Annotated in this window: 53 protein-coding genes, 3 tRNA genes and 2 pseudogenes (1 of these 58 running past the window's edge); 27 read left to right on the plus strand and 31 right to left on the minus strand. The window is 67.0% G+C overall.

Annotation, left to right across the window (positions count from 1 at the left end):
- A pseudogene (locus tag D6860_RS12325) lies at positions 1-720 on the minus strand (MFS transporter); the annotation flags it as partial.
- Positions 721-881: 161 nt separating this feature from the next.
- Between D6860_RS12325 and D6860_RS12330 the strand changes: the two are divergent.
- Both D6860_RS12330 and D6860_RS12335 read left to right on the plus strand, forming a co-directional pair.
- Positions 882-1,505, plus strand: a complete 624-nt coding sequence (locus D6860_RS12330; RefSeq protein ID WP_076624805.1) for a 50S ribosomal protein L25/general stress protein Ctc — start codon at positions 882-884, stop codon at positions 1,503-1,505.
- 121 nt (positions 1,506-1,626) lie between these two features.
- Positions 1,627-2,748: an NAD(P)/FAD-dependent oxidoreductase gene (locus D6860_RS12335; RefSeq protein ID WP_076624806.1), complete on the plus strand. Its 1,122-nt coding sequence runs from the start codon at positions 1,627-1,629 to the stop codon at positions 2,746-2,748.
- Between the two features lie 6 nt (positions 2,749-2,754).
- Here D6860_RS12335 and D6860_RS12340 read toward each other — a convergent pair whose 3' ends face one another.
- The gene (locus D6860_RS12340) at positions 2,755-3,195 is read right to left on the minus strand and encodes a Fur family transcriptional regulator (protein ID WP_076624807.1); all 441 of its coding nucleotides are present in this window, start codon (positions 3,193-3,195) and stop codon (positions 2,755-2,757) included.
- A gap of 121 nt (positions 3,196-3,316) precedes the next feature.
- Between D6860_RS12340 and D6860_RS12345 the strand changes: the two genes are divergently transcribed.
- Genes D6860_RS12345 through D6860_RS12360 form a run of 4 tightly spaced genes read left to right on the plus strand, consistent with a single transcriptional unit; the run spans position 3,317 to position 6,745 of the window.
- On the plus strand, positions 3,317-4,207 hold the full coding sequence (locus D6860_RS12345) for a metal ABC transporter substrate-binding protein (RefSeq protein WP_017469373.1): 891 nt from the start codon (positions 3,317-3,319) through the stop codon (positions 4,205-4,207).
- Positions 4,204-5,058: a manganese/iron ABC transporter ATP-binding protein gene (locus D6860_RS12350; RefSeq protein ID WP_076624808.1), complete on the plus strand. Its 855-nt coding sequence runs from the start codon at positions 4,204-4,206 to the stop codon at positions 5,056-5,058. Before D6860_RS12345 ends, D6860_RS12350 begins: the two co-directional genes overlap by 4 nt.
- On the plus strand, positions 5,055-5,909 hold the full coding sequence (locus D6860_RS12355) for a metal ABC transporter permease (protein WP_076624809.1): 855 nt from the start codon (positions 5,055-5,057) through the stop codon (positions 5,907-5,909). Before D6860_RS12350 ends, D6860_RS12355 begins: the two co-directional genes overlap by 4 nt.
- Entirely contained in the window at positions 5,909-6,745 is an 837-nt protein-coding gene (locus tag D6860_RS12360; protein ID WP_093411969.1) for a metal ABC transporter permease, read from the plus strand. The genes D6860_RS12355 and D6860_RS12360 overlap by 1 nt, the downstream gene beginning before the upstream one ends.
- Positions 6,746-6,751: 6 nt before the next feature.
- On the opposite strand, the gene D6860_RS12365 is transcribed toward D6860_RS12360, so the two are convergent.
- From D6860_RS12365 to D6860_RS12400, 9 genes are all read right to left on the minus strand, one after another.
- Positions 6,752-8,002, minus strand: coding sequence for an OpgC family protein (locus D6860_RS12365; RefSeq protein WP_083697888.1), 1,251 nt, complete (start codon positions 8,000-8,002; stop codon positions 6,752-6,754).
- A complete protein-coding gene (gene mdoH, locus D6860_RS12370; protein ID WP_076624810.1) occupies positions 7,989-9,794 on the minus strand; it encodes a glucans biosynthesis glucosyltransferase MdoH in 1,806 nt (601 codons plus the stop codon). The genes D6860_RS12365 and mdoH overlap by 14 nt, the downstream gene beginning before the upstream one ends.
- A gap of 9 nt (positions 9,795-9,803) precedes the next feature.
- A complete protein-coding gene (locus D6860_RS25485; protein WP_017467070.1) occupies positions 9,804-9,980 on the minus strand; it encodes a hypothetical protein in 177 nt (58 codons plus the stop codon).
- On the minus strand, positions 9,977-11,614 hold the full coding sequence (locus D6860_RS12375) for an OpgD/OpgG family glucan biosynthesis protein (protein WP_076624811.1): 1,638 nt from the start codon (positions 11,612-11,614) through the stop codon (positions 9,977-9,979). Before D6860_RS12375 ends, D6860_RS25485 begins: the two co-directional genes overlap by 4 nt.
- A 256-nt stretch (positions 11,615-11,870) precedes the next feature.
- Positions 11,871-12,473 carry a PAS domain-containing protein gene (locus D6860_RS12380; protein WP_083697889.1) on the minus strand — a complete coding sequence of 201 codons (603 nt, stop codon included), beginning with the start codon at positions 12,471-12,473 and terminating at the stop codon, positions 11,871-11,873.
- A 68-nt stretch (positions 12,474-12,541) separates the two neighbouring features.
- Entirely contained in the window at positions 12,542-15,148 is a 2,607-nt protein-coding gene (locus D6860_RS12385) for an HWE histidine kinase domain-containing protein (protein ID WP_076624812.1), read from the minus strand.
- A 12-nt stretch (positions 15,149-15,160) separates the two neighbouring features.
- Positions 15,161-15,670 (minus strand): heme oxygenase-like domain-containing protein, encoded by a 510-nt coding sequence (locus tag D6860_RS12390; RefSeq protein ID WP_076625449.1) that lies wholly within the window; start codon positions 15,668-15,670, stop codon positions 15,161-15,163.
- Positions 15,671-15,861: 191 nt separating this feature from the next.
- The gene (locus D6860_RS12395; RefSeq protein ID WP_076624813.1) at positions 15,862-16,506 is read right to left on the minus strand and encodes a cysteine hydrolase family protein; all 645 of its coding nucleotides are present in this window, start codon (positions 16,504-16,506) and stop codon (positions 15,862-15,864) included.
- Complete coding sequence (locus tag D6860_RS12400; RefSeq protein WP_076625450.1) at positions 16,503-17,270, minus strand: N-formylglutamate amidohydrolase; 768 nt, start codon at positions 17,268-17,270, stop codon at positions 16,503-16,505. Before D6860_RS12400 ends, D6860_RS12395 begins: the two co-directional genes overlap by 4 nt.
- A 206-nt stretch (positions 17,271-17,476) precedes the next feature.
- Here D6860_RS12400 and D6860_RS12405 point away from each other — a divergent pair, with 206 nt between their 5' ends.
- From D6860_RS12405 to D6860_RS12415, 3 genes and pseudogenes are all read left to right on the plus strand, one after another.
- Positions 17,477-18,325 (plus strand): MurR/RpiR family transcriptional regulator, encoded by an 849-nt coding sequence (locus tag D6860_RS12405; protein WP_017469244.1) that lies wholly within the window; start codon positions 17,477-17,479, stop codon positions 18,323-18,325.
- Between the two features lie 47 nt (positions 18,326-18,372).
- Positions 18,373-19,634: pseudogene (locus D6860_RS12410) on the plus strand (glutamine synthetase family protein).
- A 198-nt stretch (positions 19,635-19,832) separates the two neighbouring features.
- A complete protein-coding gene (locus D6860_RS12415) occupies positions 19,833-20,876 on the plus strand; it encodes an AI-2E family transporter (RefSeq protein WP_076624814.1) in 1,044 nt (347 codons plus the stop codon).
- Positions 20,877-20,882: 6 nt separating this feature from the next.
- Here D6860_RS12415 and D6860_RS12420 read toward each other — a convergent pair whose 3' ends face one another.
- On the minus strand, positions 20,883-21,194 hold the full coding sequence (locus tag D6860_RS12420) for a heme-degrading protein HmuQ (protein WP_017468005.1): 312 nt from the start codon (positions 21,192-21,194) through the stop codon (positions 20,883-20,885).
- 80 nt (positions 21,195-21,274) lie between these two features.
- Here D6860_RS12420 and pth point away from each other — a divergent pair, with 80 nt between their 5' ends.
- Both pth and D6860_RS12430 read left to right on the plus strand, forming a co-directional pair.
- Positions 21,275-21,979, plus strand: coding sequence for an aminoacyl-tRNA hydrolase (gene pth / locus D6860_RS12425; RefSeq protein WP_076624815.1), 705 nt, complete (start codon positions 21,275-21,277; stop codon positions 21,977-21,979).
- 61 nt (positions 21,980-22,040) lie between these two features.
- The gene (locus D6860_RS12430; protein WP_017469273.1) at positions 22,041-22,412 is read left to right on the plus strand and encodes a DUF2237 family protein; all 372 of its coding nucleotides are present in this window, start codon (positions 22,041-22,043) and stop codon (positions 22,410-22,412) included.
- An 18-nt stretch (positions 22,413-22,430) separates the two neighbouring features.
- Here D6860_RS12430 and D6860_RS12435 read toward each other — a convergent pair whose 3' ends face one another.
- The 3 genes from D6860_RS12435 to D6860_RS12445 form a co-directional block, all read right to left on the minus strand.
- Positions 22,431-23,309: a DMT family transporter gene (locus tag D6860_RS12435; protein ID WP_076624816.1), complete on the minus strand. Its 879-nt coding sequence runs from the start codon at positions 23,307-23,309 to the stop codon at positions 22,431-22,433.
- On the minus strand, positions 23,306-24,367 hold the full coding sequence (locus D6860_RS12440) for a DUF6902 family protein (RefSeq protein WP_076624817.1): 1,062 nt from the start codon (positions 24,365-24,367) through the stop codon (positions 23,306-23,308). Before D6860_RS12440 ends, D6860_RS12435 begins: the two co-directional genes overlap by 4 nt.
- Positions 24,368-24,441: 74 nt before the next feature.
- Positions 24,442-25,209, minus strand: coding sequence for a DUF6749 family protein (locus D6860_RS12445; RefSeq protein WP_128549242.1), 768 nt, complete (start codon positions 25,207-25,209; stop codon positions 24,442-24,444).
- A gap of 321 nt (positions 25,210-25,530) precedes the next feature.
- Between D6860_RS12445 and xth the strand changes: the two genes are divergently transcribed.
- The 3 genes from xth to grxD all read left to right on the plus strand — a co-directional run bounded on the left by xth (position 25,531) and on the right by grxD (position 27,082).
- The gene (gene xth, locus D6860_RS12450) at positions 25,531-26,313 is read left to right on the plus strand and encodes an exodeoxyribonuclease III (protein WP_076624819.1); all 783 of its coding nucleotides are present in this window, start codon (positions 25,531-25,533) and stop codon (positions 26,311-26,313) included.
- Between the two features lie 87 nt (positions 26,314-26,400).
- Positions 26,401-26,643: a BolA/IbaG family iron-sulfur metabolism protein gene (locus D6860_RS12455; RefSeq protein ID WP_076624820.1), complete on the plus strand. Its 243-nt coding sequence runs from the start codon at positions 26,401-26,403 to the stop codon at positions 26,641-26,643.
- Positions 26,644-26,719: 76 nt separating this feature from the next.
- Entirely contained in the window at positions 26,720-27,082 is a 363-nt protein-coding gene (gene grxD, locus D6860_RS12460) for a Grx4 family monothiol glutaredoxin (protein ID WP_076624821.1), read from the plus strand.
- Between the two features lie 122 nt (positions 27,083-27,204).
- Here grxD and ccmE read toward each other — a convergent pair whose 3' ends face one another.
- The 3 genes from ccmE to D6860_RS12475 all read right to left on the minus strand — a co-directional run bounded on the left by ccmE (position 27,205) and on the right by D6860_RS12475 (position 32,125).
- The gene (gene ccmE / locus D6860_RS12465) at positions 27,205-27,654 is read right to left on the minus strand and encodes a cytochrome c maturation protein CcmE (RefSeq protein ID WP_017469198.1); all 450 of its coding nucleotides are present in this window, start codon (positions 27,652-27,654) and stop codon (positions 27,205-27,207) included.
- 130 nt (positions 27,655-27,784) lie between these two features.
- The gene (gene murI, locus D6860_RS12470) at positions 27,785-28,597 is read right to left on the minus strand and encodes a glutamate racemase (protein WP_076624822.1); all 813 of its coding nucleotides are present in this window, start codon (positions 28,595-28,597) and stop codon (positions 27,785-27,787) included.
- Between the two features lie 105 nt (positions 28,598-28,702).
- Entirely contained in the window at positions 28,703-32,125 is a 3,423-nt protein-coding gene (locus tag D6860_RS12475) for an indolepyruvate ferredoxin oxidoreductase family protein (protein ID WP_076624823.1), read from the minus strand.
- Positions 32,126-32,290: 165 nt separating this feature from the next.
- Here D6860_RS12475 and D6860_RS12480 point away from each other — a divergent pair, with 165 nt between their 5' ends.
- From D6860_RS12480 to D6860_RS12495, 4 genes are all read left to right on the plus strand, one after another.
- The gene (locus D6860_RS12480) at positions 32,291-33,196 is read left to right on the plus strand and encodes a LysR family transcriptional regulator (protein WP_076624824.1); all 906 of its coding nucleotides are present in this window, start codon (positions 32,291-32,293) and stop codon (positions 33,194-33,196) included.
- 239 nt (positions 33,197-33,435) lie between these two features.
- Positions 33,436-34,302, plus strand: coding sequence for a class I SAM-dependent methyltransferase (locus tag D6860_RS12485; RefSeq protein WP_076624825.1), 867 nt, complete (start codon positions 33,436-33,438; stop codon positions 34,300-34,302).
- 75 nt (positions 34,303-34,377) lie between these two features.
- The gene (gene purL, locus D6860_RS12490) at positions 34,378-36,537 is read left to right on the plus strand and encodes a phosphoribosylformylglycinamidine synthase subunit PurL (protein WP_076624826.1); all 2,160 of its coding nucleotides are present in this window, start codon (positions 34,378-34,380) and stop codon (positions 36,535-36,537) included.
- 300 nt (positions 36,538-36,837) lie between these two features.
- Positions 36,838-37,698, plus strand: a complete 861-nt coding sequence (locus D6860_RS12495) for a LysR family transcriptional regulator (protein ID WP_017467442.1) — start codon at positions 36,838-36,840, stop codon at positions 37,696-37,698.
- Positions 37,699-37,794: 96 nt separating this feature from the next.
- Here the strand turns inward: D6860_RS12495 and D6860_RS12500 are convergent, their stop codons facing one another.
- The 3 genes from D6860_RS12500 to D6860_RS12510 form a co-directional block, all read right to left on the minus strand.
- A complete protein-coding gene (locus D6860_RS12500; protein WP_076624827.1) occupies positions 37,795-39,270 on the minus strand; it encodes a carboxypeptidase M32 in 1,476 nt (491 codons plus the stop codon).
- Positions 39,267-40,412 (minus strand): heme A synthase, encoded by a 1,146-nt coding sequence (gene ctaA / locus D6860_RS12505; protein ID WP_076624828.1) that lies wholly within the window; start codon positions 40,410-40,412, stop codon positions 39,267-39,269. Before ctaA ends, D6860_RS12500 begins: the two co-directional genes overlap by 4 nt.
- Before the next feature lie 108 nt (positions 40,413-40,520).
- Complete coding sequence (locus tag D6860_RS12510) at positions 40,521-41,264, minus strand: RNA methyltransferase (protein WP_076624829.1); 744 nt, start codon at positions 41,262-41,264, stop codon at positions 40,521-40,523.
- A gap of 138 nt (positions 41,265-41,402) precedes the next feature.
- On the opposite strand from D6860_RS12510, the gene D6860_RS12515 reads away from it, so the two are divergent.
- On the plus strand, positions 41,403-41,732 hold the full coding sequence (locus tag D6860_RS12515) for a TfoX/Sxy family protein (protein ID WP_076624830.1): 330 nt from the start codon (positions 41,403-41,405) through the stop codon (positions 41,730-41,732).
- Positions 41,733-41,801: 69 nt separating this feature from the next.
- A complete protein-coding gene (locus D6860_RS12520; RefSeq protein WP_076624831.1) occupies positions 41,802-42,422 on the plus strand; it encodes a thiamine phosphate synthase in 621 nt (206 codons plus the stop codon).
- Positions 42,423-42,430: 8 nt separating this feature from the next.
- On the opposite strand, the gene D6860_RS12525 is transcribed toward D6860_RS12520, so the two are convergent.
- From D6860_RS12525 to D6860_RS12535, 3 genes are all read right to left on the minus strand, one after another.
- Positions 42,431-43,255, minus strand: a complete 825-nt coding sequence (locus D6860_RS12525; RefSeq protein ID WP_076624832.1) for a lyso-ornithine lipid O-acyltransferase — start codon at positions 43,253-43,255, stop codon at positions 42,431-42,433.
- A complete protein-coding gene (locus D6860_RS12530; RefSeq protein WP_076624833.1) occupies positions 43,252-44,010 on the minus strand; it encodes an L-ornithine N(alpha)-acyltransferase in 759 nt (252 codons plus the stop codon). Before D6860_RS12530 ends, D6860_RS12525 begins: the two co-directional genes overlap by 4 nt.
- 138 nt (positions 44,011-44,148) lie before the next feature.
- On the minus strand, positions 44,149-44,331 hold the full coding sequence (locus D6860_RS12535; RefSeq protein ID WP_017468974.1) for a DUF3553 domain-containing protein: 183 nt from the start codon (positions 44,329-44,331) through the stop codon (positions 44,149-44,151).
- 28 nt (positions 44,332-44,359) lie between these two features.
- Here D6860_RS12535 and D6860_RS12540 point away from each other — a divergent pair, with 28 nt between their 5' ends.
- Positions 44,360-44,962 carry a histidine phosphotransferase family protein gene (locus tag D6860_RS12540; protein ID WP_076624834.1) on the plus strand — a complete coding sequence of 201 codons (603 nt, stop codon included), beginning with the start codon at positions 44,360-44,362 and terminating at the stop codon, positions 44,960-44,962.
- A gap of 10 nt (positions 44,963-44,972) precedes the next feature.
- Here the strand turns inward: D6860_RS12540 and D6860_RS12545 are convergent, their stop codons facing one another.
- The 7 genes from D6860_RS12545 to D6860_RS12575 all read right to left on the minus strand — a co-directional run bounded on the left by D6860_RS12545 (position 44,973) and on the right by D6860_RS12575 (position 49,874).
- Positions 44,973-46,238, minus strand: a complete 1,266-nt coding sequence (locus D6860_RS12545) for a glutamate-5-semialdehyde dehydrogenase (protein ID WP_076624835.1) — start codon at positions 46,236-46,238, stop codon at positions 44,973-44,975.
- A gap of 169 nt (positions 46,239-46,407) precedes the next feature.
- Positions 46,408-47,514: a glutamate 5-kinase gene (gene proB / locus D6860_RS12550; protein WP_076624836.1), complete on the minus strand. Its 1,107-nt coding sequence runs from the start codon at positions 47,512-47,514 to the stop codon at positions 46,408-46,410.
- Complete coding sequence (gene obgE / locus D6860_RS12555; protein WP_076624837.1) at positions 47,502-48,533, minus strand: GTPase ObgE; 1,032 nt, start codon at positions 48,531-48,533, stop codon at positions 47,502-47,504. The genes proB and obgE overlap by 13 nt, the downstream gene beginning before the upstream one ends.
- A gap of 266 nt (positions 48,534-48,799) precedes the next feature.
- Positions 48,800-48,876, minus strand: a tRNA-Asp gene (locus tag D6860_RS12560).
- 34 nt (positions 48,877-48,910) lie between these two features.
- Positions 48,911-48,987: transfer RNA gene (locus D6860_RS12565), tRNA-Asp, on the minus strand.
- A gap of 200 nt (positions 48,988-49,187) precedes the next feature.
- Positions 49,188-49,264: transfer RNA gene (locus tag D6860_RS12570), tRNA-Asp, on the minus strand.
- A gap of 301 nt (positions 49,265-49,565) precedes the next feature.
- Positions 49,566-49,874: a hypothetical protein gene (locus D6860_RS12575; RefSeq protein WP_076624838.1), complete on the minus strand. Its 309-nt coding sequence runs from the start codon at positions 49,872-49,874 to the stop codon at positions 49,566-49,568.
- 460 nt (positions 49,875-50,334) lie between these two features.
- On the opposite strand from D6860_RS12575, the gene D6860_RS12580 reads away from it, so the two are divergent.
- The 6 genes from D6860_RS12580 to tpiA form a co-directional block, all read left to right on the plus strand.
- Positions 50,335-51,189 carry a LytTR family DNA-binding domain-containing protein gene (locus D6860_RS12580; protein WP_076624839.1) on the plus strand — a complete coding sequence of 285 codons (855 nt, stop codon included), beginning with the start codon at positions 50,335-50,337 and terminating at the stop codon, positions 51,187-51,189.
- A gap of 86 nt (positions 51,190-51,275) precedes the next feature.
- Positions 51,276-51,632 (plus strand): SUF system Fe-S cluster assembly protein, encoded by a 357-nt coding sequence (locus D6860_RS12585; protein WP_076624840.1) that lies wholly within the window; start codon positions 51,276-51,278, stop codon positions 51,630-51,632.
- 143 nt (positions 51,633-51,775) lie between these two features.
- Positions 51,776-53,392, plus strand: coding sequence for a mechanosensitive ion channel family protein (locus D6860_RS12590; protein ID WP_229743297.1), 1,617 nt, complete (start codon positions 51,776-51,778; stop codon positions 53,390-53,392).
- 60 nt (positions 53,393-53,452) lie between these two features.
- Positions 53,453-54,016, plus strand: a complete 564-nt coding sequence (locus D6860_RS12595) for a sugar O-acetyltransferase (protein WP_076624842.1) — start codon at positions 53,453-53,455, stop codon at positions 54,014-54,016.
- Positions 54,017-54,043: 27 nt separating this feature from the next.
- A complete protein-coding gene (locus D6860_RS12600) occupies positions 54,044-54,424 on the plus strand; it encodes a HesB/IscA family protein (protein WP_017469676.1) in 381 nt (126 codons plus the stop codon).
- A gap of 91 nt (positions 54,425-54,515) precedes the next feature.
- Positions 54,516-55,061, plus strand: the 5' portion of a protein-coding gene (tpiA, locus tag D6860_RS12605; RefSeq protein WP_076624843.1) for a triose-phosphate isomerase. The gene runs 192 nt beyond the window's last position; the window shows 546 of its 738 coding nt (coding positions 1-546); its start codon is at positions 54,516-54,518; its stop codon lies beyond the right edge, outside the window.

Below are 55,061 nucleotides of genomic sequence, written 5' to 3' on the forward strand. Positions count from 1 at the left end.
GATGGCGCCGGCGGCGGCCCCCGCGCCGAGGTTGCGCTCGAGGTGCAGTGCCGACCAGCCCTCGGCTGCCTGCTCGGTGAGAAATCCGATGAGGACGACGAGGCCCGCCGCGGTCACCAGCGCGCCGGGCAGCCGGGTGGCTGTGCCGGACCCGGCGTCGGGGTGCTGGACGCGGGGCGCGGCGAGGGTGAGCGCGACGCAGCCGAGCGCCGCCGCCGCGAGCCCGGTGAAGACCGGCTGCGGCGCGGCGCCCGCCTCGCGCGCAAGGCCGGTCAGGATCGCGGCGGCGGCATAGACCATCGAGTAGGTGCCATGGGCGAGGTTCATCAGCGGACGCCGGCGCGCAGCCTCGAGAGCCGCGACCTGCGCGTTCATCACCACGTCGAGCAGGCCTGCCGCCGCCCCGGCCGCGGTCATCGCCAGCGCGAAGCTCCACCAGCCGCGCGACAGGCCCGGCAGCAGGAAGGTGGAGACCATCAGCAGTGACAGCACCGGCAGCGCGGCGCGCCCGAGCCGCGCCTCGGCCCGGGGTGCGGCCCACATCGCCAGCACCGCGCCGCAGGTCGAGACCAGCATGGCCATGCCGAACGCCTCGTCGCCGAGCCCCGCCCGTGCCTTGATCGCCGGGACCAGCGCCGCGAATCCGCCCCAGAAGAGGCCCATCGCCGCGAAGGCCGCAAGCGGCCCGCCCGCGGCGGTCAGATCGTGTTTCACTGCCATGGCGGAGCGTTGCCATGACGACCGGGCGGCGTCCAGAGCGGCGGGTCGCCGCCGGCGCAGGAAAAGGGGTTGTGAAACGGCGCGATCCGGTCTATCGGAGCGGCTCTTACGCGGGGTGACAGCCTTGGAGGCACCCTGCCCTTACAGTATGGAGATATCAAATGGCTGGTGAGATTCCTGATCTCGAAGCCCTGGAACGGACGGGGACAGGCAAGGGCGCCGCTCGTCAATCGCGCCGTGACGGCATGGTTCCGGGGATTGTGTTTGGTGGCGACGTCGATCCGCTGCCGATCCAGATTCCGTTCAACGTCCTGCTCAAGCGCCTGCACGCGGGCCGCTTCAAGTCGACGCTGTTCAACCTCAAGGTTGACGGCCACGACGACGTGCGCGTGATCTGCCGCGACGTTCAGCGCGACGTGGTGAAGGACCTTCCGACCCACTTCGACCTGATGCGCCTGCGCCGCACCAGCCGGATCAACCTTTTCATCCACGCCGAGTTCATCAACGAGGACAAGGCGCCGGGTCTCAAGAAGGGCGGTGTGCTGACCATCGTGCGTCAGGAAGTCGAGCTCGAAGTGCTCGCCGGCGACATCCCCGACCAGATCGTCGTGGACCTCGAGGGCAAGGACATCGGCGACGTCATCCACATCTCGGACGTGCCGCTGCCGAAGGGCGCGAAGCCGACCATCGACCGTGACTTCGTGATCGCGAACATCTCGGCACCGCGCGGCCTTCGCGCAGGAGACGCCGAGGACGAAGGCGAAGAGGAAGCGTCCGAGGAATAATCCTCCGCTCCGACGCGACTTCGAGACGGCCCCGCCCTGCCAGGCGGGGCCGTTTTCTTTTTGCACGTCCCGTGCGCCGGGCGGACTTGCATTTCCCGGTGACGACACGGCAAGTGGGCGCATGGACAAGGTTGACTGCATCATCGCCGGCGCCGGGGTCGTGGGGCTCGCCATCGCCCGGGCGCTCGCCGCGCGCGGCGTCGAGGTTCTGCTGATCGAACCCGAAAGCGCCTTCGGCACCGGAACCTCTTCGCGCAATTCCGAGGTCATCCACGCCGGGCTCTACTACCCGAAGGACAGCCTCAAGGCGCGGCTCTGCGTGCGCGGCCGCGAGATGCTCTATGCCTATGCCGAGGCGCAGGGCGTGCCGCACAAACGCTGTGGCAAGCTCATCGTCGCCACGTCGGACGCCCAGGGAGACGCGCTTGCGGGCATTCGCGACCGGGCCTGCGCGAACGGCGTGACCGACCTGCGCCTGCTCGACGCGGCGGAGGCGCAGGAGATGGAGCCGGCGCTTGCCTGCACGGGGGCGCTGTATTCGCCCTCGACCGGGATCGTCGACAGCCACGCGCTCATGCTCTCCCTGCTCGGCGAGGCGGAAAACGCGGGCGCGCTGCTGAGCCTCGGCAGCGCGGTCCGGGGTGTGTCTTTGACCGCCGAGGGCTTCGTGGTCTCCACCGAGGACCTGGCGAGCGGCGAGCGGTTCGATCTGGGCTGCGACCGGTTCATCAATGCCGCCGGGCTGCATGCCTCCGAGATCGCGGCGACCATCGAGGGCCTCGACCCTGCGCATGTGCCGCAGACGCGATACGCGCGGGGCAACTACTACGGCGTGGCCGGGCGGCCGGCGTTCTCGCGGCTGATCTACCCGGTTCCCGAGCCCGGCGGGCTGGGGGTGCACCTGACGCTGGATCTTGGCGGCGGCATGCGGTTCGGGCCGGACGTGGAATGGATCGACGGCGTCGACTACAGCGTTAACGGCGACCGGCAGGCGCATTTCGAGACCGAGATCCGCAAGTACTGGCCCGCCCTGCCCGACGGTGCGCTGGCGCCGACCTACTGCGGCATCCGGCCGAAGCTGTCGGGGCCCGGCGAGCCGGCGGCGGATTTCCGCATCGACGGGGCCGCGCGGCACGGCATTCCGGGGCTCGTCAACATGTTCGGGATCGAAAGCCCGGGGCTCACCTCGTCTCTGGCGATCGCCGAGATGGTCGCCGAGATGGCGCTCGGCGAAGCCGGCTAGCAGCGGTCAGCCGTCCGAGCCGGTGCCCTTGCGGCGCACGTAGAGTTCGAGCCGGTGATGCACGATGTCGTAGCCGAGCTCGCGGGCGATCTCGGCCTGCAGTTTCTCGATCCGTTCCGAGGCGAACTCGATGACCTCGCCGCTGTCCACGTCGATCATGTGGTCATGGTGCGCCGATTCCGCGTGCTCGAAGCGCGCGGGCGCGCCCTCGAACTGGTGGCGGTGGATGACCCCCTGCGATTCCAGCGCCGAGAGCGTGCGGTAGACCGTCGACAGCGAAATCCCCGGCAGCTCGGATTCGGCGCGGCGATGCAGCTCGACCGCCTCGGGGTGGTCGTCGGCGCGCGCCAGCACCGAGAGCAGCGCCGCGCGCTGCCGCGTCACGCGCACGCCCGCGTCGCGCAGGGCCTCTGTCAGCCGTCGGGTTCGGTCGTCCTGCCTCGTCATGGCCTCTTTTTGCGTCATCGTCCGGGCGCGATCAAGCGCCAGTTGCAAGTTGGTTGCAACTGTCTTGACAGTTGCAAGTCATTCCTAGAAGCAGGAGGAAACACGCAGGAAGGAAAGAAGCATGATCGACAGACGCGGATTTCTGGCACTCGGCGCGGCGAGCCTGCTTGGCATCACACCGGCACTGGCACAGGAGCGGCTCAAGGTGGTCACCACCTTCACGGTGATCGCCGACATGGCGCGCAACGTCGCCGGAGACGCGGCCGAGGTCGTCTCGATCACCAAGCCGGGGGCCGAGATCCACGGCTACCAGCCCACCCCGCGCGACCTGGTGCGGGCGCAGGATGCGGATCTGATCCTGTGGAACGGGCTGAACCTCGAGCGCTGGTTCGAGCAGTTCTTCGCCAACCTCGGCGACGTTCCGGCGGCCGTGGTCTCGGAGGGGATCGCGCCCATCGCGATCTCGGGCGGTGATTACGACGGTAGCCCCAACCCGCACGGCTGGATGGCGCTGAGCTCGGCCGAGCTCTACGTCGACAACATCCGCGACGCGCTGAGCAATGCCGATCCCGCCAACGCCGAGACCTATTCCGCCAACGCCGCGCGCTACAAGGACGAGATCGCGGCGGTGATCGGCCCGCTGCGCGACGCGGCACATGCCCTGCCCGAGGCACGCCGCTGGCTCGTCACCTCGGAGGGCGCGTTCTCCTACCTTGCCCGCGACTTCGGCCTGCGGGAGGTCTACCTCTGGCCGATCAACGCCGATGCGCAGGGCACGCCGCAGCAGGTGCGGCAGGTGATCGACACCGTGCGCGCGCACGACATCCCCACGGTCTTCTCGGAAAGCACCGTCTCGGACCGGCCGGCGAAGCAGGTCGCGCGGGAAACCGGCGCGGCCTACGGCGGGGTGCTCTACGTCGACAGCCTCAGCGAGCCCGGCGGCCCGGTGCCGACCTACCTCGACCTGCTGCGCGTGACCTCGGAAACCATCGTTGCGGGCCTCACCCCATGACCGATGGCATCCGCGCAGACGGGCTGACGGTCACCTACCGCAACGGCCACACCGCGCTGCGTGACGCGAGTTTCGCCATCCCCACCGGCACGATCACCGCGCTCGTGGGCGTCAACGGGGCCGGAAAATCGACGCTGTTCAAGGCCCTGATGGGATTCGTTCCGCTCAGCGCCGGGCGGATCGAGATCCTCGGCCAGCCGGTCCGCGCGATGATGAAGGCTCAGGCGGTCGCCTATGTTCCGCAGGCCGAAGAGGTCGACTGGAGCTTCCCGGTCCTGGTCGAGGACGTCGTGATGATGGGCCGCTACGGGCACATGGGCTTCCTGCGCCGCCCCCGCGCCGCGGACCGCGCGGCGGTTGCGGCGGCGCTGCAACGGGTCAACATGGCTGACTTCCGGCACCGCCAGATCGGCGAGCTGTCGGGCGGCCAGCGCAAGCGCGTGTTCCTTGCACGCGCGCTGGCACAGGACGCACGGGTCATCCTGCTCGACGAGCCCTTCACCGGCGTCGACGTGAAGACCGAGGAGCAGATCGTCGCCCTGCTGCGCGACCTGCGCGAGGAAGGCCGGGTGATGCTGGTTGCAACCCACAACCTCGGCTCGGTGCCCGAGTTCTGCGATCGCGTGGTGCTGGTCAAGGGCACGGTGCTGGCACACGGCCCGACCGCCGAGGTCTTCACCCCCGACAAGCTGCGCGAGGCCTTCGGCGGCGTCTTGCGCCACTTCATGCTGGGCGGCGAACGCCTGCATGACGACGCCGATCCGCGCAGCCTCGATATCCTGACCGACGACGAACGGCCACTGGTGATCTACGACGACCGCGCCCGCACCGTGAAAGGCCGCCCGCGATGATCCTGCTCGAGCCCTTTCAATACGGCTACATGACCAACGCGATCTGGGTCTCGGCGCTGGTGGGCGGCGTCTGCGCGTTCCTGTCGGCCTACCTGATGCTCAAGGGCTGGTCGCTGATCGGCGACGCGCTCTCGCACTCGGTGGTGCCGGGGGTGGCCGGCGCCTACATGCTCGGCCTGCCCTTTGCGCTCGGCGCCTTCCTGTCGGGCGGGCTGGCGGCGCTGGCGATGCTCGCGCTGCGGCAGCGCTCGGGGCTGAAAGAGGACGTGGTGATCGGACTGATCTTCACCAGCTTCTTCGGGCTGGGGCTGTTCATGGTCTCTCTCAATCCCATGGCGATCTCGATCCAGACGATCATCATGGGCAACATCCTTGCGATCACGCCCGAGGACACGCTGCAACTGGTCATCATCGGTGGCGTCTCCCTTGCCGTCCTTCTGGCGAAATGGCGCGACCTGCTGGCGGTGTTCTTCGACGAGGCGCACGCCCGCAGCATCGGGCTGAACGTGGGCGCCCTGCGGCTGGTGTTCTTCACCCTGCTCTCGGCCTCGACCGTCGCGGCGATGCAGACCGTCGGCGCGTTTCTCGTCATCGCGCTGGTGGTGACGCCGGGCGCGACCGCCTACCTGCTCACCGACCGCTTCCCGCGGCTGCTGATGCTCTCGGTGGCGATCGGCGCCATGACCTCGGCGCTCGGCGCCTATGCAAGCTACTTTCTCGACGGGGCGACCGGCGGCGTGATCGTCTGTCTTCAAACCGCCCTCTTCGGGCTGGCCTTCGTCTTCGCGCCCACCCACGGCACGCTCGCCGCCCGGCGCCGGGGCCGCGCCGCGCTTGCGGAGGCCCGCTGATGGAGACTCTGCTTCTGCCGCTGCAATTCCCGTTCATGCAGAACGCTTTCCTGATCGTGGCGCTGATCGCCCCGGCGGCAGCGCTGCTGAGCTGCTTTCTCGTGCTCAAGGGCTGGGCCCTGCTGGGAGACGCCACGAGCCACGCGGTGCTGCCGGGGGTGGTGCTGGCCCATGTCGCCGGCCTGCCGCTGTTGCTGGGGGCGTTTCTCGCGGGGCTGTTCTGCGCGCTGGCCACGGGGTTCATCAAGGACCACTCGCGGATCAAGCAGGACACGGTGATGGGCGTGGTCTTCTCGGGCATGTTCGGCTTCGGCGTGGTGCTCTACACGCAGATCGAGACCGGACTGCACCTCGACCATATCCTGTTCGGCAACATGCTGGGGGTCGGCACGGACGATCTCTGGACTTCCGGCCTCATCGCCGGGACCGTGGCACTGGGGCTCGTGCTCAAGTGGCGCGACGTGCTCGCCCATGCCTTCGACCCGGTACAGGCACGGATGATCGGCCTGCCGGTGGGCGTGATCCACTACGGGTTGCTCGCGGTGCTGTCGGCGGTGATCGTGGCGATGCTGAGCTCGGTGGGCATCATCCTCGCCATCGCCTACCTGATCGCCCCGGGCGCCATCGCCTTTCTGCTGACGCGGCGCTTCGCGGCAATGATGCCCGTGGCGGTGCTCGCGGCACTGATCGCCGGGATCGGAGGGGTCTACCTGTCGTTCTGGCTCGATAGTGCGCCCGCGCCCACCATCGTCCTTATCCTAACGGGGATGGTCCTGCTCGCGCTCGTGACACAGCAGGTCAGGACACGCCGCGCGATGCAGGCGGCGCGCCCCTGAGCCGCTTCAGCTGCGCGGCACCGAGGCGACAGCCGGCGCCGGGCCGAGCTCCGCCATGCGCGGCTCGCGCGGTCGCTCCTTTGCGCCCCCGGACGAGCCTCCGCCGCCCTTGCGACGCTTCTCGGCCAGCAGCGCCACCCCGAGCATCACGAAGGCGCCCACCGGCAGCACCATCCACGAGAGCGGTGCCGGGTTGACGGCCGATGACAGCACGACCTGAAACGCCAGCGAGGCCAGCGTGCCTGCGGCGAAGACCAGCAGCCCGTGCCGGCCGAGCAGCCGGAAGGGGGATGCAAGGTCATGCGCGGCGGCGCGGCGGACGACCGGCAGGCAGGACAGGACGTAGGCCAGCGACAGCGCATGCAGCAGCCGCGGGACAGCCACGAAGGTCTTGTCGTGCGACACGATGTGGAACGGCACGCCCGCAGCGCCGAGCCGGGCCATCTGGTGATTGAGAAACGCACCGACCCCGGGCACGTAGCGCCATGCGAGCACCAGCACCAGAAATCCGACCGCCGCCCAGAACAGACCCCGCGAGACGGGCACGAAGCGTTCGCCCTTGCGGATGCCGATGCCGGTCAGAAGCCCCATCACGAAGATGATCTGCCACGAGAACGGGTTGAAGAACCAGCCTCCCGGGTTGGGATGGTTGGGCAAGTTCAGACGCCAGAGGCCCGCCGCGAACCATAGAAGGACCGAAGCCCCTGCAAGCACCTTGGGCCATGAAATGCCGACGCGGATCAGAAACGGCGCCGAGAGAAGAAGCACGCAGTAGACCGGCAGGATATTCACGTAGCCAAGTTGATGCAGGAGCAGCGGAAGTGCCGGCAACGTCTGCTCCGGCATATCGAAGACCTTGGCCAGGTTGATCTTTTCCAGGAGTCCAGGCGTATCGAAAAGCGCGGCACCTCCGGCGAAGATTGCGATCGCCCAGAACGTCAGGAACAGGTGCACGAGATAGAGCGTCCACGAGCGCCGCCAGACCGGCAGCGCCCCGTTCAGAAACGTCCCCGACCCCATCCCCTTGGAATAGGCGAGCCCCGCCGCGATCCCCGACATGAGGAAGAACGCTTCGGCGGCGTCCGAGAACCCCCAGTTGCGCAGCGTGAGGTGCTCGTAGGGATTTCCCGGCACATGGTCGATGAAGATGGTGACAAGTGCGGCACCGCGAAAGGCGTCGATCCGCGGATCGCGGGCGCTTCGGGCGCCGGCGACGGGCACGCCGCCGGCTTCAAGGCCGGGCTCAGACGGTCGCATCGGCAGCCGCTCCCTGCCCGGGCGTGGGGTTGTCGTTCGCGCCCACGCGGCGCTCGTGGTTGGCCATGAGCTTGCGGTAGCGCGTCACCACCGGGGAAGGGTCGGCCTCGTCCGGCACCCGGAAGAGCGAATGGGTCAGCGGGCGCGAACTCCATGCGATCAGAACCGGCGCGAGGATCATCGGTACGCAGACCGGCAACAGCCAGAGCACGAGGTCGGCGGACAGCGCGTAGACCGACGCCAGCCCGACGGTGCCGATGGCGACGATCCAGGCACTCGCGCGGAACGCCTCGCCGATGTTCAGGATACCCTCGCCCCGCGCGTTCGCGGGCCAGCCGCCGTCACGGCCCATGAGAACCTGCAGCACGGCGCGGACCTGGTACATCATCATGACCGGCGCCATGAGCGAGCTGAGAAGGATCTCGCCGGTCAGCGAGGCAAGCGCACGGCCCACGCCGCCGAAGCCACGGACCCGGCCGCTGCCTGCGGCCTGAACCACGATGGCGAGTTTCGGCAAGATCAGAAGCCCCACGATGCCGATGGCAAGCGCGGTGATCTCCTTGGTGCGGTCGCTCGGGAACACCGGGAAAAGCTGGTGCGGCTCGGGGAAGTAGTCCGGCACCGGCGCCATGACGGTCGCCCCGATAGAGACGAGAAGGAAGGAAGCCCAGAACAGCGACACGATGTAGGACAGGATGCCCTGCAGGAAGACAAAGCGGCTCCAGCCGGCAAGACCGGGCGCATTGAGCAGCCGGATGTGTTGCAGGTTGCCCTGACACCAGCGCCGGTCGCGCTTGGCGTAGGACAGCACGTTCTCGGGGCCTTCCTCGAAGGAGCCCTCGATGGCGCTGTCGACCTGCACCTTCCAGCCGGCGCGCGCGAGCAGCGCTGCCTCGACGTAGTCGTGGCTGAGGATATGCCCGCCGAACGGCGGCTTGCCGCGCAGCTCGGGAAGCGCGCAGCTTTCCGCGAAAGCGCGCAGGCGGACGATGGCGTTGTGCCCCCAGAACGGGCCGGTCGCGCCCTGCATCCGCTCGAGCCCGCGCGTGAAGACGGGGCCGTGAAAGGCCGCAGCGAACTGCATCGCGCGCCCGAAGAAGGACCGCGCCGCAACCACGCGCGGCAACGTCTGCAGCAGCCCGAGGTCCGGGTCCGCCTGCATCCGCGCGATCATCTCGCGCATCGCGGAGCCTTCCATGAGGCTGTCGGCATCGAGGATCACCGCGAACTCGTAGGCGCCGCCGGAGCGGCGGATGAAATCCTCGATGTTGCCCGCCTTGCGGCCGCGGTTGTCCTCGCGGCGGCGGTAGAAGACCCGCCCGGGCCCGCCATCGGCGCGTGCCGAGGCATCGAGGCGGGCAAATGCCGCCTCTTCGCGCGCGGCGGCCTGTGGATCGCGGGTGTCGGACAGGACCGCGACGTCGAGCACGAGACCGGCATCCAGCGCCGAGCCCCTCATCGCCTCGATACGGGTGAAGGTCTCGACCGGGTCCTCGTTGCAGATCGGGACCATCACGACGGTCGGCGGCTGCGGCATTTTCAGCGCGGTCGCCTCACCGCTGCGGTTGGCGCGCGGGAGGCCCGCAAAGGCCAGCATCGCGCCCCACGCGAGCCAAGCGGTGGTGACGAAGATCAGCGCCGTGCGCGCAACGTCCCAGACATCGAAGCCGTCTGTCAGGCCCGCTTCGGCCACCAGCCCGGCGGCAATCAGAGCAAGAAGAAGCGCGCCGGACACCGCGCCGGCGCGCACCATCCGCGTCCGCGGATCGGGTTTCAGGGGAGCTCTCTGCATCTGTCGCCGTCAGGCCCGCGTGCGCGTCCGGAACAGACGCAGCACGGCCCCCCAGTCAGAGGCGCCGGCCTCGCGCTCGAGCGCCTGGCGCGGCATGTCCAGCGGGGCCGCAGGCGGCTCCCAGTTATTTGCAGGTTCCGCGGAGTCGTTCAGCTGCGGAATAGAATGTGTCTGTGTCTCGATCATTGTCTGACCCATTGATACAACCATGTTTCCGTGAGCGTCCGGCCAAAGCCTTTGAGGGAGGCCCTGAGTTCCACCGTGGACTCGGGTTGTCCCAGGACATCGATCACAAGCCGCCAGGTCTGTGTCCCGCTGATCCGCGAGAGCGCCTGTTCTTCAATTTCGCCGTTCTGAACCGTGATCTCCGGCTCAACCTCTGCGGTCCCGGAAAGTTCCCGCAGCAACCCGCCTTCAAAATCGATGACGAATTTCTGGGCCTCGTTGTCCTCGTCGACCCCCGCAACACCGCCTTCGCCGACGCGCGTGCGCACGATGTGAGCCAGCGTGTCGCTGCCATCGCCCGGGGGCGACATGCCCCAATGCAGCCGATAGGCAAATTCCAGCTCGTCACCGGCTTCGGCCGGCGCGTCGGGCAGCCAGTAGGCCACCACGTTGTCGTTGGTCTCGAGGTCGGTGGGCAGCTCGAGCAACCGCACCGTGCCCTTGCCCCAGTCTCCGATGGGTTCGACCATCAGCGAGGGCCGGCGTTCGTAATGGGCCTGCGCATCGAGATACTGGCTGAAGTCGCGCTCGCGCTGCACCAGCCCGAAGGAGCGCGGCGCATGCGCCCCGAGATAGGAGCTCGCGAGCCGCGGCGGGTTCTTGAGTTGCCGGTAAAAGGTCGTTTCGCCGACGTTCAGGACAAGCGCCGAACTGTCGTGCACCGCCGCGCGGTAGTCGTGGAAATTCCCGGGGTCGCTGCCGTCGAAGAGGAACATCGAGGTCAGCGGCGAGATACCGAGCTGCTCGACGTCATTGCGCAGGAAGAGCCGCGCCGTGACCTCCATCGTGGTGTTCGCCCCCGGGGTGATGACGAAGCGGTAGGCACCGGTCACCGACTGGCTGCGCAGCGCCGCGTAGAGGGTCACGCTGCCCGCGCCATCCGCCGGGCGTTCGATCCAGAACTCGGTGAAGCGCGGGAATTCCTCGCCCTCGGCGACGCCTGTGTTCACCGCGAGACCGCGCGCACTGATCCCGTACAGGTTGTCACGCCCCAGCGCCCGGAAGTAGCTTGCACCAAGGAATGCAACGAGCTCGTCGTAGACATCGGCGCGGTTGAGCTGGTTCTGCAGCCGGAAGCCGGCGATGCCGGGCATCACCAGATCCTCCGGCACGTCGCGCTCGAGCGAGGAATAATCGAAATCGCGGGTCGAGAAGATCATCGGGATGGCGCGACCGTCGACCAGCTCGTTGATGACCACCGGCTCCTTGAAGAGCCAGCCGAGATGGAACGGCTGCAGGTGAAACTGCGACTTCTCGTTCTCCCGCCAGCGGGCGTGATCCTCGCGGAAGCGGACGCGCTGGTATTGGTCGTAGTCGAGTTCGGCGAGAAAGCCCTCGATGCTGTCTCGCTCACCCGGCTCCTGCTTGCTTGCCGCGCGCATCCGCTCGGTCAGCATGTCGAAGCTGAAACTTTCGCCGGGTTCCGGCTGCGGCTGCTCACCCTGTTCGTCCTGGGCACGCACGGCGGCAGGCAACATCACCCCGCCCATGCTCGCCCCGAGACCGGCAAGTGCCGCCCGCCGGGTCAATCCGCGCGAGCGGATCGCGCCGACGCGTGATCGAGCTGAAAAATCGAAATATTTTTCTGAAGTCATTGATCCGTCCGTCTAACTCGATGCAACGATATGAGTTTAATTTAGCGGAAAACCATCCCTCGGAACCGGCATGCGCGCTCTTTCGCTCATGCAGCAACACGGTTTCGTCAGCTCACCGCCCGCGCGAACCAAACCCCTGAATTCGCAGGGGGTTCCCATCGGCCTTCTCTTGCCGACCGTTGTGCAGTTTCTTGCAAGTTCTCGCGTCAGTTGCGCCTTGAAACGCCCGAAAACCGGGCGGGGATCACATCTGATGCTACCCGTCGTCAGGCACCACGATGCGCGACAACGCCTCGACCGTCCGCTCCGCGCGTCCCGCCGCTTCCCGGAGCCCCTTGGCAATCTCGGTCATCGCCTCGTCGTCCGAAATCCGTTCGAGAAGCCGCGCGCTGGACGCATTCACATTGGCCACGTTCGAGATGGCATGGGCGGCCTCGCGCAGGGCTTGCATCACCTCGGCGTTCTCGGTCGTGCGCGCCCGTGACAGGTCAGTCACGGCAAGGGCAAGCGAAACGACCTGCCCGGACTGTTCGAAAGGAGCGATGTCGACATCATGGGCGTTCTCGGGTGTCTCGCCGGCTCGTGGCAGCGCCTCGGTCACAGCCTCGCCGGATAGGGCACGCTCGAGCGCGGCGCGAGCCGCCTCGCGATGCGACCCGTCCCAGAGCGTCGACCAGGGCTGCGAGATCACCTCGTCGCGGGTCGCTGACAGACGCTCGAGACCGCCGCGATTGATGGCAACGACACGGCCCGTGCGGTCAATCACCATCGCGCAGACCGATGCCCGCTCGGCCAGTTGCCCGAGAAGCTTGGACGCGATGCCGGCGCCCATCTCGCTGTCACTCAGAATCAGAGTCATTGCCACACCCAGATTGTGAGGTGTGATTATACCTCAGGGCAAATGGGAGGTTAAGCCGCCATTTTCGCTCAACCTTCCTTGGTCGGAACCTTTGATATCGCCTTTTTCAGCGCGGTTTCGAGAGAGCTTGCCGAGAACGGTTTCTGCACCACGCCACAGGGTGGATAGGTCTGGGCCAATTCCTCGATCTCGCCGTAGCCGGTGGCGAGGATGATCGGCACACCCGCCTTGTAGAGGCGCTCCGCCACGGGCAGCGACTGCTCGTCCCCGAGGTTCACGTCGAGCACGGCGAAATCCACGTTGTTGTCATCGAGCCAGGTCATCGCGGCGGTCACCGACGAGGTGATCTTGACGTCGCTCGCGCCGAGATCCTCGAGGATGCCCGCCGCGTCCATCGCGATGATGAGCGTATCCTCGAGCACCAGCCCCTGCCCCTTGAGCCCGAGCGAGCCGTCCGCCTCGACCACCGCGGCCGGCTCCTGCGTCGCAGCGGCGGCGGCTTCCCCCTCGGCCTGGTAGCGGATGCTCGAAATCGCCGTGGGCGGCAGCCGGAAATGCGCCTCGAGCCCGGTCATCTTGTAACAAACCTTGGCATCGCCGCGCAGTTCATGCGGGATCGAGCCCTCGATGATCATGCTGCCGAACCCGCGCCGCTTGGGCGGGGTCACCGGCGGGCCCCCGCGCTCGAGCCAGTCGATGAGGACACCGCCGCTGCTGTCCTCTGCAACCTTCACCTCGACGCGCCCCGACTTGTCGCAGAGCGCCCCGTACTTGATCGAGTTGGTGGCCATCTCGTGCAGCACCAGCGCCATCGTGGTGAAAGCCTTCGAGTTCACGAAGACCTCGGGTCCGTCGATGATCACACGGTCCATCTTGTGGTCGGCGTAGGCCTCGAACTCGCATTCGATCAGCGAGGTCAGCGATGCCGGCTCGTATTGCTCGGCGGTCAGCTGGTCATGCGCGCGGCCGAGCGCCTGGATGCGCCCGTCGAGATTGGCGGTGAATTCCTCGAGCGTCGAGGTCGAGGCGCGCGACTGTGCAAGGAGTCCCCGCATGAGGTTGAGGATGTTGCGCACCCGGTGGTTCAATTCCGAGATCAGCAGTTGCTGCTGCTGCTGGTTGCGCTCTCGCTCGTCGTTCGCAGCGTCGGTCATCTTGAGGAAGACCTCGAGCAGGATCATGCGCAGTCGCTCGGCCGAATGCATCTCCTGCGGCGCCCACGGGATGCTGCGACCGCTGACGGTCTCGCGCCAGACCTCGAAGCTCTTGCGCGGTGTCAGCCTCTCGCCGTTCGGGCCTGCCGTCACAGGCTTGCGCGGATCACCGGCCCAGCTCACCGTCTCCTCGATCTGGCGGCGGACGAAGACAAGGTAGTCGCGCGGCCGCTTCGAGATCGGAATGGCGAGGATCCCGGCAGCACGACCGCCGAAATCGCGGGCCCGGGGAAAGACCTTCTCGAGGCGGTCCGTCGCGTAGACCTCTTCGCCGATCGACCGGTCGAGGAACTGGGCAATGGCGCGGAATTCCTCTTCGGTCGGGGCAAGCCCGGTCGCGTGAAAGGTTTCGTCCTCATAGAGCACGAGCCCGTCGTGCGCGATGACCGAGCCGATGTCCTCGGACACCGAAAGCAGGCTCTCGGCCATGGGGCGACCGTCGGCCATGTAGCCCATCAACCGGGTCTGAAGCCGGCTCGTGTCCTCGACCGCGCGCTTGCGCAGCTCATCCTCGAAGCGTGACAGCTCGTAGGAGAACATGTGCGCGAACATCTCGAAGGCGGTGCGGCGCTCGTAGTCGATATAGAGCGGAGTGTGGTTGTGGCAGGCAAACAGCCCCCAGAGCTCACCGTCCTTCATGATCGAGACCGACATCGAGGCGCCGACGCCCATGTTCTTGAGGTACTCGATATGAATGGGCGACACCGCGCGGGTCACCGCCAGCGACAGGTCGAGCGGCTCTCCGTCCAGCGTGGTGCCGGGCGAAATGGCGCTGCCGGGGTCGTCCACGTCGGCGATGAGCCGCAACAGCGACCTCGTGTAGAGCTTGCGGGCCTGCGCGGGGATGTCCGAGGCCGGGAACATGAGGCCGTCGTAGACGCTCTGCGAATCCTTGCGCCGCTCGGCAATGACCTTGCCGGACTGGTCCGGCTGAAACTGGTAGACCATGACGCTGTCGAAGCCCGAAAGCTCCTGCAGGCCGCGCGCCGCCGCCATCGCCAGCGCGGCGAGATCACCGTCGCGCTTGAGCGCGGAAATCTGCGGATAGACATCGGACATCACGTCGCGGCCGCGCGGACCGGACTTCGGCTCGAACTCGACGATCAGCAGGTTTCCCGAGCCGTGCACCGACACGTCGAACGCGCGCCCGTTCGCGCGCATCGCGACGTTGAAGAGCCGGATCGCACCGCCCGGCTCATCGAGCAGCCGCATGTTCTGCCGGATGCGTTCGTATCCGTCCGAGACGATCAGCCCCCTGAGTGGCGCGCCGATCGCGTCCTCCGCGGCAATGCCCAGGATGCTCTCGAGATTCTCCGAGGCATGCTGGACGATCCAGTCCGACGAGAGCGCCAGCAGCGCGCCGTAGGATTGCACCCGCCCCAGCTGGTGGATGGGTTCGCGGTCGCAGTTGGTCAGGTCCACGCTCTGCCCGGGCGCGTGTCTGGACGGCTCAGAAGTCATGCGATGTGTCTTTCATGGATTGGCCTGCGCGGTCGCCGCCTGCTCGAACAGGGCAAAGCCCGCGAGTGTATCGTCGGTGATGCGGGTGCCACGGTCGGATCCGGGCTCGACGGCGTCGAGCATGTCGCAATGGCGCCGCCACAGCAGCGGCAGCGGACCGGCGCGAAAGAAAGCGGGCGTCGCCTGCCCGTTCCCGTAGAAACTGCGCCGCATCGTCTCGCTGCCAAGACGCGATCCCAGCACGAGATAGTCGACGGCAAGCGGATCGAGCGGACGCGACGGAGAGATCGAGGCGGTCTCGCGGCGCATCGCGGCGAGGTCTGCCGCAAGCCGTTTCAGGAGATCGGACAACACGGCGCCCGACAGCACACCCGGTGCCGGCCCGCATCCCTCGCGCAGCGCACCGAGCGCTGCGCCCTGGGTCGACAGGAACCAGCCGAGATGCCGCTCGGGCGACTCGAGGAATGGCCGGAAGCTCTCTTCGGCGGCGTCATGCGCCTGCCGGGAGTCATGGCGAAGCATGTGCCGGAACGAGGTTTTCGTTCCGGTGGAGGTCTTGTCGATCGTGTCCAAAAGGTGGAAAGCCCGTTCGCGTAGCGCGTTGTCCCTAGTCGTCGAATACGCATAACGCGAGGGACAAAAAGAGGTTCCCGCCGTTGTTCATTTTTTCTTAACTTCTTTCGGCATCCACATCCCGAGCACCGGCCAGTCGCTCAACCCGCATCCGCCAGTTCCGCGACCAGCTCTGCCGTGGTGATCTGGCGGCAGTATCCCCGGATCGCGCGCAGAGAGCTGTCCTGCCGCTCCTGCGTGTAGGTCAGGCAGGCGTCGGTGACCTGCGTCACGAGGTAGCCGAGATCGCAGGCATCGCGGATCGCGCTTTCGACGCATTGATCTGTGACCAGTCCGCAAAGGACCAGCTGACGGACGCCGAGATTGCGCAGGATGTAGTCGATATGCGTCGACACGAACACCGACGACGAGCTTTTCGGCAGCACGATCTCGTCGCCCTCCGGGGCGATCTCGTCGATGACCTTGCCGTCCCACGACCCCTTGGGCACGTTGAAGCCGGTGATCTTGTAATCAAGACTGCGGTCCCGGCCATCGAGCGTCAGGCTCTCGATCGTGGTATACATGACCTCGACCCCGGCCGCGCGACAGGCGCGCTGAACCGCCTGCATGTTGGGAATGGTCTCGGCCTCGAGCCGCTCGAGGAAGCTGCCGTAGGTCTCGGCAAAGGCGGCATCCGAGAGCCCGGCGAACTCGGCCCCCTCGCGGCGCGCGCTGAAATTCTGAACGTCGATGAAGAGAACGGCGGATTGCGCCGGAACAAGCGGCACGTCGCGGGTAAGGCTCATGCGGAAGTCTCCATGAGAAAGGGGCGGAAGATGTGGGCGAGCCGCGTGGTCCAGAGCGCCTGCCCCGAAGCCTCGCGGATGTGGTCGTTGCGGATCTCGACAAGACTGTGCGGCAGACCGCTCGGCTCGGCATGACGCGGCACGAACCAGTCCGAGGCCGCGTCGACGTCGTAGGGCTGGTTGAGCCCGATCGTCAGATCGCCGGAAAGCGCCTGAAGCGCCCGCGCCAGCCGCTCGGAGGTCGCGCGGTCCTCGCGGAAGAGGAAGCCTGCGTCCCATGCGCGCGGCTGCCCGTCGCGCATCCGGGGCGTGTAGCTGTGGATCGAGAAGGTCGCCCGCAGCCCCGACCGTGCCAGCTGTCGCGCAACCGCCTCCTGGAACGGCGTGAATATCTCGTCGATGCGCGCCCGCCGCGCGGCCTCGGAGAGTGCGTGGTTGCCGGGCACGGGGCGCGCGTCGCTTACCTCGGGCATCGCGTCGGGTGCCTCGGGCGGACGGTTGCAGTCGATCACCAGCCGGCTGTAGCGCTGCAGCACCGCCGGGGCGTCGAGCGCGAGCGCAAGGCGCCGGGCGAGTGCGGCGGCGCCGATGTCCCAGCCGATGTGGTCGTCGAGATCCGCCTGCGTCAAGCCGAGCCGCCCGAGCCGCGCCGGCACCGCCTGCCCCGCGTGTTCGCAGACCAGCAGCAGCGGTGCCCGGCCCTTGGGATTGACCAGTTCGACCGGCGCCGGATCTTCCGGCCCAAGCAGGTTCTCCGAACTCATGGTGTTGCCGCCGCGCAAGACAAATGGCGCCCGCCGCCTTGAGTTCTGCCGGTTGCGGGACCTGTCGCAACCATCGTTCCCGTGCACCGTTTGCCTTTATTCATGCTGCGTCGACGCATGACGATCCATTTTCATGTGCATCCATTATTTCCCGTTTGACATGATATTTTCAAAAAGAGATCGTCAAGCGCGAATGGAGAGGTCCGATGCAGGTCAAAGAGCGCCTTGATCGAATTGCCGACGAAATGACCGCTGCCGACAGGCGGATCGGCACGGCGTTGCGCCTAGACTACCCGTTTGCCGGGCTGCTGCCGATCCAGGAGCTCGCGCAGAAGACCGGCACTTCGGCGCCATCGATCTCGCGCTTCGTGACCAAGCTGGGCTTCCAGGGTTTCCACGAATTCCAGCGCAGCCTGATCGACGAGTTGAAGGAGGGCGAGCGCTCTCCCGTCGATCTGCAGCGAACGGCGCAGCCGGTCGAGGGCGCCTATCTCGCGAGTTTCCTCGCCCGCTCGGCGCAGGTGATGCAGGAGGCGCCGACAGCCATCCCCGAGGCTCAGTTCGAGCGCATTTGCGCCCTGCTCGCCGACCCCCGCCGCGCGGTCTTCGTGCTGGGCGGACGGATGAGCGACACCGTTCTCGGCTTCATGTCCCGCCACCTGCGTCAGGCCCGCGACAAGGTGCACCACCTGCCCGCCGACCCCGAAAGCTGGCCCGACGACCTGCTGCGCATGAAGCCGCGCGACGTGCTCTTCATCGCCGATTTCCGTCGCTACCAGAAAAGCCTCGAGCGGCTCACCGAACGCGCCGTGCGCGACCGGCGGGTGCAGGTTGTGGTGATGACCGACCGCTGGCTCTCGCCATGCTCGGCCCATGCGAGCGAAGTGCTCGCGGTGCCGATCGAGAACGGCACGCTCTGGGACACCTACACCGGCGCCTTCGCGCTGATCGAGGCGATCTGCACGCGGATCGCAGACACCAACTGGACGACCACCAAGACGCGCATCGAGGCATGGGATGCCATGCGCCTCGATTTCGGAGACAGCGACCCATGATTTCTGATCCCCTCGTATTCGCCGCCACCTCGGACATCGCCGGCAAGATGCGCGGCAAGGCCTTTCCCCTGTCGCACGTCGAGAAACGCAGCGGGCGCGGCGTCGGCTGGACCCCCACCAACGTGCAGATCACCTGCTTCGACGCCATCGCCGAAAGCCCCTTCGGCGCGCTCGGCGACCTGCTGCTGGTGCCCGACGCCGACACCATGGCCACGGTCGATTTCGACGACGCCGGCCCGGTCGAGCGGATGGCGATCGGGGACATAACCAATCTGGACGGGGCGCCTTGGGCCTGCTGCACCCGCTCGATCCTCAAGCAGGCGCTGGCCCGGCTGAAGCGGGTCGCCGGGCTCGAGCTGATAGCGGCCTTCGAGCACGAATTCCAGTTCCGGCCGACCATGACCGCGCCCGGGCAAGCCTACACCTTGCAGGGCTTCACCCGCCGGCGCGCCTTTGCCGAGGCGCTCATGGCGGCGCTCGCGCAGGCCGGGCTCGGGCCCGATACCTTCATGAAGGAATACGGCCCCGACCAGTACGAGATCACCGTGACCCCGACCCGGGGCGTCACCCCCGCCGACCAGGCGGCGCTCTTGCGCGAGATCACCCGCATGACCGCCGCGCGGGTGGGTGAACAGGCGACCTTTGCGCCGATCCTCGATCCCGAAACGTCGGCAACGGCGTGCACATCCACATGAGCTTTGTCGACGAGACCGGCGCCCCGGCCACCTACGATCCCGACCACCCGGCGGGCATGTCACCGGTGACCGGCAGCTTCATCGCCGGGGTGCTCAAGTATCTCGACAGCATCCTCGCGCTGACCGCGCCCTCGGATGTCTCCTACCTCCGGCTCACGCCGCACCGCTGGAGCGCCGCCTACAACAACCTCGGCTTCCGCGACCGGGAGGCTTCACTGAGGATCTGCCCGGTAACCGCGACCGACCCCGAGAGCATCGCGAAGCAATACAATTTCGAATTCCGCGCGGGCGATGCGGCGGCCTCGCCGCACCTCGCGCTGGCTGCCATCGTTCACGCCGGATGCCAAGGGATCGAGGACGCGCTGCCGATCCCCTCCGTCACCGAGGAGGACCTCTCGACCCTGCCCCCGGCCGAACTCGAGGCGCGCGGCTACGCCCGGCTGCCGCAGACGCTGGCCGAGGCGCTGGAGCGGTTCGCCGCCAATGCGACCGTCACCGGCTGGTTCCCCGAGGGTTTCGCCGAGGTCTACCTCGCCCACAAGAAGGGCGAGCTGGCCTGGCTGCGGGACATGGACACCGCCGCGCGCTGTGCCGCCTACGGCACCACCTACTAGCCGCGCCGCTCTGCCACCGCGCTGCCGAAGGAGTGCGCTTTGCCGCGAAAGCTTTGAAAAACCACGCCTGCTCAGGGGCGCGTGGCCTTTTCGTTCGGGCCCGAAACCGCCATATTCCGCCAGACGAGATGGAGGACAGGGCATGAGACAGGCGCCGACGCCTAAGGAAGACGACAAGATCACCGGAGTGGCGCGAAAGTGACGCTATCGTTGCGCCAATTCGCCTATTTCGTCGCGCTGATGATCATGTTCGGCTGGCTTCTGCACGTCGGCAAACCGGTGCTGCTGCCGGTGCTGATCGCGATGATCGCGCTCTACATCCTGTCGAACGTGACCGACCGGCTGGGCGCGATGCCGTTGATCGGACGGCTGCCCGCGACGCTGCGCCGTTTCATGGTGCTCGCGGCCTTCACGGTTGTTCTGGTCCTGCTCGTTCTCTACGTGGCCGAGACCTTCACCCAGGTCGCGACCGTTCTGCCGCGCTACGATTCAAACCTCGACGCGCTGGCAACCCAGCTTGGGCTGCTCATGCATCTCGAGGACGAACCGACCTGGGCCACGGTGCGGGCCGCGACCATCGACCAGTTCCAGATCCAGTCCTACATCGGGCCGATCCTCGCCTCGGTGCGCGGCTTCGGAGGCACGCTGTTTCTCGTCGTGCTCTACGCCGCGTTCTTCATGGCAGAGCGCGCGCGGATGGCCGAGAAGCTGGCGCTGGCCATCGGCGATCCGGGCCGCGAGAGCCGCACGCTGGCCCTGCTCGCCCGCATCAACGCGCGGGTCGGCAATTACCTGTCGGTCAAGACCGTGGTGAACGTGGTGCTGGGGACGATCTCCTTCGGCATCCTGCTGCTCTTCGGGATCGACTTCGCGCTGTTCTGGGCCATCCTGATCGGACTGCTGAACTACATCCCCTACATCGGCTCGATGATCGGGGTGCTGTTCCCGATCCTGCTGAGCCTCGCGCAGTTCGGCTCGTTCCCGCTGGCGGCCGCCGTCGCCTCGGCGCTGACCGTGGCGCAGCTTTTCGTCGCGGGCTACCTCGAGCCGCGGATGATGAGCCGGGCATTCAACCTCAGCCCCTTCGTGGTGCTCTTCGCGCTGGCGTTCTGGAGCGCGCTCTGGGGCCTGCCCGGCGCGGTGCTCGCGGTGCCGCTGACCGCGAGCCTCATCATCGTCATGGCCGAGATCGACGCGACCCGCCCGGTGGCGATCATGCTGTCGGCGACCGGAAAGGTCTGAGCCCGCTCAGTCGAGCACCTGCACCGCGTCGAAGATCTCGAGCTCGGGCGGCCCGAGATACATGCCCTCGGAGCTTTTCGCGCCCTTGTGGGCGGCGCGGAAGGCCTCGGATTTCGTCCAGTCGCGAAAGCTCGCCTCGTCGGCCCACACGGTGTGCGAGGCATATAGAACGTGGTCTTCGTGCACCGGCCCCTTCATCAGCGCGAAGCTCTTGAAGCCCGGCACCGATTTCAGGTGACTGTCGCGGGCAGCCCACATTTCTTCGAACTCTGCGGCGCGTTCGGGCACGACCTTGAAGCGGTTCATGGTCAGATACATCGCATCTCTCCTGCGGCGGGTTGTGAATTCTTGTCGTCCCGCCCTATCTAGGGGCGAAAGGCGACATGCGGAGGCGACCCTTGCAGATTCTCGTGGGGCTGGGCAATCCCGGCGGCAAATATGCGAAGAACCGGCACAACATCGGCTTCATGGCCGTGGACCGGATCGCCGAGGACCACGGCTTCGGCCCGTGGCGCTCGCGCTTTCAGGGCGAAGTGAGCGAGGGCCGGCTCGGCGGCGACAAGGTGCTGCTGCTGAAACCCGGCACCTACATGAACCTCTCGGGTCAGTCGGTCGGCGAGGCGATGCGCTTCTTCAAGCTCGAGCCCGGCGACGTCACCGTCTTTCACGACGAACTCGACCTCGCGCCGGGCAAGTGCCGGGTGAAGATGGGCGGCGGTCATGCCGGCCACAACGGCCTGCGCTCGATGCACCAGCACATCGGCGAGGCCTACCGCCGCATCCGGCTGGGCATCGGTCATCCCGGTCGCAAGGAGGCGGTCGCGGGCTACGTGCTGCACGACTTCGGCAAGGCCGACGAGGACTGGCTCGACGACCTGTTGCGCGGGATCTCGGACGGTGCCGACGCGCTTATGCGCGGCGACACCAACGGCTTCCAGAACGCCGTCGCGCTCCGCGTGGCCCCTGCGCGGTCGTCGAAGACCACGAAGCCGGAGACAAAGGCCGATGTGCCGAAGCCCGCGGCGAAAGCGCCCGAGGCCGAGACCAAACCCGAGGACGACCAGCGCTCGCCGCTGCAGAAACTCGCCGACCGGTTCCGCTGAGCCCGGCCCACTGGACAGCGCGCCGAGGGTTTGTCAGGCTCACCGCCCAAGGAGATGCGCCATGATCCGCAAGGACCCCGCAGTCAACGTTCTCGGAGAGCCGCTTGTCGGCTGTTCCGCCGACCCGGTCACCGGCTTTTTCCGGGACGGTCATTGCAACACCTGCGCCGAAGATGCCGGCAGTCATACGGTCTGCGCGATCATGACCGCCGAGTTCCTCGCCTACTCGGCCTATGTCGGCAACGACCTGTCGACGCCGCGCCCAGAGTTCCGCTTTCCGGGCCTGAAGCCCGGCGATCGCTGGTGCCTCTGTGCCGCGCGCTTTCTGCAGGCGCATGACGAGGGCTGCGCGCCCGACGTGGCGCTGGATGCGACCCACGTCCGTGCGCTCGAGATCGTGCCGATGGACGTGCTCAAGAGCCACGCCGCCTGAGAGCCCGCCCGTAGGGTATCAGGCCCGCGCCATGCGGCGTCCCGGCAGCGCCTCGTCGAAGATCAGCCACATGCCAGAGCCCACCACGAGCATCACGCCCACGAGGGTGCCCGCGGTCGGAAGCTCGCCGAAGCCCCACCAGCCGATCGCGACCATCCAGACGAACTGCAGGTTCATCAGCGGGGTTGCGACGTAGGCCGGCAGCAGCCGCAGCGCCTCGACCGAGAGCCAGCGCGCGGCAAACAGAAAGACGGCATACCCCGCGACCCAGCCAAGATCGGCAAGCGGCATCGGCGTCCAGACGAACGGCAGCGCCGCGGCCATCACGAGCATGACCGCGAGGTTCGGCCAGAACACCTGCGCGAGCGGGACCCGCTCGATCCGCGCGATGCGACGCGCGGCCACCATCGAGCCGGTCCCCGTCAGCGCGGCAAAGAGCGCCCAGAGATGGCCCGCGTCGAGCGACAGCCGCCCCGCCGGCATCAGGCAAAGCACGCCGCCCGCACCGAGCAGTAGCGCGGTCCAGGTCGCTGGCCGCACGCGCTCGCCCAGCACCGGTCCCGACAGCGCCGCCGCGATCAGCGGCATGAGCGCGATGAAGACGAAGACATCCGCGAAGGGCAGCAGCCGGAACGCCTGGAAGAAACCGATGGCGGCACAGACCGTCAGCACCGCCCGCACCGCCATGGTGCCGGGAGACCGCGTCGAAAGCCCCGCGCCCTGCCCCCGCGCCGCGAGCAGCGACAGCGCGATGACAAGCCCCGAGGACAGCGCGAAGAGCTGCGGCGCCGCGTAGCCTCCGGCGATCAGCTTGGTGATCCCGTCCGCCGCCGCGATGGCGCCGGTATAGAGCGCGACGAGCGCGGCGCCCGTCAGTGCGGCCCTTCGTGTGTTCATGGCCGACCTGCCCGGGCGAAGCCCTGGAAGAACGCATCGAAATGGGCGGACTGGTCGGCCAGCGCATCGACGATATCGCGGGTTAGCGGCGAGAGCCGTGCGCCCAGCCGGGCGCGGGTTGCCTCCCAGTCGGGACGGCGTTCGCTGCCCTCGGCGAACAGCGCCTCGGAGAGTTCGCGCAGCGGGGCCACCTGCCGGTCGGCGCGCGAGAAGCGCATCCGCGAGGCCACCAGCGGCTTGCGGAACGGCGCGTTGCCGATGGTGGCCGCGTGCCAGTTGCAGACGAGGAAATCGTGGTAGTCGTCGGCGATCGCCACATCGTCGCCCCCCTCGACCTCGAAGAGATGTGTCTCGCGCTCGAGCCAGCCGGTCCAGAGCGCCGGGGCGGTTTCGCCCGCGTGATGGAGGGCGATGCAGATCTCGGCCAGCAGGTCCGAGTTCTGCTCAAGAAATGCGAGGTTGCCGGCGAAATGCAGGCTGGTGATGGCATCCCGGTCAAGTCCGGGGTCGCGCCGCCCGTATTCGCTGAGGTAGAAGACGATATGTGTCAGTTCGTAGGCGGCTTTCTTGTTCGGCAGCGCGAAGGTCGCCGACCGCGCGCAGAACCGGCGCAGCCGCTCGACGAGGTCGGGCTCTGCCGGACCCGCCGCGCCACGGCGCGCAAGCAGCCGGATTGCCTCCATTCGCTGCAGATCCGAGAGCTCCTGTTCCGCGAGGCCCTGCCGCGCCACCTGTTGCGCCAGCCGCGCGCCGGTGTCGCCGGGCATCCCGAGGTCCTCGAGATCCAGCGTCATCGACAGCAGGAAGCGGTAATACTGCGGGAAGAAGGCCATGCGGTCCTCGACAGTGTCGTAGAAACCATCCAGGACGTCGAGCGCCGTGCCGGGCACATCGGCCCCCGTGCACTCGAGGATGTTGAGAAGCTCGGCGTTCTCCTTGAGCCAGAACACGTCATCCTCGCGGCGCCTGCAGGTCGCGAAGCAGCTGAGCAGAGCGGCCGCGCCGGTTTCGGGCGTGGCGATGCGGGTCTTCGGGCTGAGCGCGATAACGTTGGTCATTCTGGCCTCTCCTGTCCTTTCGCGCGCGGGCGTCTCATCCCCAAGACGCCCGCTGCAATGTCATCCGGCGGCGATCACGCGCCGGAGGTGAAAAGGCCGGTAGCCTCGCCGGCTGCGGCACGGGTCGCCTGCGGTGCGGCACCCGAGGTGAAGGCACCCGTGGCCTCGCCTGCTGTCACGTCCGAGCGGGTCGGCGCGGCGCCGGAGGTGAAGAGCTCGACCGCGTCGCCGCGCATCGCTTCGCTGCTGGTCGGCGCGGCACCCGAGGTGAAGGCGCCCGTGGCCTCGCCTGCGGTCACGTCCGAGCGGGTCGGCGCGGCGCCGGAGGTGAACAGCTCGACCGCGTCGCCGCGCATCGCTTCGCTGGTGGTCGGTGCGGCACCCGAGGTGAAGGCGCCCGTGGCCTCGCCTGCGGTCACGTCCGAGCGGGACGGTGCGGCGCCGGAGGTGAACAGCTCGACCGCGTCGCCGCGCATCGCTTCGCTGGTGGTCGGTGCGGCACCCGAGGTGAAGGCGCCCGTGGCCTCGCCTGCGGTCACGTCCGAGCGGGACGGTGCGGCGCCGGAGGTGAACAGCTCGACCGCGTCGCCGCGCATAGCTTCGCTGGTGGTCGGTGCGGCACCCGAGGTGAACAGGCCCACGGCCTCGCCGAGTGCGGTTTCGGTCCGACGCGGCGCGGCACCCGAGGTGAAGAGCGCCATGCCATCGCCCATCAGCGTATCGGCCGAGCTGGTCGGTGCGGCACCGGAGGTGAACATCTCGCAGCCATCTCCGCCGAACAGATCGGCGCCGCGAGTATCAACGAAATCTTCAGAAATCAGCTGCTTGAATTGAGCGGTCATCGGGAACCCCTTTACTGTTTGATCCTGCCCTTTCGGCACCAACAGGGTTTCCTCTTGCGGCTGTTTCTGACAATATAGTTTCTTGCTAAGGTTGAGTTATACACGAGTTACCCACACGCAGAGAGACTGACAAGAAACTGAAACTCCGAGCCTAAACTGAATAATTCACAGAATAAAAATTTCTGTGGATAGTTTTTCTGCGCCCATTGATCACCGGCCAGACCTCCGATAGACAGCCCGAATCGCCGGCGAATCCAGAGCGCGCCCTTGCCCCCCGGCGGCGCCTGAGCGATAGCGGGGCCAGCTTGACGGAGGGCCCAAATGAAGATCGCGACCTTCAACATCAACGGCATCAAGGCGCGGATCTCCGCGCTGACGGACTGGCTCGAAGAGGCCCAGCCCGACGTGGTTCTCCTGCAGGAAATCAAGTCGGTGGATGAGGCCTTCCCCCGAGAGGCCCTCGAAGACCTCGGCTACCAGGTCGAAACGCACGGTCAGAAAAGCTTCAACGGCGTCGGCATCCTGTCGAAGCTGCCGCTCGAGGACGTCACGCGCGGCCTGCCGGGCGACGACAGCGACGAGCAGGCCCGCTGGATAGAGGCCACCGTCGTCGGCGAGCATCACGCGCTGCGGCTCTGCGGGCTCTACCTGCCAAACGGCAACCCGGCACCGGGCCCGAAGTACGACTACAAGCTCGCCTGGATGGCCCGGATGGAAGAGCGGGCCCGCGCCCTGCTGGCCGAGGAGATGCCGGCGCTCATGGCGGGCGACTACAACGTCATCCCGCAGGCCGAGGACGCCGCGAAACCGGAGGCCTGGACCGAGGACGCGCTGTTCCTGCCCGAGACGCGGGCTGCCTTCCGGCGGATCGTGAACCTCGGCTTCACAGAGGCGTTCCGGGCGCGCCATCCCGGTCCCGGGCATTATTCCTTCTGGGACTACCAGGCCGGTGCGTGGCAGCGGAACAACGGCATCCGCATCGACCATTTCCTGCTCAGCCCGCAGGCCGCCGACCTGATGACCGACGTGCAGATCGATCGCGACATCCGTGGTCGCGAAAAGCCCTCGGACCACGTGCCGGTCTGGGTCGACCTCGCGCTCTGACCGTTTCGCGGCCGCCGCGCTGCTTGCACCATGGCGGCACGCGGCTTACATCTGTGGCGAACAGCAAACCAGTGGAGACCACGCGCAATGGCCATTGAAGCGACGGAGATCGAGCAGCTCATCCGGGCCGCCTTTCCCGATGCCAAGATCAACATCACCGACCTCGCGGGCGACGGCAACCACTACGCCGCCGAGGTGATCGACGAGAGCTTCCGTGGCAAGAACCGCGTCCAGCAGCAGCGCGCGGTCTACGCGGCGCTCAAGGAAAAGATGGCCGGCAGCAACGGCGCGCTTCACGCGCTGGCGCTGACCACCAAGGCCCCGGACTGACCGGACCCACGGACCACGGACCGCCCCTCGGGCGGCATCGGCGAGCGCGGGGCATCCGCGCACATAGGAGACAGACATGACCGACGCGAAGACGCAGATCGACGAAACGGTGAAAAGCAACGACGTGGTGCTCTTCATGAAGGGCACCAAGACCATGCCCCAGTGCGGTTTCTCGAGCCGCGTGGCGGGCGTTCTCAACTACATGGGCGTCGAGTTCACCGACGTGAACGTGCTCAGCGACGATGCCATCCGCCAGGGGATCAAGGATTACTCCGACTGGCCGACCATCCCGCAGCTCTACGTGAAGGGCGAGTTCGTCGGCGGTTGCGACATCATCACCGAGATGACCCTGTCGGGCGAGCTCGACCAGCTCTTCGACACCAACGGTGTCGAGTTCAACAAGGAAGCAGCGGAGAAGATCCGCGAAGCGAACGCCTGAGGCGACGCCGCTTCAAAGACACGAAAAGCGGGCCGCTCGGCCCGCTTTTTTATTTCCAACCAAGATATCGCGGCGCGGGTCGGCCACCTGGAAACCCGCCGGTGCAGCGAAGGTGCGGAGCCTCAGCTGTTCGGATCCTCGTAGACACCCTGTTCCTTCAGCGCGTCGATGACCTCTTTCGGCATGTAGGTCTCGTCGTGCTTGGCAAGGATCTCGGAGGCGACGAAGGTGCCGTCGACATACTTGCCGGTGCCGACCATGCCCTGGTTCTCGGCGAAAAGATCGGGCAGCACGCCGGCGAAGACCACGGGCACGGTGGCGCCGCCGTCGGTCACGTTGAAGCGGATCTCGTGCCCCTGTCCGCGCACGAGGGAGCCCCCCTCGACCAGCCCGCCGATGCGGAAGGTCTCGTTCGGCGCGGGCGGCTCCTGCATGACCTGGCTTGGCGAGCGGAAGAAGTTGATCCCGTCGCGCATCGCGTATCCGACGAGCCCCGTGGAGATCACGAGCGCCACGGCGGCGAGCGCGACGACCTGGATACGGCGCTTCTTCTTCAGCGACTTGAGCGACATGGCTTCTCCTCCTGACGTGACTTCGCCGCCTGTGTGTGCGGGTGCCAGACTATACCATATGGCATTCGGCGGGGTGCATGTAAGTGAGCGAGATCAAATTGCGGCGCACTGACGCGGTCACAACGCCGCGTCACGCCGGCTCGAAGGTGATCTGGCGGCGCAGGAACCGGGTCGCATGGCCCGACACCTTGGCCGGGTTGCCCGTGGTGAGGAACCGCGCCTCCGTCCCGGGCCCGAGCATGTGGGGATGGCGCTTGAGGTAGTCGGCCAGCGACTCGGCCACGAGGTTGGCCTGCGAATAGACCGATACATCGGCGCCGAGCGCGTCCTGGAAGACCTCCTGCAGAAGCGGGTAATGGGTGCAGCCGAGGATCGCCGCGTCGGGCTTCGGCATCTTGCGCTTCAGCGCGTCGACATGGCTGCGCACCAGCGCCTCGGCGAGGATCATGTCGCCCTCCTCGATGGCATCCACGAGCCCGCCGCAGGCCTGCGCCTCGACATCGACGCCGATGGCGCGGAATGCCAGCTCGCGCTGGAACGCGCGGCTGCTCACCGTGGCGGGCGTGGCGAAGAGCGCGACGTGCTGCACGCCCACCTCGCGCGGCGGCGAGTTGTCGCCCCACTGCCGTTCGGTCAGCGCCTCGATCAGCGGCACGAAGACACCCAGCACCCGCTTGCCCGGCGGAATCCAGTTTTCCTGCATCCGCCGGAGGGCCGCGGCGCTCGCGGTGTTGCAGGCCAGGATCACGAGATCGCAGCCGGCGTCCCAGAGGCGTTCGACCGCAGCGGTGGTCAGCTCGTAGATGTCGTCGGCATCGCGCACGCCGTAGGGCGCATGGGCGCTGTCGGCGAAATAGACGAAGGGAACGTCCGGCAGCCGCTTGCTCACCGCGTCGAGCACCGTGAGCCCGCCCAGCCCCGAATCGAACACACCCACTGCCATCGGCCTGCCTCCCGCCTTGTCGCGCGCGGCGCGCGAGTCGCGCGCCGCTTTCTTCCGCTCTTACGGGGCTTTGCCGCGGAAATCCATTGCGACCGTCGGCGCAGCCTACTCGGCCGCCTGCGTCAGCGGAGCACCGCCCTGCCGGATGACCGAGAGCAGTTCCTCGCGGCGTTTCGAGGCCTCGCGCTCGTTTGCCTCCTTCACCGGACCGAAGCCCCGGATTGTCAGGGGAAGCCGCGCCAGCGCGATGGCGGCCTCGGTGGTTTCGGGCGTCAGCAGCGGCAGGATCTCGTCCATGTCGCGCTCGTACTGCGCGATCAGCGCCCGCTCCATCCGCCGCTCGGTGGTGCGGCCGAACGGGTCGAGCGGCGTGCCGCGCAGCCCCTTCAGCTTCGCGAGGATCCCGAAGGCGCGCAGCATGCCCTCCCCATACTGCTTCTTCACCGGGCGCCCGTCCGGGCCCTCCTTCGACATCACCGGGGGCGAGAGGTGGAAGTTCATCCGGAAGCCTTCCTCGAAGGTTTCCGAGGCCTTCCTGCGGGTCTCGAGATGCAGCCGGGCGACCTCGTATTCGTCCTTGTAGGACAGGAGCTTGTGGTAGCCCTCGGCGACCGCCTCGCGCAGGCTAGGGTCCTCGATCCGGTCGAGCATCCGGCGATAGCGACGCGCCAGCCGCTTGTTCTGGTAGGCGGTCAGATGCTCCTCGCGGAAGGCGATCTTCTGCTCGGGCGTCTTCGGCTTCTCGACCACGTTGGGGGTCACGATACGTTCGGCCTCTTCCGGGTGCAGCATCGCCCAGCGTCCGATCTCGAAGGCCCGCAGGTTCTTTTCGACCGCCGCGCCGTTCAGCTCGACCGCCTTGGCGATGGCGTCATGCGGCACCGGAACCAGCCCCTGTTGCCAGGCCGCGCCTAGGATCATCATGTTCGAGAAGATCGAGTCCCCAAGCGTCGCGCGCGCCAGCTCGGTCGCGTCGAAGAGCTGGACACGATCCTGCATCCGCGCCTCAAGAGCGAGCCGCAACCTGTCGGCAGGCAATGCAAATTCCGTGTCACGGGTGAAGTCGCCGGTGATGATCTCGTGACTGTTGACCACAGCGCCCGTGCGCCCGGACCGGGTGAGCCCCAGCGTCTTGGCCCCGGCACTGACCACGAGGTCGCCGCCGATGAGCGCGTCGGCCTCGCCGATGGCCACGCGCACCGCCGAGATGTCCTCGGGGCGGTTGGCAACTCGCAGGTGGATGTGCACGGCGCCGCCCTTCTGGGCGAGCCCCGCCATCTCCATCATGCCCGCGCCAAGCCCGGCGATCTGCGCCGCCTGCGCGAGCACCGCGCCGATGGTCACCACGCCGGTTCCGCCGACGCCGGTGATCACCAGGTTATGCGTGCCGTCGATCTGCGGCAGCGTCGGCAACGGCATGTCGGGCAGCTTCAGCTCGGTCGTGGCGGACTTGCGCAGCTTCGCGCCCTCGAGGGTCACGAAGGATGGGCAGAACCCCTTGAGACAGGAGAAATCCTTGTTGCAGCTCGACTGGTCGATGGCCCGCTTGCGGCCAAGCTCGGTCTCTTCCGGCACGATGGCAACGCAATTGGACTGCACGCCGCAATCGCCGCAGCCCTCGCAGACGTCGGTGTTGATGAAGACGCGCTTGTCAGGGTCCGGGAAGGTGCCGCGCTTGCGCCGGCGTCGCTTCTCGGCGGCGCAGGTCTGGATGTAGACGATGGCCGAAACGCCCTCGAGCGTCGCATAACGCGACTGCACGTCTTCGAGCTCGGAACGTTCATGGGTTTCAACGCCTTGCGGGAAGCCCTTCAGGTCCACCTCTTCCTTCTCGTCGTAGACCACGGCGACATTCTGCACGCCCATCGCCACCAGTTCATGCGCGATGCGGTCGGCCGTAAGGCCGCCTTCGTTGGCCTGTCCGCCGGTCATGGCGACGGCGTCGTTGTAGAGGATCTTGAAGGTGATGTTGGTGCCCGCTGCCAGCGCCGCGCGGATCGCCTGCACGCCGGAGTGGTTGTAGGTGCCATCCCCGAGGTTCTGGAATACGTGCTTGCGGGTCGAGAACGGTGCCTCGCCGATCCAGTTGGCGCCTTCGCCGCCCATGTGGGTGAAGCCCGAGGTCTCGCGGTCCATCCACTGCACCATGTAATGACAGCCGATGCCCGCGTAGGCACGGCTGCCCTCGGGCAGCTTGGTCGAGCTGTTGTGTGGACAGCCGGCGCAGAAATACGGAAGCCGCGCGGCGATGTCTTCGGCGTTATCGGATTTACGCGCCTCATCAAGGCTTTGCATCGCGGCCTTGAGGCGATCTGTGGTGCGGCCTTCTTCCAGCAGGATGGCGCCCAGACGCTCGGCGATCATCACCGGGTCGAGCGCGCCCTGCGTCGGGAACAGTTCGGGGCCGTGCATCGTGCCGGCGCCGCCGCCCTTGTGCCAGCCCCAGACGCGGCGGCCGCGGCGGTCGTCGAAGATCGCCTCCTTGACCTGCACTTCGATCAGCTTGCGCTTTTCCTCGACCACGACGATCAGGTCGAGCCCCTCGGCCCAGTCGTGAAACCCCTTCATGTCGAGCGGGAAGACCTGTCCCACCTTGTAGGTGGTGATGCCCAGCCGTTCGGCCTCGGCCTCGTCGATGCCCAGCAGCGACATCGCGTGCACGAGATCGAGCCAGTTCTTGCCGACCGAGACGAAGCCGATCTTCGCACCGGGCTTGCCCCAGACGCGCCGGTCGATGCGGTTGGCGTGCGAGAATTCCTCGGCGGCGAAGCGCTTGAAGTCGATGATCCGCCGCTCCTGCTCGTGCGGCGTGTCACCGAGCCGGATGTTGAGCCCGCCCGGCGGCATGTCGAAATCGGGCATCACCAGCGACATGCGATCGGGACGCCCGTCGACGACCGCCGTCGCCTCGACCGTATCCTTCATGGTCTTGAGACCGACCCAGACGCCGGCAAAACGCGACAGCGCGTAGCCGTAGACGCCGTAGTCGAGGATCTCCTGCACGCCCGCAGGCGAGACAACCGGCATGTAGGCATCGACCAGCGCCCATTCGGACTGGTGCAGCACGGTCGAGCTTTCGCCGGTGTGATCGTCGCCCATTGCCATGAGCACGCCGCCGTGCTTCGAGGTGCCGGCCATGTTGGCGTGGCGCATGACGTCGCCGGAGCGGTCGACGCCCGGCCCCTTGCCGTACCAGAGGCCGAAAACCCCGTCGAACTTGCCTTCGCCGCGCAGCTCGGCCTGTTGGCTGCCCCAGAGCGCCGTGGCGGCGAGATCCTCGTTCAGGCCTTCCTTGAAGAGCACGTCGCTCGCCGCGAGGTGTTTCGCGGCGCGGGTCATCTGCATGTCGACGGCACCGAGCGGAGAGCCTCGGTAGCCCGTCACGTATCCGGCGGTATTGAGCCCCGCCGCTCGGTCGCGGGCCTTCTGTATCAGCATCAGGCGCACGAGGGCCTGGGTTCCGTTCAGCAGGACCGGGCTGCGGTCCAGGTTGAAGCGGTCTTCGAGCGTGATTTCCTGCTTGGTCATGTGCGCCTCCCAACGCTCATCACTTGGGCAATATAGCTCGATATTAGGTCAAATATGTTGACCTTGATAGGAATTTTTTCGGGAAATCAGGCTGTCACGAAAGGATAGGTTCCTTATTAGGCATTGTGTCGTATACATGGCCCGAAATTCCGAATTGGTAACGTTATGGACTGGGACAAGCTAAGGATCTTTCACGCCGTCGCGGACGCCGGCAGCCTCACGCATGCGGGGGATGCACTGCATCTGTCGCAGTCGGCGGTGTCCCGGCAGATACGCGCGCTTGAGGAATCGCTGAACACCACACTCTTCCACCGCCACGCGCGAGGGCTGATTCTCACCGAGCAGGGCGAACTGCTGTTCGACGCGACCGCCGCCATGGTGAAGCGGATCGACGCCGCCACCGCGCGCATCCGCGACAGCGAGGAAGAAGTGTTCGGCGAACTCAAGGTGACCACCACGCACGGCTTCGGCGTGCTGTGGCTCGCCCCGCGCCTCACCAAGCTCTACGAGAAGTATCCCGACCTGCGCGTCGACCTGATGCTCGAGGAACGGGTGCTCGACCTGCCCATGCGCGAGGCCGACGTGGCCATCCGCATGAAGGAGCCGAGCCAGGCGGACCTCATCCGCAAGCGGCTCATGTCGATCCGGATGCGCATGTATGCCGCGCCGCAGTATATCGCAGAGCGCGGCATGCCCGGATCGCTCGACGAGCTGTCGACCCACCGGCTGATCTGTCAGAATCCGGCCTCGTCGCAGGTCGCGGCGGGCAAGCTGCTGGTGCAGGAGCTTCTGACCTACGACATCCAGACAGCGCTCACGGTGAACAACTACTTCGGCGTGCTGCAGGCGGTGGTCGCGAACCTCGGTATCGGCGTGCTGCCCGACTACATCATCGAGGATTTCCCCTCGGTCGTGCGGGTTCTCCCCGAGATCGAAAGCAACGAGGTGCCGGTGTTCCTCGCGTACCCCGAGGAACTGCGTCATTCCAAGCGCGTCGCCGCCTTCCGCGACTTCGTGCAAGAGGAAATCTTCGCGCATCGACGCCAACTTAGGGCGATGGGAGCAGACTGAGTTCGCGCTAAAAGTGTGAGCCATGCGCCACACGCATGCCGGGAATGCTGCCTCTGCGGCACGTTATCCCTTGATCGACTCAGAACTGATAACATATTCGGCACATGAAGCTTGAAGCGCCCGAGTGCGCATCATCTTCATACCTCCCTGTTGGACTTCGGCCGAGCTTTGTGCTCGGCCTTTTTTTTGGTCGTAACGCATCCGGATTCCTGGGTAGTCTGAGGCGGAACGGAGGAACGATGTCAGCGCAAACAGGACCCGGCCCGAACGACGCTCAGCAACGCTTCTGGAGCGAGGGTCCCGGCCGCCACTGGGTCAGGCTTCACCGGGAACTCGACGTGCTGCACGCGCGGCTCACGGACATCATCCTTGATGCCGCTGCCCCGCAACCCGGCGAGCGAGTGGTCGACATCGGCTGCGGCGCCGGCGCGATCGCGATCGCGGCGGCGCAGCGTGTCGGCCCGTCGGGTCATGTGCTCGGGCTCGATATCTCGGAACCGCTTCTCGAGGTCGGACGCGACCGGGCCGCCGAACTCGACACCTGCGCGCCGGACTTCGCACTCGCGGATGCGCAGATCTGGGCCCATGAGGGCGCACCGTTCGATCTTTGTGTCTCGCGGATGGGGCTGATGTTCTTTGCCGACCCGGTTGAGGGCTTCGCCAACATCCTGACGCATCTGCGCCCCGGGGGCCGGCTGGTGTTCGCTGCATGGGCGGCCGCCGAACACAACGCGTGGTTCCACGTCGCCTCAGAGGAAGCGGCGGCGCGGCTTGGCCCGTCCGAGCCCGGAGACCCGCACGCCCCCGGCCCGACCGCATTCGCGGACCGCGCCCGCGTGGCCGACCTGCTGGCCCGCGCCGGCGCAACAGAAATAGGGTCACGGGAAATCGACACCACGCTCACCATGCCCGGCGGCGCGGCCGAGGCGGCGGCGCTTGCCCGCCACGTCGGCCCCGTCGCGGCACAGCTTCGCGCCAAGGAGGGCTCGGACGAGGACGCACAGGCCATCCTCGCGGCCGTCGAGCGCCGTTTCGCGCAATGGGAAGACGCGCGGGGGTGTCACATCCCTGCCCGGATCAATCTTTTCCATGCGATCCGACCCTGAGAGAGCCCCACGGCCTCTTCCCCCTGCGCCGCCCTTGCCGTAAAGAGCGGCCAAGTTTGCCAGAGGGGAATGAGAATGCAGGAACCCGCCATCACCGAAGAGCTGATCGAGGCCCACGGCATCAATCCGGACGAATACGCGCGGATCCTGCAGATCCTGAACCGCGAGCCGACCTTCACCGAACTCGGCATCTTCTCGGCGATGTGGAACGAGCACTGCTCCTACAAGTCGTCGAAGATCCACCTCAAGGGTCTGCCGACCACCGGCCCGCAGGTGATCTGCGGCCCCGGCGAGAACGCCGGCGTGGTCGACATCGGCGATGGTCAGGCGGTGGTCTTCAAGATGGAAAGCCACAACCACCCCTCCTACATCGAGCCCTACCAGGGCGCGGCCACCGGCGTCGGTGGCATCCTGCGCGACGTCTTCACCATGGGCGCGCGCCCGATCGCGGCGATGAACTCGCTGTCGTTTGGTGAGAAGGACCATGCCAAGACCCGCCAGCTCGTGCACGGCGTGGTCGAGGGCGTGGGCGGCTACGGCAACTGCTTCGGCGTGCCCACGGTCGGCGGCGAGGTCCGCTTCCACCCCGCCTACAACGGCAACTGCCTGGTCAACGCCTTCGCGGCGGGCCTCGCGGACAGCGACAAGATCTTCTACTCGGCCGCCAGCGGCATCGGCCGCCCCGTGGTCTACCTCGGCGCCAAGACCGGCCGTGACGGTGTCGGCGGCGCCACCATGGCCAGCGCCGAGTTCGACGAGAGCATCGAGGAGAAGCGCCCCACCGTTCAGGTCGGCGACCCCTTCACCGAGAAGCGCCTGATGGAGGCCACGCTGGAGCTGATGCAGACCGGCGCGGTGATCTCGATCCAGGACATGGGCGCGGCCGGCCTGACCTGCTCGGCCGTGGAAATGGGCGACAAGGGCGGTCTGGGCGTGCGGCTCGACCTCGAGAAGGTGCCGCAGCGCGAAAAGGACATGACCGCCTACGAGATGATGCTCTCGGAGAGCCAGGAACGGATGCTGATGGTGCTCGACCCCGCGAAGGAGGCCGAGGCCAAGGCGGTCTTCGACAAGTGGGATCTCGACTTCGCCATCGTCGGCGAGACCATCGCCGAGGACCGCTTCCTCATCATGCACAACGGCGCATGCATGGCCGACGTGCCGCTGTCGCGGCTGTCGTCCTCGGCGCCGGAATACGACCGCCCGTGGGACGAGCCCGCGCCCGCGACCCCGCTCGAGGACGTGCCGCAGATCGACCCGGTGGATGGCCTCAAGGCGCTGCTCTCGAGCCCCAACTACTGCTCGCGCGAATGGGTCTACGAGCAGTATGACAGCCAGGTCATGGCCGACACGATGCGCATTCCGGGCTTCGGCTCGGGTGTCATCCGTGTGCATGGCACCGACAAGAAGCTCGCCTTCACGAGCGACGTGACCCCGCGCTACGTCAAGGCCAACCCCGTCGAGGGCGGCAAACAGGCGGTGGCAGAAGCCTACCGCAACCTGACCGCCGTCGGTGCGCTGCCGCTGGCGACGACCGACAACCTCAACTTCGGCAACCCCGAGAAGCCCGAGATCATGGGCCAGTTCGTGCAGGCCCTGCGCGGCATCGGTGACGCCTGCTCGGCACTCGACATGCCGATCGTCTCGGGCAATGTCTCGCTCTACAACGAGACCGACGGCGTCGGCATCCTGCCAACCCCGACCATCGGCGCCGTGGGCCTGATCGCCGCCGGCGAAGAGCCTATCCTCGGCTATGCCCGCGATGGCCACGTCGCCATTCTGGTGGGCGCCACCGGAAGCCATCTCGGCCAGTCGGCATTGCTTGCCGAGGTCTTCAACCGCGAGGAAGGCGACGCCCCCGCGGTCGACCTGGCGGAAGAGAAGCGCAACGGCGAGTTCATCCGTGCCAACCGTGACTGGATCAAGTGCTGCACCGACCTCAGTGACGGCGGACTTGCCATGGCCGCCTTCGAGATGGCCGAAGCCTCGGGCGTCGGCGTGCATCTCGACAGCGCCGACACCGCCGAGCTCTTCGGCGAGGACCAGGGCCGCTATCTCATCGCCTGCAACTTCGACGAGGCCGAGGCCCTGATGACCGCTGCCGGCAGCGCGGGGGTCACGCTGCAGAGCGTCGGTCGTTTCGCGGGCGACAGCGTGAAATTCGGCACCAGCGAAGCGCCGCTCTCGGAGCTTTCCGCGCTGTATCGGGGCCGCTTCGGCGAACTGTTCGGCTGACCGGTCAAGCCAAGGACCGGGGCAATTTCCCCGGCTTCCCGGTGCGATAGCGTCGCTCCGGGTGCAATCTCCCGCAGGTGCATCAGGCATGTTGCAGGGAAACCTCCATTTCCGCGGGAGGTCGGGCAAACGGGAAATGCCGCAATGCTGCCCTTGCGGCAATGACACTCCCGGACCTAGGCTGGTTTCCATATTGAACCGCCCTAGTTGATTTTCCGCCACAGCCATTTTCCAGTATGCCGCACGTTTCGTTGCGCGGCCCCTTTCCCACCGTGTCCGAACTGGAAGAGAACGCACGAGATGAACAACTGGGATGATCTGCGCTTTCTGGTCGCGCTGTCGAAAACCGGAACGATGACCGCGGCGGCGAAGAGCCTCGGCACCAATACCGCAACGGTATCGCGCCGGATCGAACGGCTTTCGGAGTCGCTCGGGATGCCCGCGTTCGTGAAGACCTCCGAAGGCTGGCGCCCCTCCGAGGCCGTCGCCTCGCTCATCCAGCTTGCCCAGAGCTTCGACGGCGAGTTGCAGGCCACGCTCAACAGCCAGGCGGTGGATTCGGACGCGGAGCCGGTGACCATCAGCATCGGCAGCCTGCCCGTGATCAGCGCTCTCGTGCTCTTCCCGGGGCTGAAGCAGCACGGCAGCCGGCTGTCCGGCGTGAAGCTGAACTTCTCCGATCGCGTGTTCAAGGAGGGCCTCGGCGAGCACGACATCGTGCTGCAATACGCCCGCCCCGCGCAGGGACGCATCATCGCGCGCAAGGTCGGCAGCATGAGCTACCAGCTCTATCGCTTCGTCGACACACCTGCCGGAGAGGACTGGGCCGGTCTCGGCGAAGGCCATGACGATGCCGAGGTCATGCGGATCGGGCACAGCACCTTTGGCCGCGCCCCGCGTTTGCGGGTCGACAGCATCATGGCACTCTACCGCCTGATGCAGACCACGCGCCTGCCCGGACCGCTGCCCGATCTGCTGGCCGAAAGCGACCCCGAGCTTGTCCCGCTCGATCCGACCCAGCCCGGGAACATGCAGGAATGCTGGCTGTTCTTCCACGAGAGCCGGCGCAACGACCCCGGCATTCGCCGTGCGGTCGATTGGGTGACGCATTGCTTCGAGCAGCTGAACACCGTCAACATGCCCGGCACCACCAAGATCTAGCCAGCCTCCTTCGCGCCCGCCGCTCTGGAAAAAGCGCCAAGCACCCGGCATCAGCCAGCCGATCCGGCGGCGCCCGTGCGCCGGCCGGGGTCTAGCTCACAGGCTGTAGATCGTCCCGAACTTCGCCTCGAGGTAGTCGAGCAGAGGGGCCTCGGTCGGTGCGTCGCCGCAGGCTCGCTGGATGACCTCGCGCGGGGCGAAGAGCCCCCCGAACTGCTGGACGTTGTCGCGCAGCCATGCGGTTGCCGCCCCAAGGTCACCCGCCGCCATCTGCGCGTCGAGATCGGGCACATCGCTGCGCAGGGCCTTGTGCAGGCAGCCCGCGTAGACGTTGCCGAGGCTGTAGGTCGGGAAGTAGCCGAACAGCCCGGCCGACCAGTGGACATCCTGCAGCACCCCGTCCGAGGGCTTGTCCACGGCAAAGCCGAAGTCCGCGAGGAACCGCTCGTTCCAGGCATCTTCGAGATCGTCGACCTCGAGCGCCCCGGCAATCAGCGCCCGTTCTAGGTCGAAACGCAAGAGCACGTGCAGGTTGTATTGCACCTCGTCGGCCTCGGTGCGGATATAGCCGTTCTTCACCCGGTTCACGGCAGCATAGAAGGCATCCGCATCCGCAAGCCCGAGATCGCCGAACTGCTCGGTCATCCGGGCGTAGAGCCACGAGGTAAAGGCGCGAGACCGGCCGATCTGGTTCTCGTAGATGCGGCTCTGGCTCTCGTGCACGCCCATCGAGACACCCTGCCCCAGCGGCGTGAATCGGTAGCTGCGACGGACCGCCTGCTCATAGGCGGCGTGGCCGACCTCGTGGATCGTGGAATAGAGACAGTTGAACGGATCGAGCGCGTCGGTGCGCGTGGTGATCCGCACATCGTCGGCCCCGCCCGATGTGAACGGATGCACCGACTTGTCGAGCCTCCCGCGCGCCATCTCGTAGCCGAAGGTCTTTGCGACGGTGCGGGCCAGCGTCATCTGCGCCTGCTCGTCGAAGGTCCCCTGCAGCGCCGGTGGCTGCGGCCGCTCGAGCACCGCCTGCCGCAGCGCCACGAGGCGCGGGCGCAGCGCGCCGAACATCTCCGAGAGCTGTGCTGCGGTTGCGCCCGGCTCATAGTCGTCGAGGAGCGCGTCATAGACGTCGCCACCATCGGCGAGCGCCGCGCCTTCCTCGCGCTTGAGGCGCACGACCTCCCGCAGGGTCGGCGCAAAGGCGGCGAAATCATCGTCGGCGCGGGCCTCGGCCCAGACGCGATGCGCCCGGCTCGTGAGCCGCGCCAGCGCGCTGGCGAGGTCCGCGGGCACCCGCCGTGAACGGTCGTAGGTCCGGCGGATCTGGCGGACCATCGCCGCGCCCTCGTCGTCGAGATCGCCCGGGTCGATTACCGCGAGCCACTCGCCGACCCGCGGATCGGTGCGGCGCGCGTGCAGCATCGCCTCCATCACCGCCATTTCGTCGGCCCGCTGCTCGCCGGCGCCCGGTGGCATCATCACCTCCTGGTCCCAGCCGAGGCGGCCCGCCACCTGCGCCAGAGCCCCGGTGTCACGCTCGAATTGCATGAGGTCCTGGAATGCGCTCATCGTGCCGTCCCCCGGATGGATTGCGCTTTCGGATATTGCGCGCCGAAGCGGGCGCGGATGATCAGCACCCAGAGCACCACGGCGCCGACCTGATGGGTGATCGCGATGTGCAGCGGCGCGATGTAGATCACCGTGAAGATGCCAAGCACCACCTGCACCAGCAGCATCGCCATGACGGCGTTGAAGCGGAAGCGGGTGTCGGCATTGGCGGACTTGCGCGCCCGCAGCCAGGTCACGATGCCGAAGATGAAGAGCAGGTAGCCCGCCATCCGGTGCATGAACTGTACCAGCCCCGGGTCCTCGAAGAAGTTGCGCCACACCGGCTGCAGGTCGAACGGCTGCGGCGGGAAGAAACCGCCCGCCATAAGCGGCCAGTCGGTGTAGGTGCGGCCCGCGTCGATGCCCGCCACCAGCGCGCCGAGCAGGATCTGCAGGAAGGCGAAATGCATGAGCCCGGTGCCCATCGAGAACAGCTTGGCCTCGCGCCCGCGTCGCGCCTGCATCAGGTCACGCTCGGAACGGCCCAGCTGGAAGACATACCACGCGATCAGACCGAGGATGACGAAGGCAAGCCCGAGGTGCGTCGCCAGCCGGTAGGAGGCGACGTCGAGCATCTCGCCCTCGAGCCCCGAGGCCACCATCCACCAGCCGATCGCGCCCTGCAGCCCGCCGAGCGCGCCGAGGCCCAGCAGCCGCGGCGCCCAGCCCGTCGGGATCTTGCGCGCCACGAGAAAGCCGAAGAACCCCAGCGCCCAGACGAGGCCGATCACCCGCCCGAGCTGCCGGTGGCCCCATTCCCACCAGTAGATCGACTTGAACTCTTCAAGCGTCATCTGGTTGTTCTGCAACTGGAATTCGGGGATCTTCTGGTAGAGCGCGAATTCCATCTGCCAGTCGGTCTGGCTGAGCGGCGGCAGCGCACCGGTGAGCGGCTTCCACTCGGTGATGGACAGACCGCTGTCGGTAAGCCGGGTGAGCCCCCCCACCGCGATCATCACCATGACCAGCGCGAAGATCAGCATGAGCCAGATCCGGATGGCGCCGCGTGCCCCGCCGCGCCCCTTGTCGATCATGCCGCCCGCGGGCGTTGCCTTGGGCTGTTCGGCGCCCACTTCCTCGAAGAGCTTGCGCTTTTCGGCCATGCCTGTCTCTCTCCTTGAACCTCGCGGACGATAGGCCCGGCCCGGACGCGCTTCAACCCCGCGCCGGCCCGCCGGCCGGGGCGTCTCGCCGCAGTCCGCGCGCCCCGGTCAGCCGCGTTCCTTCCAGCGCACCATCTGGCGCATGATCCCGTGCAGCGTGCGCACGTCCTCGCGGGTGAGCGGCATCCGGCTCCAGAGGTTGCGCAGCGTCAGCTTCATCGCCGGTGCCTTGTGCTCGGGGAAGAAGAAGCCGGCCTCGTCGAGCCGCTCCTCGTAGTGCTCCGCGAGCTTCTCGACCTCGATGGCGCTGGCCCATTCCGCCCCCGCCAACTCGTCGCGGCGGCCTTCGACCGCCCCGCTCGCCCGGCGCCACTCGTAGCCGCAGAGCAGCACGCATTGCGCGAGGTTCAGCGACGGAAACTCGGGGTTCACCGGCACCGAGATGATGGCATTGGCCTGCGCCACGTCGGCGTTCTCGAGCCCGGCCCGCTCGGGGCCGAACATCACCGCCACGCGCCCGCCCGCCGCGATCCGCTCGGCGGCCTCGCGCATCGCCTCTTCCGGCGAATAGACCGGCTTGGTCATGCCACGCTGCCGCGCCGTTGTGGCGAAGACGAGATCGCAGTCGCCCACGGCGTCGGCCACCTCGTTGCTCAGCACCGCGTCATCGAGCAGCCGCCCCGCCCCCGAGGCCATGGCCACCGAAGACGGGTTCGGCCAGCCGTCGCGCGGCGCGACCAGCCGCATCCGGTCGAGCCCGAAATTCCACATCGCCCGCGCCGCAGCCCCGATGTTCTCGCCCATCTGCGGGCGCACGAGCACGAATGCGGGCTGTCTCTCTTCGCTGGGCATGGGGCCTCCTTGTTCTGCGCCGTCTCAGTAAGCGCCCCGCAAAACAAGGGCAAGCGGGCATCTTCTGGCCAGAAATATCCCCGCCGGAGGCATCCGCCCTCTATGCTGGGCGCGACGGCCTGAAACGGAGCCCTGCCCATGCCACATGACGAAGGTCTTGCCGAGCTCCTGCGCGAGGATCTCGCCGAGGTGGCGCAACTGCGCGAGATCGCGATGTTCGGCGGTCTGTGCTTCACCACGCAGGGCCACATGATCTGCGGCACCTTCCGCGACCATGTGCTCTACCGCGTCGGCAAGAGCGCCATGGCCACAGCCCTCGCGCTTCCGCACACCGACCGGATGCGCATGGGGGCCCGCACCATGGGCGGCTTCGTCACCCTCGGCGCCCCGGACGTGGCCGACGACGCCCTGCGCGCGCGGCTCACCGCCATGGCGCTGGACTTCGTCGCGACCCTCGATCCGAAATGACCCGAGCAACCCCTTGGCAGCACTGGGACTCCCGGGATATAGACCCCCAAGTTTGAAGGAGCCCCAGCCATGGCCGAGACCGATCAGCCCCAGCTCTACCTGATCACCCCGCCGGAATTCGACCTCTCGGAGTTCCCCGAGCGGCTCGACGCCGTGCTCGACAGCGCCGAGATCGCCTGCATCCGGCTGTCGCTCGCCACCCGCGACGAGGACCGCATCATGCGCGCCGCCGACGCCGTGCGCGAGGTTGCGCACCGGCATGACATCGCGCTGGTCATCGACACGCACGTGGTGCTGGCGCAGCGGCTCGGGCTAGACGGGGTGCATTTGACCGACGGGTCGCGCTCGGTGCGCCATGCGCGCAAGGAACTGGGCGGCGATGCCATCGTCGGCGCCTTCTGCGGCGCATCGCGGCACGACGGCATGACCGCGGGCGAAAGCGGCGCCGACTACGTCTCCTTCGGCCCGGTCGGCGGCGCCTCGCTGGGCGACGGCACGCTGGCCGAGCGTGAGCTTTTCGCCTGGTGGTCCGAGATGATCGAGGTGCCGGTGGTGGCCGAGGGCGGGCTGACCCCGGAACTGGTCTCCGAGCTGGCCCCCGTCACCGACTTCTTCGGCATCGGCGAGGAAATCTGGTCGCAAGACGACGCCCCGGCGGCCCTGAAGGCCCTCATCGACGCGATGGGCTGAGCCGCGGCTCAGCCGCCGGCCGGATGGGCGCTGCGCACCTGCGCCTCGAGGTGCGCGGCCAACGTCTTGCGGTTCGGATGATCGTCGACCCGCACGGGCGGATGGTAGACCACCTCGACCCGGCCGCCCCTGGGGGCGGCCAGCAGCTTGAGCAGGTGTGGCCCGAAATCCATGTCGCCCCACCAGCCGTGGAATCGCGGATCCTCGCCGCCCGGCGCGTGGTAGACGACCGTCACCGCCTGTATGCGCGCCTCGTGCCGCAGCCCGTCCGAGAAGAACGCCGCGAAGAGCGTCGGCTTGAACGGCAGGATGCGCTGGCCGTCGGTCGAGGTGCCCTCGGGGAAGAACAGCAGGCGGTGACCGTGCAGGAGCCGTTCCTCGAACAGCTGTTTCTGATCCCCCGCCGCGCGCGGATCGCGCGAGATGAAGACCGTGCCCGTCGCCCGCGCCAGCCAGCCGATGAACGGCCAGTTCGCCACCTCGGCCTTCGAGACGAAATAGACGTTGCGGCGGGCGTTCAGCACGAAGATGTCCAGCCACGAGCTGTGGTTGGCCACCATCGCGCCCGGGCCCGGCATGGTCGGGCCGCGAGTGTCGAGCGACAGGCGCAGGATCACGAGCGCGGCCCGCGACACCCATTGCGTGATCCATGGCGTCACCGGGCGCCGCTGACCGCAGAGCGGGCGCTCGACCAGCCGCAGCACCAGCTTTGCCAGAAGTCCGATCAGGAGAACCAGCGCCAGCAACCCGCCGCGAAGCACTGCGCGCAGCCACCCGATGGCACAGATCCGCGTCTCGGGCGGCTCCGCGCCGCGCCAGGTCGGCCCGGTCATGCGCGGCCCCGCGTGTAGACACCGGCGGCCTTGGCGTTGAGCCGGGCGGTGTCCATGATAAGGCAGATGTCGGTGGTGTTGAAATCATGGTCGACGAAGGCGCCCTCGCCCACCATGCCGCCAAGCCGCAGGTAGCCCTTGATCAGCGCCGGCACGTCGCGCATCGCCGCGCGCCGGTCGATCTCGGGCTCGGGGATCAGGTCCATGCGCTGGAACCGGCGCGAACGCACGCGCAACGGCTCGGGCGCGAGATGGCGGTGATGCAGCAGTGACAGCGGCTCGGCAATTCGGCGCACGTCGGTGCCGTGGAAGGACGCCGTGCCGAAGAGGATTTCGATGCCATGTTCGGCGACGTAGTCGGCGAGCGCAGCCCAGAGGTGCATCATCGCGGTGCCGCCGCGATAGTCCGCATGCAGGCAGGATCGCCCCAACTCCAGCAGCCTGCGCCCCGAGGTCCTCAGGGGCGCCAGGTCGTATTCGTCCTCGGAGTAGAACTGCCGGGCCGCCCTGGCCTGGTCGTCGCGCAGCAGCCGGTAGACACCGACGACGGCATCGTCACGACACCCGTCGGTCAGGATGAGGTGATCGAAGAACGGGTCGAAACGGTCGCGTTCGAGCCGCGCCTCGTGGTCGACCATCGCGCCGGAGCCGCCCAGCTCCTCGACGAAGACCTCGTAGCGCAGACGTTGCGCCGCCACGAGATCGGCCTCGTCGCGGGCCAGCCGCACCGTGAACTTCGTCTCGTCCAGCGCCATGTCGTCTCCCGTTCTGCCGGTAAGCCGTTCTTACTGCCCTGACGCCACGAGGAAAACCGGTTTTGCGAGGCACGCCATCCCCTGCGCCCGCGCCAGCCCCCTACGCGTTAACCATTCGTAAACCACTGGCGGTTAGCCCTAGTCCTCGATCACCGGCATCAGGGTGACACGGCTTCCGTCGATCACGACCTTGCCTTCCTCGCGGAAGTTGACGGTGATGCGGCCGGCGATGTTGGATTGCACCTGACCGGTGCCCCAGTCGGGCCGTTCGGGATGCATGACAAGCATGCCGGGTTCGAGTAACGCGTTGAGTTCGTCCATGTGCCCTGATGTCCTTGAGGAGCTTTCGATGTCCAACGATAGTGCGAGAATAGCCACTCTGGTAGGGTCGCGGCTCTGTCACGATCTCGTCAGCCCGGTGGGCGCCATCTCGAACGGGCTCGAGCTGATCGCGCTGGCGGGCGCGCCGGGCCCCGACGAGATCGGCCTGATCGAGCAGAGCTGCGCGTCGGCCACGGCGCGGATCAACCTTTTCCGGGTGGCGTTCGGCCATGCCTCGCTCGATCAGCAGGTCAGCGCGCGGGAGGCGGCAAAACTTCTCTCCGACTACTGCCTCGGCAGCCGGCTGCAGATGGACTGGCAGGTGCAGGGCGACAGCCAGCGCACCGATGTGCAGTTGGCCTGCCTTGCCGCGCTCTGTTGCGAGACCGCGCTGCCCCTCGGCGGTCGGGTCCAGATCACCGAGTCCGGGGGCCGATGGCGCATCACCGCAACCGGACAGCGCCTTGCGACGGAACCGGTCCTCTGGTCGATGCTCGAGACGGCCCAGATCCCGCCCGACCTCAGTGCCGCGCGCGTCCAGTTCGCCTGCCTCGCGATGCTTGCGCCCGAACGCGGGCGCAAGCTCACGTCGCAATTCGGCGACGCGGCAGCCTCGATCGAGATCGCCTGACGCCGCAGGGTTACGCCCGAACGGCGCCGTCGGCACGCACCACGTATTTGAACGAGGTGAGCTGTTCGGCCCCGACCGGCCCGCGCGCATGCATCTTGCCGGTGGCGATGCCGATCTCGGCACCCATGCCGAACTCGCCACCGTCGGCGAACTGCGTCGAGGCGTTGACCATCACGATGGCGCTGTCGACCCGCTCGATGAAGCGGTCGATGGCGGCCTCGTTCTCGGCGAGGATGCAGTCGGTGTGATCCGAGCCATACTGCCGGATATGCGCAATCGCCGCGTCCTCGTCCTCGACGACGCGGGCCGCGATGATCCGGTCGAGATACTCGCGCCCCCAGTCGTCGTCAGAGGCTGGCACCGTGCCCTCGACCGATTGCAGCGCCGCATCGGCGCGCACCTCGACCCCGGCGTCGATCAGCGCGCGAATCACGTCGCGCCCCAGGGTTTCGGCCACGTCGCGATGGATCAGCAAGCATTCGGCCGCGCCACAGATGCCGGTGCGGCGGGTCTTGGCGTTCATCACCACCTTCAGCGCCTTGTCCGGATCGGCAGAGACGTCGATATAGACGTGCACGATGCCCTCGAGGTGGGCGAAGACCGGCACCCGCGCATCGCGCTGCACCAGACCGACAAGCCCCTTGCCGCCGCGCGGCACGATCACATCGACGTAGTCGGTCATGGTCAGCAGCGCGCTCACCGCCGCCCGGTCGCGGGTCGGCACAAGCTGGATCGCATCCTCGGGCAGGCCGGCGGCGCGCAGCCCCTCGACCAGGCAGGCGTGGATCGCGTGGCTGGAATGGAAGCTCTCGGAGCCGCCGCGCAGGATCACCGCGTTGCCCGACTTGAGACAGAGCGCGCCGGCGTCGGCGGTCACGTTGGGCCGGGATTCGTAGATTACGCCGACCACGCCGAGCGGCGTGCGCACCCGCTTGATGTGCAACCCCGTGGGGCGGTCCCACTCGGTGATGACCTGGCCCACCGGATCGGGCTGGGCGGCGATCGCGCGCAGCCCCTCGACGATGCCGGCGATCCGGTCCTCGGTGAGCGTGAGGCGATCCATCATCGCGTCGCTCAGACCCTTGTCGCGGCCGAAGTCGAGATCCTGGGCGTTCGCCTCGACGATCGCGCCGCGGTTCGCCCAGACCGCATCGGCGGCAGCCTCGAGCGCCTGCGTCTTCCGCTCTGGCGGGGTGAAGGCGAGCTCTGCGGCGGCAGCCTTTGCCCGGCGGCCGATTTCGGTCATGACGGCGGGAATGTCGCTCATGTCGTTCATCGCTGTTCACCCATCTGGTGCGGTTGCAAGGAGCCCCCTTATAGCGACGGTCCGGCGGCGACGACAGGGTCGAAATGCACCCCGCTCCGCACTGTCCGCTGAACGGCGCGCAACCTCGTAGGGTAGGTGTTCAACCCACCTTTCGCCTGCTCCTCACCGCCGGTGTGGCTCAGAGCGCCATGTCGTCGCGATGAATGAGAACCGCGCGTCCCGGGTAGCCGAGCGCTTCCTCGATCTCCCAGGAATGGCGCCCGACGATCAGTCGGGTTTCCTCGGCGGTGTAGCGCGACAGCCCCTGCCCCAGCGTGGCTCCCTGGGGGTCACGGATCACCACCGGGTCGCCGCGCCCGAAGCTTCCGTGCGCCGCGATCACGCCCACGGGCAGAAGCGACCGCCCGTCCGCCATCGCCTGTGCCGCGCCGGCGTCGAGGGTGACCTCGCCGCAGGGCTTCATCGAGGCGATCCAGCGCTTGCGCGCCGCATGCGGATCGAGTCGCGAGGTGAACCACGTGGCATTGGCGCCCGCTTCGAGCGCCATCAGCGGATGCAGCACCGAGCCCTCGGTGATCGCCATGGCGCAGCCCGCCGCCGTGGCGGTCTTGGCCGCGAGCAGCTTGGTCTTCATGCCGCCCTTCGACAGGCCGCTGCCCGCGTCGCCGGCCATCGCCTCGATCTCGGGGGTGATGCTGTCGATCACCTCGTAACGGTGGGCCGAGGGATCTTCGGAGGGGTTGGCTGAATAGAAACCGTCGACGTCCGACAGCAGGATCAGCTGGTCGGCGCCCACGGTCACGGCGACCTGCGCCGCGAGCCGGTCGTTGTCGCCGTAGCGGATCTCGTCGGTGGCAATGGTGTCGTTCTCGTTGACGATGGGCACCACGCCGAAGCCGAGCAGCGTCTCCATCGTGGCGCGCTGGTTGAGGTAGCGGCGCCGGTCGGCGCTGTCCTCGAGCGTCACCAGAACCTGTGCCGTGGTGATCCCGTGCGGCACGAGCGCGTCTTCCCATTCTCGCGCGAGGCGGATCTGGCCGACGGCGGCCGCGGCCTGGCTTTGTTCGAGCGGCAGCGTCGTGGCGGGCAGTTTCAGGATGCCGCGCCCGAGCGCGATGGAGCCCGAGGACACGAGAATGACGTCGGTGCCCCGTGCCCGGATGCGGGCGATGTCCTCGGCGATGGAGCGCAGCCAGTCTCCGCGGAAGGCGCCGGTCTGCTTGTCCACCAGCAGCGCCGAGCCGATCTTGACGACCAGGCGCTGCGCCGTGCTCAGGGTTGCCATTCGCTGTCGTCCTCGGGCGCGTCGCGCAGGCGCTTTTCCTCGATATGGGCGCGCAGCGCGCGCAGCACGTCGGTCGTGCCCTCGCCCGAGGCCCCGGACATCAGCAGGACCTTCTCGCCGGAATGGGTTTCCAGCTCGTCACGCAGGAAGGCCCGCTCTTCGTCGTCCATCGTGTCGACCTTGTTGAGCACCAGCACGCGCGGCTTGTCGGCGAGCCCGGACCCGTATTCGCGGATCTCGTGGACGATGGTGTCATAGTCCTCGAGCAGCGTGCCGGAACTGCCGTCGACGAGATGCAGCAGAACCGCGCAGCGCTCGACGTGGCCGAGGAACAGATCGCCCAGGCCGCGCCCCTCGTGCGCGCCCTCGATCAGGCCGGGGATATCCGCGACAACGAATTCCTTGCCGTCGACGCCGACGACACCGAGATTCGGATGCAGCGTGGTAAACGGATAGTCGGCGACCTTGGGCCGCGCGTTCGAGGTCGCGGCGAGGAAGGTCGACTTGCCGGCGTTGGGCAGCCCAAGGAGGCCGACGTCGGCGATGAGTTTCAGCCGCAGCCAGATCGTGCGCTCGACGCCGGGCTGGCCCGGGTTCGCGCGACGCGGCGCCTGGTTGGTGCTGGTCTTGAAGTGCAGGTTGCCCCAGCCGCCGTTGCCGCCCTTGGCGATCAGCACCCGCTCGCCGAGCTCGGTGAGGTCGGCGATCACGGTTTCCTCGTCCTCGTCGAGGATCTCGGTGCCCACGGGCACGCGCAGCACGATGTCCTCGCCGTCCTTGCCGGTGCGCTGACGGCCCATGCCGGGGCGCCCGTTCTCGGCGAAGAAATGCTGCTGGTAGCGGAAGTCGATGAGAGTATTGAGCCCGTCCACGGTTTCGACCCAGACGTCGCCGCCATGACCGCCGTCACCGCCGTCGGGACCGCCATACTCGATATACTTCTCGCGCCGGAAGGAGATGCACCCCTTCCCGCCGCTGCCGGAGCGGATGTAGACCTTGGCGAGATCGAGGAATTTCATGGTCTGGGTCCAATCGGGAATGGGTGGCGCGATCCGGCGCGGTTTAGCGCGGCTGCGCGCGTATCTCAAGCAGGCTGAAAGCTGCGTCCGCTTCGGGGTATCGCAGTCAGGGGCTCTGCCCCTCTGGCCCTGCGGGCCATTCACCCCGAGGTATTTGTGGAACCGGAGAAGGGCAGGACAGTGCGCCGGTCCGGCACGCGTGGCGCATCGGGGCCGGGCGCCGGTGGCGCCTTGCTGACATGTCCTCGGACCTAGGGGAGGAAAAGTGGCGCGGTTGACGGGGCTCGAACCCGCGACCCCCGGCGTGACAGGCCGGTACTCTAACCATCTGAGCTACAACCGCGCTTTTCCAGCCGGAGCGTGCATCGGGGCAGTGGTGGCGCGGTTGACGGGGCTCGAACCCGCGACCCCCGGCGTGACAGGCCGGTACTCTAACCATCTGAGCTACAACCGCTCACTGCCTCCGGGGTGCAGCCCCGAATGTGGAGGCCCTTCTAGGCGGGGGACTTTGCCCCGTCAAGCGCTTTCGTCACCCCGACCTGCGCATTTTTTCAAGAAATTTGCGGAGCCCCTTCAGGCGGGCTCGGAACGACCCCGCCAGCGCGGGCGCAAAATCGAANGCTTTTCCAGCCGGAGCGTGCATCGGGGCAGTGGTGGCGCGGTTGACGGGGCTCGAACCCGCGACCCCCGGCGTGACAGGCCGGTACTCTAACCATCTGAGCTACAACCGCTCACTGCCTCCGGGGTGCAGCCCCGAATGTGGAGGCCCTTCTAGGCGGGGGACTTTGCCCCGTCAAGCGCTTTCGTCACCCCGACCTGCGCATTTTTTCAAGAAATTTGCGGAGCCCCTTCAGGCGGGCTCGGAACGACCCCGCCAGCGCGGGCGCAAAATCGAATTCTCCTTCAGCGGCAAGGTTTTGCGGAAGCATCTTGCTGGCAGCGCCCGAGCCGCGACGGCGCGATCCGGCCGCGCTGAGGGCACTTTTCGCCGTTTGCAGCCTGAACGTGGCACGCGATGACCTGACGGAAGGCCTAGCGCGCGTAGCCGTCGCCCCGGACTTTTGCCGCTAGCTCCTGTTTGGCCCTTGAAAGGCGCGCGTCGGCAGAAGGGTTTTCGCCGTCGACCGGGCTCGTCAGGGTCGTTGCCAATCCTTCGAGTTCCGCGGAAAGCAACATCATTCGCGTGACGCTCGCACGGGATTCGTTGCGTGCGGCCTCGTAGCCTGCCCGTTCCGTGAGTGCCGCGGCGGTCCGCAGAAGGGCAGCCGCACTCCCCTTGCCGGACAGCGCCAGAGCCGCACCGAGCAACTCCTCCAGCAATTTCTCGCAATTGTGTGTCAAGGAAACTCCCCCAGTTCGTTACCCACCCCATCGCGGCGGCCGTGCAGATTGCGCGACGGCCATGTCACTCATTGCACCGAAGCGGTGCAGACAGTGGCGCTTCGATGCGCCCGTTCGGCTGCACGGCGTCGCATCGTCCAGTTCGACAACCCATCCCCGGTCGCGGAAGCTCGCAGTCTGCTGCTGGCTCCACCCCAAGAAAACCACGTTGAATTCGACCTGATCCCCCCGAGCGGCTTTCATGGAGCGCAAACGAACGCGCCGCTAAACCAAGGCGTAACACATTCGCGTATATATATGAACGACTGCATTTCGACGTGGCGTCGCAATTGAGGCGCAACTGCAACGCGTGATTTTGCGTTGCCCGCGTCGCTGACGCCATTAAGCATCAGAAGGTCTTGAAACATCATGAAATTGCGGGCATTCGTCCGCTGTTTCGTCTTTTCGGAAAGTTGCACCGTTGTCTGGAGTCCTGCATCTCGACCTCAATTTGCGCGCGAGCACGCTCGAACGGATCGAGATCAGTGCTGCGCAATTCATGGACCTTTTCCGCCATCGCCTGTCGTGGAGATACTTCGGGCTGTCACTGACGATTCTGCTCGCCACCGATCCGGCAGAGCTGACGGGAACACTGTCGTTGCCCGTATACGTTGCCACATGGGTCGGCGCCTTCGGCCTTTACCTGGCGCATCAAACGGCCCTGATCCTGCTCCTGGCAAGCCTTCGCAGGCTATTTCCCACGCCGGCGTTCTACTGGCCCTTTCTCACAATCGGCGCCTTCGTACCGACCCTGGTCGTTGTCGAAAACGTCCTCGACGCCTTTTCGAACGCGCAGGCATCCGCCATCGTCATCGGGCGGGTCGCCTATATCGCGCTGACCGTTCTGGTGCTGGAAACAATCTATCAGCGGTTCGTTCTGCCGCGCATTCTCGAACAGTCCGAGCAACCTGCGGCCGGCAGTGGGGGTCCGGAGATGGAAACATCGCAGCAGGACGCAAGGGTGTTGCACGTCGGCGGCGCCACGCTGGCCTTCGATGAGATTTCGGTGATCGAGGCGCGCGAGCATCACGTGCATCTGCGGACTACCGACGGCACGCAGGTCCATCGGGCGCGACTGTCCGATATCGTGGCGCAGACATGCCCTGACGACGGCCTGCAACCTCATCGGTCTTGGTGGGTCTCCCGCAGCTCGGTGCGCGAGCTTGGCCGTGAGGACGGAAAACCGGTGCTCTGGCTGACCGATGGCACTTCGGTCCCGGTGGCTCGCGGCCGGCTCGAGGACGTGCGCGACTGGGTCGAACGCTATCTGGGGTGATCCGGACCGGCCGGCCTTTACGCGAGCGGGCTCATTTCCTATATAATCGCTCAGGTTACAGGCAGACAGCAGACAGAGGACTGGCCATGCAAGACGCACCGCTCGAAGGCGCACCGCTTATCGCGCCCTCCAGTACCGAGCACCCGCTCTACGCCGCGGCCGTCGAGGCTTGCCGCTCGGTCTACGATCCCGAGATCCCGGTGAATATCTACGACCTCGGGCTGATCTACACCATCGACATCGACGCGGAGAACATGGTGAAGATCACCATGACGCTCACCGCGCCGGGCTGCCCCGTTGCCGGCGAGATGCCGGGCTGGGTTCAGGATTCCGTGGGCGCCGTCCCGGGAGTGAAGGACGTCGACGTGGACATGGTCTTCGATCCGCCTTGGGGCATGGACATGATGACCGACGAAGCCCGGCTCGAACTGGGCTTCATGTAACCCGCTGACGGGGCCGACGACGGGGGTCGCGGCCCCTTTCGCAGAATTTCACGCCGGCGGCGGAACAGAAGCGCCACATCCGCCGTTTATGGGCGATGCTGCGCTATATTCAGATTCTCCTATTCGCGCTTGGCGCCCTGTGGATGACCCAGGCCGCGAACGCTCAATCGGGCTCCGATCCCGGCATCGGCCGCTGGTACGAGGTCGAGTTGGTCAATCCCGGACTCGCCGACGCGCCCCGGAACATCGACCGTTCGACCCCGCGGTCGAGCCTCGAGAGCTTCATGTTTCGTGCCGATGCCGAAGACTGGGACGGCGCGGCGCACATGCTCGACCTTTCTTCGGTCGAGCCGTCGAAACAGGCCGAAGTCGGCCCCGAGCGCGCCGAGCAGTTCGCGACGCTGCTCGACAGGAAGATCATCATCGACTGGTACGACCTGCGCGACCGCCCCGATGGCGTGGATGCGCGCAGCGCGGATGCCCCCATGGCCGGCGAGCCGCGCCGTTCGCTCCTGCTGTGGTACGTGAAGCTGGGCGACCGGCCGGTGCCGATCCGCATCAACCGCGTCAAGCCGGCGGTTGGTGAGCCCGTGTGGCTGGTCTCGCAGCAGACCGTGAAGGCACTACCGGCACTGGCCGAAGCCTACGGGCCGACGGAGCTTGAGAAGATGCTGCCGCAGCCTCTTCGCGAACGGGCGTTCTGGGGCCTGCGCTGGTGGGAGGTCGTCGGCTTTCCGCTGGTCCTGCTGGTGACCGGGCTCGTCGCCTATGTCACCAATCAGCTGATGTCGCGTGGTCTGAACCGGACCCACCGCGACTCGCCAACTTCGATGCTCGTTGCGCTGCGGGCGCCGATCACCCTGGCCGTGACCACGCTCACGCTGTCTCTGCTGACCAGCAAGGTCTTCGTCTTCTCCGGACGGATCGACACGGTCCTGTCACCACTGATCATCCTCGGCTTCGTCGTGGCGGCGCTCTGGATGATCGTCAACGTGGCCGACGTGATCCTGACCCGGCTCGTCAACTTCGACGACGAGAAGCTGTCCGAGATGGGCGAGGGCATGGAGCAGCGTCGCAACATCGCGACGCGGATTTCGGCTCTCCGGCGCGCCGTGATCGTGATCGTCGTGCTGATCGGGGCCGGCATCACCATCAGCGAGGCCAGCGTCATGCGCTCGCTCGGGATCTCGCTGCTGGCGTCTGCGGGCACCGCGACGATCATTCTCGCCTATGCCGGGCGCAACGTTCTGACCAACATCATGGCGTCGCTGCAGATCGCGCTCAACAAGTCGGCGCGCATCGGCGACAAGCTGATTTTCCGCGGCAGCTACTGCACCGTCGAGCGCATTCACTTCACCTTCGTGCAGCTTCGCATCTGGACCGGCAAGCGTCTGGTCGTGCCGGTCGTGGACTTCGTGGCCGAGCCGTTCGAGAACTGGACCATGACCGATCACTTCATGATCGAGCTCATCGAACTGAGGCTGTCACACCGGGCCGACGTCACCCCGCTGCGCGAGAAATACTACGAACTCATCGAAGGCATGGAGCTCGTGCCGGACCGCGACGACAGCAAGGGCGTCTACGTGACAGAGCACGACGTGTTCGGCCAGACCGCGCTCTTCATGGTGCCCTGCCCCGACCCGAATGTCGCCTGGACCCTCGCATGCGAGATGCGCGAAGAACTGCTCAAGGTTGCGCGCGAACTCGACGACGGCGCCACGGCCGTCTTCCCCGAGGTCACACCGGCGCAGTCGACCTGATCCTTGCGCCCGCCCCTGCTCTCGGTCACGCTCGCCCGTGAGCGGGAGCCGGAGGAACGCATGGCATCAGAGAAGGACAGGATGATCGCCGGCGAGCTCTACCTGCCCGGAGACTCCGAGCTGGTGGCAGACCGCAAACGGGCGCAATCGCTCATGCGGGCCTACAACGACACGATCATGGGAGACGCGGCGCGCGGCGACCTGCTTGCGGCGCTGTTCGGCAGCTGCGCCGCCGATGCCGCGGTGCGGGCGCCGGTCTACGTGGATTACGGCTACAACATCCACATCGAGCACGGGGTCTTTCTCAACTATGGCTGCGTCCTGCTAGATGTCTGCGCGATCCGCATCGGCGCCGGCACGCAGGTCGGCCCGGCGGTGCAGATCCTCACCGCCGACCATCCGCGCGACCCCGAGACCCGCGCCTCGGGGCGCGAGTTCGGCCGGGCGATCTCGATCGGCCGCAATTGCTGGATCGGCGGCGCGGCGATCCTGCTGCCGGGCGTCACCGTGGGCGACGACGCGGTGATCGGTGCGGGCGCCGTGGTGACCCGCGACGTCGCGCCCGGCACCACGGTCGCGGGAAACCCTGCACGCCCGCTTGTGTCATCTGCCCCGAATGCTTAGATTCCCGGTTCGACAAGGAGACAACGCATGTTCGGCATTCCAGGCAAACAAGCCGTCACCATGACCCCGGCCGCCGTGACACAGGTGCGCAAGCTGATGGAGCGCGATGGACGCGCGGGGCTGCGCATCGGCGTCAAGAAGGGCGGCTGCGCCGGCATGGAATACACCATGGAGTTCGTCGACGAGGCGGACAAGAACGACGAGATCGTCGATCAGGACGGTGCGCGCGTGATGATCGCGCCGATGGCACAGATGTTCCTCTTCGGCACCGAGATCGACTACCAGACGTCGCTGCTCGAATCCGGGTTCCACTTCAACAACCCGAACGTGGCCGACGCCTGCGGTTGCGGCGAATCGATCAAGTTCAAGGACGTCGAAGAGCTTCAGGCAGAGCGCGGCGACCTCTGACAGCAGACCTGTTCGCGCAAACTCTCCCGCGGCACCTTGACGTTGCCGCGCGGCCCCCGATGATGGGCGCGACGCGACAAAGGGAGTGACCATGCGCAAGAAACTCGCCGCCGGAAACTGGAAGATGAACGGCCTCTCCGAGGCGCTGTCCGAGCTTTCCGGCATGGAAGAGGCCGCCAAGGGCGACGCCGAAGTGCTGATCTGCCCGCCCGCCACACTGGTCGCCGCCGCAGCCGGCGCCGCGTCGGGAATCGCCATCGGCGGTCAGGACTGCCACGCGGCAGCTTCGGGCGCCCACACCGGCGATATCTCGGCAACGATGCTGAAGGACGTGGGCGCAAGCTACGTGATTCTCGGCCACTCCGAGCGCCGCACCGACCACGACGAACACGACGAGGACGTGCGGGCAAAATGTGCCGCCGCGTGGGAGGCCGGTCTGAGCGTCGTGCTCTGCGTCGGCGAAAGCCTCGACGAGCGCGAGGCCTCGAACACCCTCGACATCATCGGCGGCCAACTCGCCGGCTCGATCCCCGACGGCGCAACCGGTCATAACCTCGTGGTGGCCTATGAGCCGATCTGGGCCATCGGCACCGGCAAGGTTCCGACCAATGACCAGATCGGCGAGGTGCACGACTTC

Source organism: Salipiger sp. D13 (assembly GCF_003703915.1).
Taxonomy (GTDB): Bacteria; Pseudomonadota; Alphaproteobacteria; order Rhodobacterales; family Rhodobacteraceae; genus Salipiger; species Salipiger profundus.

Bases quoted from the DNA above. Each gene is read 5' to 3' on its own strand.
- D6860_RS12330 (WP_076624805.1), top strand. From the start codon at position 882: ATGGCTGGTGAGATTCCTGATCTCGAAGCCCTGGAACGGACGGGGACA.
- D6860_RS12335 (WP_076624806.1), top strand. From the start codon at position 1,627: ATGGACAAGGTTGACTGCATCATCGCCGGCGCCGGGGTCGTGGGGCTC.
- D6860_RS12340 (WP_076624807.1), bottom strand. From the start codon at position 3,195: ATGACGAGGCAGGACGACCGAACCCGACGGCTGACAGAGGCCCTGCGC.
- D6860_RS12345 (WP_017469373.1), top strand. From the start codon at position 3,317: ATGATCGACAGACGCGGATTTCTGGCACTCGGCGCGGCGAGCCTGCTT.
- D6860_RS12350 (WP_076624808.1), top strand. From the start codon at position 4,204: ATGACCGATGGCATCCGCGCAGACGGGCTGACGGTCACCTACCGCAAC.
- D6860_RS12355 (WP_076624809.1), top strand. From the start codon at position 5,055: ATGATCCTGCTCGAGCCCTTTCAATACGGCTACATGACCAACGCGATC.
- D6860_RS12360 (WP_093411969.1), top strand. From the start codon at position 5,909: ATGGAGACTCTGCTTCTGCCGCTGCAATTCCCGTTCATGCAGAACGCT.
- D6860_RS12365 (WP_083697888.1), bottom strand. From the start codon at position 8,002: ATGCGACCGTCTGAGCCCGGCCTTGAAGCCGGCGGCGTGCCCGTCGCC.
- mdoH (WP_076624810.1), bottom strand. From the start codon at position 9,794: ATGCAGAGAGCTCCCCTGAAACCCGATCCGCGGACGCGGATGGTGCGC.
- D6860_RS25485 (WP_017467070.1), bottom strand. From the start codon at position 9,980: ATGATCGAGACACAGACACATTCTATTCCGCAGCTGAACGACTCCGCG.
- D6860_RS12375 (WP_076624811.1), bottom strand. From the start codon at position 11,614: ATGACTTCAGAAAAATATTTCGATTTTTCAGCTCGATCACGCGTCGGC.
- D6860_RS12380 (WP_083697889.1), bottom strand. From the start codon at position 12,473: ATGACTCTGATTCTGAGTGACAGCGAGATGGGCGCCGGCATCGCGTCC.
- D6860_RS12385 (WP_076624812.1), bottom strand. From the start codon at position 15,148: ATGACTTCTGAGCCGTCCAGACACGCGCCCGGGCAGAGCGTGGACCTG.
- D6860_RS12390 (WP_076625449.1), bottom strand. From the start codon at position 15,670: ATGCTTCGCCATGACTCCCGGCAGGCGCATGACGCCGCCGAAGAGAGC.
- D6860_RS12395 (WP_076624813.1), bottom strand. From the start codon at position 16,506: ATGAGCCTTACCCGCGACGTGCCGCTTGTTCCGGCGCAATCCGCCGTT.
- D6860_RS12400 (WP_076625450.1), bottom strand. From the start codon at position 17,270: ATGAGTTCGGAGAACCTGCTTGGGCCGGAAGATCCGGCGCCGGTCGAA.
- D6860_RS12405 (WP_017469244.1), top strand. From the start codon at position 17,477: ATGCAGGTCAAAGAGCGCCTTGATCGAATTGCCGACGAAATGACCGCT.
- D6860_RS12420 (WP_017468005.1), bottom strand. From the start codon at position 21,194: ATGTATCTGACCATGAACCGCTTCAAGGTCGTGCCCGAACGCGCCGCA.
- D6860_RS12430 (WP_017469273.1), top strand. From the start codon at position 22,041: ATGATCCGCAAGGACCCCGCAGTCAACGTTCTCGGAGAGCCGCTTGTC.
- D6860_RS12435 (WP_076624816.1), bottom strand. From the start codon at position 23,309: ATGAACACACGAAGGGCCGCACTGACGGGCGCCGCGCTCGTCGCGCTC.
- D6860_RS12440 (WP_076624817.1), bottom strand. From the start codon at position 24,367: ATGACCAACGTTATCGCGCTCAGCCCGAAGACCCGCATCGCCACGCCC.
- D6860_RS12445 (WP_128549242.1), bottom strand. From the start codon at position 25,209: ATGACCGCTCAATTCAAGCAGCTGATTTCTGAAGATTTCGTTGATACT.
- xth (WP_076624819.1), top strand. From the start codon at position 25,531: ATGAAGATCGCGACCTTCAACATCAACGGCATCAAGGCGCGGATCTCC.
- D6860_RS12455 (WP_076624820.1), top strand. From the start codon at position 26,401: ATGGCCATTGAAGCGACGGAGATCGAGCAGCTCATCCGGGCCGCCTTT.
- grxD (WP_076624821.1), top strand. From the start codon at position 26,720: ATGACCGACGCGAAGACGCAGATCGACGAAACGGTGAAAAGCAACGAC.
- ccmE (WP_017469198.1), bottom strand. From the start codon at position 27,654: ATGTCGCTCAAGTCGCTGAAGAAGAAGCGCCGTATCCAGGTCGTCGCG.
- murI (WP_076624822.1), bottom strand. From the start codon at position 28,597: ATGGCAGTGGGTGTGTTCGATTCGGGGCTGGGCGGGCTCACGGTGCTC.
- D6860_RS12475 (WP_076624823.1), bottom strand. From the start codon at position 32,125: ATGACCAAGCAGGAAATCACGCTCGAAGACCGCTTCAACCTGGACCGC.
- D6860_RS12480 (WP_076624824.1), top strand. From the start codon at position 32,291: ATGGACTGGGACAAGCTAAGGATCTTTCACGCCGTCGCGGACGCCGGC.
- D6860_RS12485 (WP_076624825.1), top strand. From the start codon at position 33,436: ATGTCAGCGCAAACAGGACCCGGCCCGAACGACGCTCAGCAACGCTTC.
- purL (WP_076624826.1), top strand. From the start codon at position 34,378: ATGCAGGAACCCGCCATCACCGAAGAGCTGATCGAGGCCCACGGCATC.
- D6860_RS12495 (WP_017467442.1), top strand. From the start codon at position 36,838: ATGAACAACTGGGATGATCTGCGCTTTCTGGTCGCGCTGTCGAAAACC.
- D6860_RS12500 (WP_076624827.1), bottom strand. From the start codon at position 39,270: ATGAGCGCATTCCAGGACCTCATGCAATTCGAGCGTGACACCGGGGCT.
- ctaA (WP_076624828.1), bottom strand. From the start codon at position 40,412: ATGGCCGAAAAGCGCAAGCTCTTCGAGGAAGTGGGCGCCGAACAGCCC.
- D6860_RS12510 (WP_076624829.1), bottom strand. From the start codon at position 41,264: ATGCCCAGCGAAGAGAGACAGCCCGCATTCGTGCTCGTGCGCCCGCAG.
- D6860_RS12515 (WP_076624830.1), top strand. From the start codon at position 41,403: ATGCCACATGACGAAGGTCTTGCCGAGCTCCTGCGCGAGGATCTCGCC.
- D6860_RS12520 (WP_076624831.1), top strand. From the start codon at position 41,802: ATGGCCGAGACCGATCAGCCCCAGCTCTACCTGATCACCCCGCCGGAA.
- D6860_RS12525 (WP_076624832.1), bottom strand. From the start codon at position 43,255: ATGACCGGGCCGACCTGGCGCGGCGCGGAGCCGCCCGAGACGCGGATC.
- D6860_RS12530 (WP_076624833.1), bottom strand. From the start codon at position 44,010: ATGGCGCTGGACGAGACGAAGTTCACGGTGCGGCTGGCCCGCGACGAG.
- D6860_RS12535 (WP_017468974.1), bottom strand. From the start codon at position 44,331: ATGGACGAACTCAACGCGTTACTCGAACCCGGCATGCTTGTCATGCAT.
- D6860_RS12540 (WP_076624834.1), top strand. From the start codon at position 44,360: ATGTCCAACGATAGTGCGAGAATAGCCACTCTGGTAGGGTCGCGGCTC.
- D6860_RS12545 (WP_076624835.1), bottom strand. From the start codon at position 46,238: ATGAACGACATGAGCGACATTCCCGCCGTCATGACCGAAATCGGCCGC.
- proB (WP_076624836.1), bottom strand. From the start codon at position 47,514: ATGGCAACCCTGAGCACGGCGCAGCGCCTGGTCGTCAAGATCGGCTCG.
- obgE (WP_076624837.1), bottom strand. From the start codon at position 48,533: ATGAAATTCCTCGATCTCGCCAAGGTCTACATCCGCTCCGGCAGCGGC.
- D6860_RS12585 (WP_076624840.1), top strand. From the start codon at position 51,276: ATGCAAGACGCACCGCTCGAAGGCGCACCGCTTATCGCGCCCTCCAGT.
- D6860_RS12590 (WP_229743297.1), top strand. From the start codon at position 51,776: ATGACCCAGGCCGCGAACGCTCAATCGGGCTCCGATCCCGGCATCGGC.
- D6860_RS12595 (WP_076624842.1), top strand. From the start codon at position 53,453: ATGGCATCAGAGAAGGACAGGATGATCGCCGGCGAGCTCTACCTGCCC.
- D6860_RS12600 (WP_017469676.1), top strand. From the start codon at position 54,044: ATGTTCGGCATTCCAGGCAAACAAGCCGTCACCATGACCCCGGCCGCC.